The sequence below is a fragment of the uncultured Kiloniella sp. genome, from assembly GCF_937128705.1.
Classification (GTDB): Bacteria; Pseudomonadota; Alphaproteobacteria; order Kiloniellales; family Kiloniellaceae; genus Kiloniella.
The window spans coordinates 1-49,314 of record NZ_CAKZMP010000081.1 but is presented as its reverse complement, the minus strand read 5'-3'; the positions used below and the strand labels follow the sequence as shown (position 1 = coordinate 49,314).

At 45.4% G+C, this 49,314-nt stretch carries 46 protein-coding genes and 4 tRNA genes; 38 read left to right on the top strand and 12 right to left on the bottom strand.

Translation table 11 applies throughout. The features are described from left to right. Window positions 1–273: 273 nt before the first annotated feature. The 5 genes from Q0241_RS04875 to parE all read right to left on the bottom strand — a co-directional run bounded on the left by Q0241_RS04875 (window position 274) and on the right by parE (window position 5,808). Window positions 274–489 (bottom strand): hypothetical protein, encoded by a 216-nt coding sequence (locus Q0241_RS04875; protein ID WP_299373981.1) that lies wholly within the window; start codon window positions 487–489, stop codon window positions 274–276. A gap of 28 nt (window positions 490–517) precedes the next feature. Beyond that, entirely contained in the window at window positions 518–721 is a 204-nt protein-coding gene (locus tag Q0241_RS04870) for a hypothetical protein (RefSeq protein ID WP_299373978.1), read from the bottom strand. 163 nt (window positions 722–884) lie between these two features. Beyond that, window positions 885–1,253: a hypothetical protein gene (locus Q0241_RS04865; protein ID WP_299373975.1), complete on the bottom strand. Its 369-nt coding sequence runs from the start codon at window positions 1,251–1,253 to the stop codon at window positions 885–887. Window positions 1,254–1,336: 83 nt separating this feature from the next. Further along, window positions 1,337–3,607 (bottom strand): marine proteobacterial sortase target protein, encoded by a 2,271-nt coding sequence (locus tag Q0241_RS04860; protein ID WP_299373972.1) that lies wholly within the window; start codon window positions 3,605–3,607, stop codon window positions 1,337–1,339. A gap of 209 nt (window positions 3,608–3,816) precedes the next feature. Further along, entirely contained in the window at window positions 3,817–5,808 is a 1,992-nt protein-coding gene (parE, locus tag Q0241_RS04855; protein ID WP_299373969.1) for a DNA topoisomerase IV subunit B, read from the bottom strand. Between the two features lie 286 nt (window positions 5,809–6,094). Between parE and Q0241_RS04850 the strand changes: the two genes are divergently transcribed. Further along, the gene (locus Q0241_RS04850; protein ID WP_299373966.1) at window positions 6,095–6,478 is read left to right on the top strand and encodes a hypothetical protein; all 384 of its coding nucleotides are present in this window, start codon (window positions 6,095–6,097) and stop codon (window positions 6,476–6,478) included. Window positions 6,479–7,219: 741 nt separating this feature from the next. On the opposite strand, the gene Q0241_RS04845 is transcribed toward Q0241_RS04850, so the two are convergent. After that, complete coding sequence (locus Q0241_RS04845; protein ID WP_299373964.1) at window positions 7,220–7,426, bottom strand: hypothetical protein; 207 nt, start codon at window positions 7,424–7,426, stop codon at window positions 7,220–7,222. 479 nt (window positions 7,427–7,905) lie between these two features. Between Q0241_RS04845 and Q0241_RS04840 the strand changes: the two genes are divergently transcribed. Together Q0241_RS04840 and Q0241_RS04835 are read left to right on the top strand one after the other, a co-directional pair. Then, window positions 7,906–8,331, top strand: coding sequence for a FecR domain-containing protein (locus tag Q0241_RS04840; protein ID WP_299373961.1), 426 nt, complete (start codon window positions 7,906–7,908; stop codon window positions 8,329–8,331). A 26-nt stretch (window positions 8,332–8,357) separates the two neighbouring features. Continuing rightward, window positions 8,358–8,963, top strand: coding sequence for an OmpA family protein (locus Q0241_RS04835; protein ID WP_299373958.1), 606 nt, complete (start codon window positions 8,358–8,360; stop codon window positions 8,961–8,963). A gap of 18 nt (window positions 8,964–8,981) precedes the next feature. Here the strand turns inward: Q0241_RS04835 and Q0241_RS04830 are convergent, their stop codons facing one another. Next, complete coding sequence (locus Q0241_RS04830; RefSeq protein WP_299373955.1) at window positions 8,982–11,042, bottom strand: CHASE2 domain-containing protein; 2,061 nt, start codon at window positions 11,040–11,042, stop codon at window positions 8,982–8,984. A 220-nt stretch (window positions 11,043–11,262) separates the two neighbouring features. On the opposite strand from Q0241_RS04830, the gene Q0241_RS04825 reads away from it, so the two are divergent. Further along, entirely contained in the window at window positions 11,263–11,889 is a 627-nt protein-coding gene (locus Q0241_RS04825; RefSeq protein WP_299373952.1) for a response regulator, read from the top strand. Between the two features lie 286 nt (window positions 11,890–12,175). Here Q0241_RS04825 and glnA read toward each other — a convergent pair whose 3' ends face one another. Continuing rightward, window positions 12,176–13,585, bottom strand: a complete 1,410-nt coding sequence (gene glnA / locus Q0241_RS04820) for a type I glutamate--ammonia ligase (RefSeq protein ID WP_299373949.1) — start codon at window positions 13,583–13,585, stop codon at window positions 12,176–12,178. 59 nt (window positions 13,586–13,644) lie between these two features. After that, complete coding sequence (locus Q0241_RS04815) at window positions 13,645–13,983, bottom strand: P-II family nitrogen regulator (RefSeq protein WP_085900312.1); 339 nt, start codon at window positions 13,981–13,983, stop codon at window positions 13,645–13,647. Between the two features lie 566 nt (window positions 13,984–14,549). Here Q0241_RS04815 and Q0241_RS04810 point away from each other — a divergent pair. The 13 genes from Q0241_RS04810 (at window position 14,550) to Q0241_RS04750 (ending at window position 26,511) form a co-directional block, all read left to right on the top strand. After that, a tRNA-His gene (locus Q0241_RS04810) sits at window positions 14,550–14,626 on the top strand. Between the two features lie 181 nt (window positions 14,627–14,807). Further along, window positions 14,808–15,161, top strand: a complete 354-nt coding sequence (locus tag Q0241_RS04805) for a PilZ domain-containing protein (protein ID WP_299373942.1) — start codon at window positions 14,808–14,810, stop codon at window positions 15,159–15,161. Between the two features lie 109 nt (window positions 15,162–15,270). After that, window positions 15,271–16,227: a tetratricopeptide repeat protein gene (locus Q0241_RS04800; protein WP_299373939.1), complete on the top strand. Its 957-nt coding sequence runs from the start codon at window positions 15,271–15,273 to the stop codon at window positions 16,225–16,227. A gap of 173 nt (window positions 16,228–16,400) precedes the next feature. After that, entirely contained in the window at window positions 16,401–17,873 is a 1,473-nt protein-coding gene (locus Q0241_RS04795) for an NAD(P)H-hydrate dehydratase (protein WP_299373937.1), read from the top strand. A gap of 136 nt (window positions 17,874–18,009) precedes the next feature. Continuing rightward, on the top strand, window positions 18,010–18,261 hold the full coding sequence (locus tag Q0241_RS04790) for a hypothetical protein (protein ID WP_299373934.1): 252 nt from the start codon (window positions 18,010–18,012) through the stop codon (window positions 18,259–18,261). Window positions 18,262–18,556: 295 nt separating this feature from the next. Then, window positions 18,557–19,300: a DUF4197 domain-containing protein gene (locus tag Q0241_RS04785; RefSeq protein WP_299373931.1), complete on the top strand. Its 744-nt coding sequence runs from the start codon at window positions 18,557–18,559 to the stop codon at window positions 19,298–19,300. A gap of 149 nt (window positions 19,301–19,449) precedes the next feature. Then, window positions 19,450–19,534: transfer RNA gene (locus Q0241_RS04780), tRNA-Leu, on the top strand. Window positions 19,535–19,639: 105 nt separating this feature from the next. Further along, window positions 19,640–21,067 carry a trigger factor gene (gene tig, locus Q0241_RS04775; protein WP_299373929.1) on the top strand — a complete coding sequence of 476 codons (1,428 nt, stop codon included), beginning with the start codon at window positions 19,640–19,642 and terminating at the stop codon, window positions 21,065–21,067. 145 nt (window positions 21,068–21,212) lie between these two features. Continuing rightward, complete coding sequence (gene clpP / locus Q0241_RS04770) at window positions 21,213–21,857, top strand: ATP-dependent Clp endopeptidase proteolytic subunit ClpP (protein ID WP_299373927.1); 645 nt, start codon at window positions 21,213–21,215, stop codon at window positions 21,855–21,857. Window positions 21,858–22,045: 188 nt separating this feature from the next. Next, entirely contained in the window at window positions 22,046–23,311 is a 1,266-nt protein-coding gene (gene clpX, locus Q0241_RS04765; RefSeq protein ID WP_299373926.1) for an ATP-dependent Clp protease ATP-binding subunit ClpX, read from the top strand. 135 nt (window positions 23,312–23,446) lie between these two features. After that, window positions 23,447–25,846: an endopeptidase La gene (gene lon, locus Q0241_RS04760; protein ID WP_299373923.1), complete on the top strand. Its 2,400-nt coding sequence runs from the start codon at window positions 23,447–23,449 to the stop codon at window positions 25,844–25,846. 169 nt (window positions 25,847–26,015) lie between these two features. Then, complete coding sequence (locus tag Q0241_RS04755; RefSeq protein WP_046505047.1) at window positions 26,016–26,291, top strand: HU family DNA-binding protein; 276 nt, start codon at window positions 26,016–26,018, stop codon at window positions 26,289–26,291. 144 nt (window positions 26,292–26,435) lie between these two features. Next, window positions 26,436–26,511: transfer RNA gene (locus Q0241_RS04750), tRNA-Val, on the top strand. 319 nt (window positions 26,512–26,830) lie between these two features. Here Q0241_RS04750 and Q0241_RS04745 read toward each other — a convergent pair. The 3 genes from Q0241_RS04745 to Q0241_RS04735 form a co-directional block, all read right to left on the bottom strand. Beyond that, on the bottom strand, window positions 26,831–27,352 hold the full coding sequence (locus Q0241_RS04745) for a CBS domain-containing protein (RefSeq protein WP_299373915.1): 522 nt from the start codon (window positions 27,350–27,352) through the stop codon (window positions 26,831–26,833). Between the two features lie 376 nt (window positions 27,353–27,728). Next, entirely contained in the window at window positions 27,729–27,956 is a 228-nt protein-coding gene (nqrM, locus tag Q0241_RS04740) for a (Na+)-NQR maturation NqrM (RefSeq protein ID WP_299373912.1), read from the bottom strand. An 18-nt stretch (window positions 27,957–27,974) separates the two neighbouring features. Continuing rightward, window positions 27,975–29,021, bottom strand: a complete 1,047-nt coding sequence (locus Q0241_RS04735; RefSeq protein ID WP_299373909.1) for an FAD:protein FMN transferase — start codon at window positions 29,019–29,021, stop codon at window positions 27,975–27,977. A gap of 162 nt (window positions 29,022–29,183) precedes the next feature. Between Q0241_RS04735 and Q0241_RS04730 the strand changes: the two genes are divergently transcribed. From Q0241_RS04730 to Q0241_RS04630, 21 genes are all read left to right on the top strand, one after another. Then, window positions 29,184–30,527, top strand: a complete 1,344-nt coding sequence (locus Q0241_RS04730; protein ID WP_299373906.1) for a Na(+)-translocating NADH-quinone reductase subunit A — start codon at window positions 29,184–29,186, stop codon at window positions 30,525–30,527. Window positions 30,528–30,531: 4 nt separating this feature from the next. Continuing rightward, window positions 30,532–31,731 (top strand): NADH:ubiquinone reductase (Na(+)-transporting) subunit B, encoded by a 1,200-nt coding sequence (locus Q0241_RS04725; protein ID WP_299373904.1) that lies wholly within the window; start codon window positions 30,532–30,534, stop codon window positions 31,729–31,731. After that, window positions 31,724–32,530, top strand: a complete 807-nt coding sequence (locus Q0241_RS04720) for a Na(+)-translocating NADH-quinone reductase subunit C (RefSeq protein WP_299373902.1) — start codon at window positions 31,724–31,726, stop codon at window positions 32,528–32,530. Before Q0241_RS04725 ends, Q0241_RS04720 begins: the two co-directional genes overlap by 8 nt. Then, window positions 32,530–33,183 carry an NADH:ubiquinone reductase (Na(+)-transporting) subunit D gene (locus tag Q0241_RS04715; RefSeq protein WP_299373899.1) on the top strand — a complete coding sequence of 218 codons (654 nt, stop codon included), beginning with the start codon at window positions 32,530–32,532 and terminating at the stop codon, window positions 33,181–33,183. The genes Q0241_RS04720 and Q0241_RS04715 overlap by 1 nt, the downstream gene beginning before the upstream one ends. Next, a complete protein-coding gene (gene nqrE / locus Q0241_RS04710) occupies window positions 33,183–33,791 on the top strand; it encodes an NADH:ubiquinone reductase (Na(+)-transporting) subunit E (RefSeq protein ID WP_299373896.1) in 609 nt (202 codons plus the stop codon). Before Q0241_RS04715 ends, nqrE begins: the two co-directional genes overlap by 1 nt. Before the next feature lie 13 nt (window positions 33,792–33,804). Then, window positions 33,805–35,028: an NADH:ubiquinone reductase (Na(+)-transporting) subunit F gene (nqrF, locus tag Q0241_RS04705; RefSeq protein WP_299373893.1), complete on the top strand. Its 1,224-nt coding sequence runs from the start codon at window positions 33,805–33,807 to the stop codon at window positions 35,026–35,028. A gap of 419 nt (window positions 35,029–35,447) precedes the next feature. Next, a tRNA-Asp gene (locus Q0241_RS04700) sits at window positions 35,448–35,524 on the top strand. A gap of 271 nt (window positions 35,525–35,795) precedes the next feature. Further along, a complete protein-coding gene (locus tag Q0241_RS04695) occupies window positions 35,796–36,167 on the top strand; it encodes an NADH-quinone oxidoreductase subunit A (protein ID WP_299373890.1) in 372 nt (123 codons plus the stop codon). Then, a complete protein-coding gene (locus Q0241_RS04690) occupies window positions 36,158–36,712 on the top strand; it encodes an NADH-quinone oxidoreductase subunit B family protein (RefSeq protein WP_046505071.1) in 555 nt (184 codons plus the stop codon). Before Q0241_RS04695 ends, Q0241_RS04690 begins: the two co-directional genes overlap by 10 nt. A gap of 35 nt (window positions 36,713–36,747) precedes the next feature. Continuing rightward, on the top strand, window positions 36,748–37,368 hold the full coding sequence (locus Q0241_RS04685; protein ID WP_299373884.1) for an NADH-quinone oxidoreductase subunit C: 621 nt from the start codon (window positions 36,748–36,750) through the stop codon (window positions 37,366–37,368). Beyond that, a complete protein-coding gene (locus tag Q0241_RS04680; RefSeq protein ID WP_299373880.1) occupies window positions 37,368–38,546 on the top strand; it encodes an NADH-quinone oxidoreductase subunit D in 1,179 nt (392 codons plus the stop codon). The genes Q0241_RS04685 and Q0241_RS04680 overlap by 1 nt, the downstream gene beginning before the upstream one ends. Then, a complete protein-coding gene (gene nuoE, locus Q0241_RS04675; protein WP_047763578.1) occupies window positions 38,543–39,148 on the top strand; it encodes an NADH-quinone oxidoreductase subunit NuoE in 606 nt (201 codons plus the stop codon). Before Q0241_RS04680 ends, nuoE begins: the two co-directional genes overlap by 4 nt. After that, window positions 39,148–40,440 (top strand): NADH-quinone oxidoreductase subunit NuoF, encoded by a 1,293-nt coding sequence (nuoF, locus tag Q0241_RS04670; protein ID WP_299373984.1) that lies wholly within the window; start codon window positions 39,148–39,150, stop codon window positions 40,438–40,440. Before nuoE ends, nuoF begins: the two co-directional genes overlap by 1 nt. A gap of 9 nt (window positions 40,441–40,449) precedes the next feature. Further along, window positions 40,450–42,516 carry an NADH-quinone oxidoreductase subunit NuoG gene (gene nuoG, locus Q0241_RS04665; RefSeq protein WP_299373874.1) on the top strand — a complete coding sequence of 689 codons (2,067 nt, stop codon included), beginning with the start codon at window positions 40,450–40,452 and terminating at the stop codon, window positions 42,514–42,516. Then, window positions 42,509–43,540, top strand: coding sequence for an NADH-quinone oxidoreductase subunit NuoH (nuoH, locus tag Q0241_RS04660; protein WP_299373871.1), 1,032 nt, complete (start codon window positions 42,509–42,511; stop codon window positions 43,538–43,540). Before nuoG ends, nuoH begins: the two co-directional genes overlap by 8 nt. Window positions 43,541–43,596: 56 nt before the next feature. Further along, complete coding sequence (gene nuoI / locus Q0241_RS04655) at window positions 43,597–44,085, top strand: NADH-quinone oxidoreductase subunit NuoI (protein WP_299373868.1); 489 nt, start codon at window positions 43,597–43,599, stop codon at window positions 44,083–44,085. Between the two features lie 73 nt (window positions 44,086–44,158). Continuing rightward, window positions 44,159–44,773: an NADH-quinone oxidoreductase subunit J gene (locus Q0241_RS04650; RefSeq protein ID WP_299373865.1), complete on the top strand. Its 615-nt coding sequence runs from the start codon at window positions 44,159–44,161 to the stop codon at window positions 44,771–44,773. A 2-nt stretch (window positions 44,774–44,775) separates the two neighbouring features. Further along, window positions 44,776–45,087 (top strand): NADH-quinone oxidoreductase subunit NuoK, encoded by a 312-nt coding sequence (nuoK, locus tag Q0241_RS04645; protein WP_046505092.1) that lies wholly within the window; start codon window positions 44,776–44,778, stop codon window positions 45,085–45,087. 7 nt (window positions 45,088–45,094) lie between these two features. Then, window positions 45,095–47,026: an NADH-quinone oxidoreductase subunit L gene (gene nuoL / locus Q0241_RS04640; protein ID WP_299373856.1), complete on the top strand. Its 1,932-nt coding sequence runs from the start codon at window positions 45,095–45,097 to the stop codon at window positions 47,024–47,026. Between the two features lie 5 nt (window positions 47,027–47,031). Then, on the top strand, window positions 47,032–48,558 hold the full coding sequence (locus Q0241_RS04635; protein ID WP_299373853.1) for an NADH-quinone oxidoreductase subunit M: 1,527 nt from the start codon (window positions 47,032–47,034) through the stop codon (window positions 48,556–48,558). Between the two features lie 13 nt (window positions 48,559–48,571). Next, a partial coding sequence (locus Q0241_RS04630; protein WP_299373850.1) for an NADH-quinone oxidoreductase subunit N occupies window positions 48,572–49,314 on the top strand: 743 nt, incomplete at its 3' end.

Sequence of the window (49,314 nt, the reverse complement as noted above, 5' to 3'; positions counted from 1 at the left end):
AAGTTCAGAATCATCATGCTGATTACAGCAGCCTCATAGCTGAACGTCACTACACTTCGCGTCGATATGAATTGTGCAATGAAAAACGCTATAAATGATACGAGAGCCAGTCTCTTGGCGGTGAATATGAATATAACCAGCGCAATGACCGCGAAGAGTAAAATCATGCTGACTTCCGTCGCTTTGTGATGTTGTAGTCAAAACCGCCCGCGACCTTTTTGGCTTTCTTCTTCGGCTTCTTCGGCTTGTAACTTGTTGCTTTCGCTTTGGTTTTCATTTATCAGCCCCGACAATATCAACTAACGCTTCGTATGATTCTTGATCTAAGAAAATACTAGCTGTTTCATCATAACCAATCCCAACTAGCGCTTCTCGCATGGTACTGCAATAGCGAATAGTATCAGGAGCTTGACTAAGACCTCCAGAGCGCTCAATCAATTCAGCAAGAAGCTCTTCTTGTGTTGCATCTTTAAGTAGTTTTGAACTCATAATTCCACACCTTTAAGTTTGGCTTTAATTAGATTCTGCCCTTGATGGCTGCTATGAAGTCGCTCTTGTCGTTTTTCAGCATGGCCACAGCCTTATCGTCGATGTCAGTATCAGTGCGACGTGAGAGCTTTTCGGCCTGCTCAACAATCATGTCAAACACCAGTGAGGCGGCATAATTTCGAATCATGTACACCAGTCCAGCTTTGATAGCAGTTGCAAGTATTGATTTCATAACGCCTCCTGTTTTCTTGATTGTATCACTGGTTGAAATTTAGGCAACTTTACTATAACACACGCAATGCGCGTTATTTGGTCGCTACTCGTGAATTCCTTCATCTTCGACTTTGCGAATGAACTTTTTCAACTCACGGTTCATCTGCTCGAATTTCTCCGGCTCATCCCAGTAAGTCGTCAGCACTGCTTGGGCTGGCTGAGGATAGACTATTGCGGCAGCGGGGTTGAGGAACATGCTGACCGGGGCGGGCAGTGTTCTCCAAATGACCGGGGGCGAATGCCAAGGCCTCGCCGCTACTGCCGCGTAAGGCGATTACAGGATCTATAGCCAGATCGGGAAGGCTGATTTCTGCGACAGGATATGTATCGGCCCATGACCATGCTCTTTGTGGTGTCTGGGTGGTTAAGGTTTCCTGCCAGGCCTGTTGTAACAGGTGTTGCGCCAGAACGGCTTTTAATTTGATGTAGAGACCATCCCCGATCAGGGCAAACCCAGCCATGAATAATGCGAGTAAGAGGAGCTTTCTCACTCCTCTTACCAGATGTTGAGGGGGCCTCTGAAAGGGTCTTCGTATTTGTAAGGTAGGCTTTATAGTACTAGAGGTTTTCATGGCTATGGACGCTGTCCATTTAGAAGCATTTTACGGGAGACCAGCATAAAGAATACCGTTGCCAGTAACAGAAGAATACCAAGAATGATTTTTAATTCCGCTGTTGTTGCTGTTGCAGGTAAGGGAATGGATTTAGCTTTTGCAGAGGCTAGATTTGCCAAGGGGGTATCACTTGCAGCTAAGGCATGCAGGGATGAAATGCTGGCATTTTCAAGTTGTTCTGGAGCCGAAGTGTAATCAGGCCCAAAGACTTTCTCAAAATCCCAACCAGCAGGAAGGTTTAACGCTATCTTCTGACTATTGTAATCTGTACCAGTTGGCCGCGTCGGGGTGATATCAACTGCGACAAGGCTCGTCATTTTGCTGATTAGGCCGTATTTCATAGCTGTATTGAGTATGTATTGATCAAGCACATTCCAATTATCGGCCTGAAAGTACTGTCCTTCTATTTCTGAAATTCTCTTTCTGCCCCATAGTTTGCCAATACCATTGCCTTGCTGTGCTTTGTGGAGCGGTAATTTAATTGTCCAGGGTTGGTTTGAGAACTGGCCAGAAACATCCAGTGTTTCTTTGACTGATCGAACCGTATTTTTGGCTTTAGCCAAGATAACGACGGGCTCACCACTGTAGAGATCGGGGAGGTGACGTGGGCTCATTTCTACATTGTTTTTCTCGGGTTGATTACTTTCTGGCCAGTTTGCCTGAAGATCGGTTAACACCGGGGTTTCAAGCTTTGTAAATAGTTCGTTCATACGGGATCTGACTTGTTGTTCTGATCCGATATGGGTAAAGGTTCCTTTGCCGTAGCTGGATGCGCGGTTCATAAAGTGACTGTTGGGGGCAGAACCAATACCGACGGTAAAGATTCTGGAACGACCACGTTTTTTTACAATGGTATCAAACATTTGTTTTTCATTGCCAATGGCACCATCCGTCAAGAATACAATCTGGCGTAAAGTCGATTTTTCGTGCGGGGTTTGGTCTTCCAAGGCGGCTTCCAGCGCAGGTAACATTTCTGTTCCGCCATCAGCTTCGAGAGATGAGACAAATCTTTTTGCGATATCAAGATTGCCAGTATTGGCTTCAAGAGCTGAAGGGAAAAGGACTTCGTAGGTGTCATCGAATCTTATGACGTTAAAGCGATCCTGATCGCTCAACTTTGCAAGAGCTAAAAGCAAGCTTTCCTTTGCCTGTCTCATAGAAGGGCCAGCCATAGAGCCTGAGTTATCAATAACAAAGATAACTTCCCTGTCTGGTGTTGTTATTTCATCCTGAGCAAGTTGAGCCAGTTTGGGGGGAGTAACAAAGGCAAGGAAATAGTCATCTTGACCAATTGTTTCCTTAAATAGGGCTACGCGGGGAGATTTTTTTGGTTCGGCTTTCCAGTTTAGTTCAAAATCGCGATCTGCAGGGACGACTTGATCACTGAGAGAGACTTCAACCTGATCTTTGGATTTATAGTCTGTAATAATGTTGTGGAACGGGCTTTTGATTTCAGCAATGGGGAAGCCGGAAGCCAAGTTGACATTCAAAGACACCGGATTGCTTTGTGCTTGTCTTGCCGGATTTATTACTGGAGACGTTATCTCTTCACGATCCGGAACGGAATCTTTTACTGTTCCCCACTGTTCATCATTCTCAAAATTTACACTTTCGACAATGCGTGGCTTTGGGTTGTAGCGGGGGGCTGCAACCATTGGGAAACGGAGCGAGAAAAGACCATTCGATTGCCTGACCGTTTCTTGATATTCAATCTGTACAACGATGATTTCTTGCGGCCCTATATTTGCGACCGAGTTGGTAAAGAGATTGGGGCGTAACTGTTCAACCAAACTGGCTTTTTTGCCTTCTCTTTTGGCGTCATCATAAATTTTTCGAGCCTCTTCTTTGGGCTTGATAATGCCTTCGATGAAACGATCACCGATTTGCATTTTGAGTGTATCTACAGCTGATGTTTCAGGAAGAGGAAAAACATAGGTTCCTTCAACCCAGCCATCAGAAGGGTTTCTAAAGCGTTGGGTGACTTTCGTTCGGGCAATCGGTCCGTTGATGTCAATCTCTACATTGGTTGCAAGCTGAATGGCTTCGACCATTTTACCGGCTTCCGTTGTTTTCAATAACAACGAGCCTCTTTTCATGTCATTTGGGGACACCAGTCCATTTGCAACCGAGGGACCTATGCCCATAACAATTATAGAGGCAGCCAATAGCCCCCTGATAAATTGTTGTTTAATCGAAAAGTTTAATTGTTTCTGTGTGATTGTTTTCAGCATGCCGCTGCCCTGTCATCTAAGAATAAAGTTGTTTTGTTTCTTTGTATTCTTATCTCGCGGCTTTATGCCCAAAGGGTGGGGCTTTGTGACAAAAAAGGGGCAAAGTCGGGATTATCGCATATTGAGCCAACCATAATTCAAATAAAAAAAGCACTGCCATCGAGATGAATGGCAGTGCTTTTTTTATTTGAATTATGGCTTGGTTTATATCAGATATCGATATCTGAAACGAACTTTGCGTTGTCCTGGATAAAGTTAAACCGTAGTTCCGGTTTCTTACCCATTAGGCAATTTACTCTGTCCGCTGCGGCTCTTTGGCTTTCGGCAGGATCAAAATCATCATTGTGATGAACGGTAACGCGCAAGAGGACTCTTTTGGATGGGTCCATTGTTGTTTCTTTAAGTTGTCGAGGTGGCATTTCACCAAGACCTTTAAAGCGACTGACTTCGATTTTCGCGCGTCCAGTCAGTTCAGTTTTTTCCAGTTCAAGTCGATGCTCGTCATCCATGGCATAGACCGTTTTACTGCCTTGTGTAAGACGATAAAGCGGTGGCATTGCCAGAAAGAGATGACCGCTTTCGATCAGACCTGGCATTTCCTGATAAAAGAAAGTCATCAGCAACGAAGCAATATGAGCACCATCAACGTCGGCATCCGTCATGATTATGACGCGTTCGTAACGAAGCTTGTCTTTATCGAACTGGCCTTTGGTGCCACAGCCTAGTGCCAAGCTAATATCTGCGATCTCTTGGTTTGCTTTGATTTTGTCCGCTGTTGCAGAGGCTACGTTTAGAATTTTTCCACGAAGGGGAAGAATCGCCTGTGTTTTTCTATCACGTGCTTGCTTGGCAGAGCCACCAGCTGAATCGCCCTCTACCAAGAAGATTTCAGTATCGTTTGATCTGTTGCTACTACAGTCGGCAAGCTTTCCGGGTAAGCGAACTTTACGCGTCGCAGTTTTCCGACTTGTTTCTTTATCTTGTCTTCTTCTTAACCGATCTTCACTGCGCTCTATAATACGTTCCAGTAAAAGTCTGGAACTTTCAGGATTACTGGCCAACCAAAGATCAAAGTGATCTTTAATAGTTGCTTCGGTTAATTTGGCAGCAAGAGGGGTGGCGAGTCTATCTTTGGTTTGTCCCTGAAATTGCGGGTCCCTGATAAAGACGGAGAGAACGGAAATACTGCCGTTCAGAAGATCATCGCCTGTAATTTGGGCCGCTTTTTTGATTCCTGTAAGTTCTCCGTATGCCTTGAGACCTTTTAGGAGGCCAGAGCGCATACCACTTTCATGGCTGCCGCCATCAGGTGTCGGGATTGTATTACAATAGGAATTGACGAAGCCTTGTTCGTCTCGGGGCCAGCAAATGGCCCATTCCGCACGTCCCTGACCATCAGAAAATTCAGCTTCACCAGCAAAGGATTCAGATGTTAGGGCAGGGCGTTCGCCAAGCTGTGAATCAATAAAATCTTTCAAGCCGTTTGGGAAGTGGATCACTTCGCTTGGGGGAATATTACTACCCTCGACAAGGGAAGGTTCACATGTCCAACGGATTTGAACGCCTTTGTAAAGGTAGGCCTTTGATCGCGTCATCTTGTAGAGACGGGCGGGTTGGAATTTACAACCGGGCTCAAAAATTTCGGCGTCCGGGTGGAATGAAATTGTCGTTCCGCGTCGATTGTTGGTTTTGCCAATCAACTCCAGCTTAGTTTGCGGATGACCTTTGCTGTATTCCTGTCGGTAAAGCTGTCGATCTCTTGCGACTTCAACATACATGGCATCAGACAGAGCATTTACGACGGAAACACCTACGCCATGAAGGCCGCCGGATGTTGCATAGGCATCCTGTGTAAACTTGGCACCAGAGTGCAGGGTGGTCAGGATGACTTCCAGTGCAGATTTGTCCGTATATTTTGGATGAGCATCGACGGGAATGCCACGTCCGTTGTCTTTGATTGTTATATGGTTATCCAGACCAAGTTCAATATCGATTCGTGTCGCATGGCCTGCTACTGCCTCATCCATGGCATTATCAAGAACCTCTGCAACAAGATGATGCATGGCGCGTTCATCATTGCCGCCGATATACATACCGGGGCGATGCCGAACAGGTTCTAAACCTTCGAGAACTTGAATATCCTTGGCTGAATAATCAACCGTGGTTTCATTTGTGGGGGCTGACTGAAATAGATCTGACATGGGAACATTATGTGTTGATGATCAGGCTAAGGCAAGTTCCAGATGATAGTGTATTCACGTTTTGTTTCGCCCAAGAGCATTTTATTCCTGATGTATATCGCCTAGACTCCGAAAGGGTAAGGTGTGGGGCAAAGTTGAATTTGGTAATGCTTGATGGCGGTGACTGGATTCTCATCTGTGGTTTTGTATTTCATAAAACTCACCGGGTTGTGAAAAGCATTACTGCATTACCTCTGTTATAGATAGCGAACTGTTATTGTTTGATAGAATTCTTCTTGGGGACGTTATGCAAAAAATTTCTGCCATTATCCGTTATATACTGTTGCCTCTTATATTGCTTTTTTCTTTTTTGAATCCTGTGGTTGCAGGCGAGGCAGATGTTATTAATGTTAAAGGTTACAAGGATGGCGATCGTGGTTGGCGCTTTGATGTGACAGTGCGTCACGATGACACAGGTTGGGATCACTATGCTAATCGTTGGGAGGTCATCACCGAAGACGAAACCATTTTAGCAACACGCGTGCTTCATCATCCTCATGAAAATGAGCAACCCTTTACCAGATCTTTATCTGGCGTTGAGATTCCCAAAGGTGTAAAAAAAGTTTTTATACGTGCTCATGATAGCGTGCATGGCTATGGAGGGCAGGTAAAACCTTTCGTTGTGGAATAATATATTACAAAAAAACGACGGAAAAATACGTTGACATCGTCAAATTTCACACAACGGCAGTTGATTTTTTTTCTCACTTACATTATTTAATACTTGTGCAATGCACAAAGTGCCTTTGTTTGAGTCTCCGTTCCGTTTCTTACTACATAAGTCTCTATGTAGTCGACTGTCGGAATCGCCACAATTTGAGACGCTATACAAAATGTATAGATATAGTGCTATTTTATGATTTTAAATAGTTCTGTCTACTGTGCATTTGTCCATAGGGTGTCAGATAGTGATGGCTCTTGACGAGCTTTGGAGACCTTTTCTTCTGTTTTTTTCTGCAGAAGAACTTAACTAATTATCTATTTACCTAGGACTACGGTTCTTGAGGTTATTAAGTTACCGGATCCTACGGAGGGATTAATGAGCGATCAGTCCAATACAAAGCCGGTTTCTGACCGGGTGTATGAAAAGAAAAAACGTAGTTGTCTGAAGTGTCGGGAAAAGTTCGTGAGCGAATGGCCTGGCGAACGCATTTGCAAGACATGCAAATCTTCTACCGCTTGGCGGGAAGGTATTGCGGCCTAATAAGCTGTTGCAAAGAATGACACATAACAAAAGCGCGGATCGTTTGACCGCGCTTTTGTTATGTCTGGGCCGGTGTTTTGTCTAAGTTTGGTGCCTAACAAGCCTTGTTTAAAGTATCCTGGATTGCGTTATTAAGTCGGGACAGGCTTAAATCCTGATCTCTTATATCTAAACCAAAATATCAACTCGACTTCCTCTGCCATCCGTAGGCGGCGCGAGTAATTTTTGACTACCAGAATTATCAGGATTTATGGTTTTGATTTTCTGTACTTCTATTGTGTCGGCTGTCGCAGGCTTAAAGGCTGGCCCCCGGTCCGCGCGGAGTTCAGGGGTAATGATTGTTCCCGTCCGTGTGTAGATAGGCGGAATATACATTGAAGCCTGTAATGTAAATTTGTGAATAAATTTTAATTAAAATACCATGTAATTTTACAAGTGTCTTTAAGTAAGTTGATGATTTTATTTTTTCTCTCAACTTTGGCTTGCGACGGCAAATTTTAAGGCAATGTGCAGAGTAATATTTATGGGAATGGTTAAAGTATTGTTTCAGTATTATGCATAATGTTTAGATTTCTACATCAACGGTTTTTTGATATGTACGTAATTTAAAGATTATGTTTTTGATGGCTTTTGTTCGAAAATATTTAGCTGTTGTCTTATACTTCTAGATTGATATTTGTTACTGATGTAAGTTGAATTACACGATATGGTAATATCAAGGATGTTGAATTGATACTTGTTATTACAGGGTTGATTTGCGTTAAGACGTACCTGAATTTTTTATAGAACTAAAAGGTTGTGAAACGATGTTTCTTGTCAGGAAATTAAGCTCGTCATTTTTAAAATTGGCTTTTATGTCGCTTTTGTTTGCGTCGACTTCAGTGGCGCAGGCAGATGAAAGTGCAATAGCTTATGTAAAGGTATTAAATGGTGCCTGTTATGTTGAAAGTGCGGGTGCCGAGCGGATTCTTCAAATCGGTGACCCTTTGTACAAGGATGACATTGTTAAAACACGTAATGAATCATCGTTAGGGGTTTCTTTTCGAGATAACACCCTTGTTTCTTTGGGGAGTAATTCTTCCCTGAAATTGAATAATTTTGAATTCGATCCTGATAACAAAAAGCTAGCTTTTGCTGTTCAGCTTTTTGAAGGAACGCTTTTATATATTTCGGGCATTATCGCAAAGCTGACTAAAAACCCAGATGAGGATTTACAAATATCAACGCCTGCCGGAACAATATCTGTTCGGGGCACTAAGATGTTTGTACGTGCAGAATAATGTCAGTGGACAAGGGGGAGCGTTTAATGCCTAAATTTATATCTAAATTCCTATTATCAATTTTGTTCTTGGTTCTCGCTGGCTGTTCGGCGCCTCGTGGTAACTATGTTATTCTGTTGCCAGAGGAAGATGGAAGTGTTGGTGAAGTCAGTGTTCGAAACGATGCGGGTGTGCAAACTATTTCTTCGGTTAATACCGTCGTAGAAATTCCAGATGACAAAGCACCTAAAAAACCAAGAGAACTTTCAAATGATATTGTTGCCAAGTTGGTTGCTGAAACAGAGGCAGCTCAACCGCCAAAGCCACTATCATTCTTCTTCTTCTTTGGCTTTGATAGCGCAGAGCTAACAGAGGAATCAAATGTGATTTTTGCATCCGTTTTAGCTGAAATTGCCACAAGAGAAACTGTGGATATCAGCCTTATTGGTCATACTGACACCATTGGCGCTTCAGATTACAATAAAGAGCTGGGCCTTCGCAGGGCGGATAATTTGCGTGACAAGCTAATCGAGAACGGAATCGATGGTGGGTCTATTGATATCAAGTCTCTGGGCGAGGAAAACCCACTTGGTGGCGGTGAAGGGCAAGGTGGCCGAGCGTTCAACCGTAGAGTTGATATGGTATTGCGTTAAAATACATACAAATACCTTTTAGTCACGAAGGGGGAGAGTAAACTTGAAAGTTGCTCCCCCTTTTTTGTTGTCTTCTACCCATAGATTACCGCCCCAAGCTTCTATAATCGAGCGGCTGATTGCCAAGCCTAATCCTGTGCCTTGTTCTTTTGTCGTAAAGAAAGGTTTGAAGAGATCTTTTTTCTGATCAGATGTTAGTCCTGGGCCTGTATCGCTTACGGCAACCTCAATCATACCTTTGGGGTTTTCGCATGTTGAAATTAGTATTTCATGGTTATTTTTATCGACTTCTTCTGTTGCCTGTTTTGCATTACGAATCAGGTTAAGGAGGACTTGGTGTAATTGAATTTCGTTTGCTGTGCCATTTGTAATGTTTGGGGCAAGGTTTGTGTTTATGGTAACCTTCTCTCCTAAGTCAGAATCATTAAGTAATTCAATTTCTTCGATAATTATCTGGTTTATATTAAGAGGCACCAGGCTGGTCTTGCCCGTTTCGGCTGCATCCCGGATTGTTCGTAGAATTTCATTCCCGCGGTCAGCTTGCTTTAGAATTTTCTCTAAAACAGGTTTGATTGTTTCTTGATCAAGATTGCCTTTATCCAGAATTTTTTTGGCTGCGTTTGTGAAGTTATAAATGGCTGCAAGGGGCTGATTGAGTTCGTGTGCAATAGATGAAGAAAGCTTCTGGACTGAGCTTTTGCCGATGGTGTGAAGTAGCTCATTTTGTAGTTTTCTGATCCGTGCTTCTTTTTCGCGTTCCATTTGTGCGGCGATTCTGGCTTCTTCTCGCCTGCGTGCTTGTTCCATGACAAAACCGGTGGAAACGGAAATCATAAACATGATTAATGTCAGTATCATCGGCAGGGAAGGGTCAAAGAGCTCTAATCTCAAAGCGAACAGGCCAGAAGATGCAAGGACGGTTATCCAGCATAAAACAGCAAATGTAACGGTAACTTCTAAGGCTCCGTGTCGTTTGTGAACGACAAGGAAAATGATACCAATTAAAAGCAGGTAACTTAATTCTATCCAGAAGAAAGAGGAGGGACGCGTGAGGAGCGTGTCGGTCAGCATGTTATCCAGAGCCTGAGCGTGAACTGCTAGGCCTGACAAGCTTGATCCTACTGGCGTTAGTGTGTGATCGGCTATACCAAGGGCAGTTACCCCTAGAATGACAATTTTATCTTTAAAAAGAGTGTCGTCGATTGCGTCTGTAAGTGTTTCATAGGCTGATACGTTTATGTATTCGGAATTTTTACTGAAATAGATCCAGGGTTTACCTCGATTGCTCATGGTCAAATCGAATGAATTTAATTTGATACTTTTGAGCTTATTGTTTTCTGTCGTTAATTCAATTTGGTCTGCATTATTAACGACGCGCAGGGTTTCTATCTCAAATGACGGGATGATTGTACCGTTTACATTGTATAGCAAGGGGAGCTGTCGAATAATCCCGTCTCGTTCTGAGGCCAGATTGTTGACGCCTTGTGTTGTTGCCTTTTCAAGCTGCTCTATGTTTCTGAGGACATAGTTAAACTGTGGTAAGGTCGACCTGACATCATCCCCGTACATTTTTATACTTGTTGTTGTCTCGACCGGGGCGCGCTGATCTGTGCCATAACCTGTGGCCATGCCCAAAATAACAGGATGGCCATTGAGTGCATCGGCAAGAATGTCATCGTATGAGGGGAAGTTCTGCTTAAGCGGCGTTAATTGCTGTGCGAGTGTCGGATTGTTCTGAATGATAAGACTGGGGGAAGTTCTGTCCGGTTCAGGAAAAACGATATCTATTGCTAGGGCGCGTGGGGATTGCTGTAGGATTTTATGAGAAAGATCTGCAAGAATATTCCTTTGCCAAGGCCATTGCCCTTTTGCTTTGAGGCTCTTTTCATCAATCTCTACCAGCACAATATTCTGAGTTTCTTCTTGATTTGGGCTTATCTTTTGAAACACATCAAAAGTGTTATGACGCAGAATTCTTATGGCCCATGGATCTGAAACTTTAAGGGCGACCACACAAAACAAAACAGCCACCAGTATCGTGGTTGTTTTCGAAAAGGCTTTGGTCGCAAATGTCAGCATTTGCTGTGGTCGATAATCATATTATTTGCAATCTAGCGCGAGCTGTCTTCTGGTTGTCGGGATCAAATCTATTCTGCTTGTGATCAGGAAAGCAAACTAGAGCTTGTTGTCTTTCTTATTGTTGTAAATAATGCTTGGAAGGCTTTGGAATATTTAGATACCTGTTTGATAGTTTGTTGTAGAATGAGACAGAGTTCAAACGGTTTTGCTGAGAGACGATATGTATATATACATTATTGATGACGACGATGCTGTACGTGAATCTACTGAATTGCTATTAAGTACGTCCTCTTTTGAGGCTTCTATTCAGACTTTTGCATCAGCAGAAGAATTTTTTTCTGAAAACCTGCTTGGTCATTCTGGTTGTATCCTCTTGGATATACGGATGCCCGGTATGGATGGTGTTGAGGCACTTAAACAAATTAAAGCATCAGATAGTAATCTTGTTGTCGTCATGATCTCTGGTCACGGCGATATTCCAAAAGCTGTTGAAACAATGAAGGCAGGGGCCTTTAGTTTTGTTGAAAAACCATTCTCTGATACGGAAATCACCGAGATTGTGACTTCAGCTCTTCAGCAAAGCGAGGCGCAGCAAGAAGAATCAGAGCTTAAAGCTCATGCTGTTGATGTTATTGAAAAACTCACTCCTCGAGAAAAAGAGGTTTTGGATAAGCTTGTTCTTGGGCTTTTGAATAAGGTCATTGCCTATGAGCTGGGTATCAGCACTCGAACAGTTGAGGTTCATCGCGCCAGAATAATGGAAAAGCTGGATGTCAGAAGCTTACCGGAAATGGTGAGGCTTTGTCTTTTGGCAGAAGGAAAAGACAAAGCCTTGGTCGCAACTTAAATCTTAGTGCTTGGCAGGCAGTTTGATTGGGGGTGCTAGATACACCCCGTGCAAAGGGGGGTGTCACTTCGGGGGATGTGAAGTGACCGTGCACCAAGGCATACCTAGCTGATTAAAGAGATAAGAATAATTTCGTTCAGTTGTAATTGAGTGATTTACGTAGATAGAACTACCTATAAATGACAAAAGCCCCCGATCATTCGGGGGCTTTTGTTTGATGTATTATCCCTTGAAGATGAGGGCTTTCGAGAAAAGAAGCCTGGGGATAATCAATTATATTACAGCATCAAGCGCTGTAATACATATCGAACTCAACAGGGTGAGGTGTCATTTCAAAGCGCTGTACTTCTTCCCATTTCAGGTTGATGTATGCTTCAATCTGATCTTTGGAGAACACATCACCAGCAAGCAGGAACTCGTTATCAGCTTCCAACGCTTCTAGCGCTTCTCTGAGAGAGCCACAAACCGTTGGAATATCTTTAAGCTCTTCTGCTGGTAGATCGTAAAGATCTTTATCCATTGCATCGCCAGGGTGAATTTTGTTGCGAATTCCATCAAGGCCAGCCATCAGAAGGGCTGAGAACGCAAGGTATGGGTTTGCAACAGGATCTGGGAAGCGAACTTCTACGCGTTTTGCTTTCGGGTTTGATCCGTGTGGAATACGACAAGATGCAGAGCGGTTACGTGCAGAATATGCAAGTAGCACAGGTGCTTCAAAACCAGGAACCAGACGTTTGTAGCTGTTTGTTGATGGGTTTGTGAAGGCGTTAAGAGCCTTCGCATGTTTGATCACGCCACCAATATAGTGCAAGCAGGTCTCGGACAGGCCTGCATAGCTCTCGCCAGCAAAAGTTGGTTTGCCGTCTTTCCAGATTGACTGGTGACAGTGCATACCGGAACCATTATCCCCAGCAACTGGCTTTGGCATAAATGTCGCTGTTTTACCATAAGCGTGGGCAACGTTTTGTACGACATATTTGTAGATCTGGAGTTCATCAGCAGCGCGAACAAGTGTGTTGAACTTAACACCAAGCTCATGCTGTGACGGCGCAACTTCATGGTGATGCTTTTCAGCTTCAACGCCCATTGCCTTAAGAACAGTGGTCATTTCTGCGCGCAGGTCGATGCCAGTATCGACAGGGCCTACAGGAACATAGCCACCTTTGACGCGTGGACGGTGGCCAGAGTTGCCGCCGTCGATTTCGGCACGAGTCATGTGCGGAGATTCTTCGTCATCCAACTGGAAGAATGTGCTGTGGCTGTTTGTATCAAACTGTACATTATCAAATACGAAGAATTCAGCTTCCGGGCCAAAATAAACAGTATCACCGATACCTGTGGACTGAAGATATGCTTCGGCACGTTCAGCTGTCGCACGGGGGTCGCGATTGTAAAGTAGGCCTGAATCCGGCTCGTATACTGTACAGGTTAAAATAATTTGTGCCTGTGCAGAAAACGGATCCATAACAGCGGATGTAAGATCGGGTTTGATGATCATGTCTGATTCGTTGATTGCTCTCCAGCCTTCGATGGAGGAGCCATCAAACAAAATGCCGTCTTCCAGCTCGTCTTCACCAACAGCAGAAGCACACATTGTCATGTGGTGCCATTTTCCGCGTGGGTCTGTGAAACGGTAATCAACGAATTCAACTTCGTTTTCCTTGATCATATCAAGGACGCTCTTTACGTCAGCCATAAGCTCTTTCCTTTGTAGTAAAGTATTTTCTTTATGGGATGTGTTCTTATTTGATTAGATTAGATGGCGTCGCCGCCGCGTTCGCCAGTTCTGATACGAATTACTTCTTCGATGTGGCTAACAAAAATTTTGCCATCACCGATACGGCCGGTTTGGGCTGCTTGTTGTATTGCTTCGGTAGCGCGCTCTGCCAGTTCGTCTTCAAGCACAATTTCAACTTTTACCTTTGGTAAAAAGTCGACAACGTATTCTGCACCGCGATAAAGCTCTGTATGGCCTTTTTGGCGGCCAAAACCCTTGGCCTCAGTAACGGTGATACCATTAATGCCGACTTCATGAAGGGCTTCTTTCACTTCGTCGAGTTTGAAAGGTTTAATGATCGCTTCGATCTTTTTCATTTGTCCGAATGCTCCAGCATCAGTAGGGGGCGGCTCTTTCGTCCATATTGTTATGCACCCTTAATTGCATGATGCATGCCAACTCTAAAACGGCTAATTTTAGGTGTATTAAAAAAATGTTTTGGATAGGGTGCCTTTTTTTTGTGCACTATGTGCCTAAAATTTAGGTTTGCGGGTGGTCTTTGATTATATTCACGTCATTTGAGTGATCTGAGGATTCGACCGTGATCGCTTATACTAAGGGGCTTGTGGTTTTTTTTTGAGTGCTATTGCGTTCATGTGATCTTACCAAGCCGGAGAATATGATCGGAGTCAGGAATCCGTTATTCATGAGGTTAAGGTAGAGCTAAGGGAAAATTCATACTTCCTGATGGGGTCTGTCGATTAGCGATATATTACGGTTTAAGGGAGTTTTACTTTTATTCTGGCTTGGTGGGTGTCCATAATAATAAGAAGAGAGTGAAAACAATTTTCTTTGTGTGTACAGTTGCGCTTGACGGCTTCACTCTATGTGTATAAAAGCTCGCTCATCGGTAACGAATATACGTTACCTCGTTGACCTTGTGGTGGCTGTAGCTCAGTTGGTTAGAGCACCGGTTTGTGGTACCGGGGGTCGGGGGTTCAAGTCCCCTCAGCCACCCCATGTCAACTTTGGTTTTAGGTGTGCGCGGTAACCATTTGGTTTGCCGCTTTTTTTTGTGTCTCATGCCTGCTGGTCGATCACAGATATTTTATTTTCGACCATTATTTTCTTAACGACTGATTAGGTTGTTTTGATTTATCATTAATTTGACATAATTGTTTCATTGATGAAGGCATGTGTGATGGAAAATAACGCGATCGCTGGTGAAGATAGACGCCAGGCTCCCAGATTTCCGGCTTCTGAACCGATTTCCCTAAAAGTTGTTGATAGAGACGGTCAAGCGGTTATGACAACCATCGCTGATTTGTCTTTTGGTGGATTTTGTCTCAAGGGAAATCTAGGGGCTGATATCGGTGAAGAAGTTACGCTGACACATTCCATTGCCGGCGAATTCCAAGGTGAGGTTATGTGGCAACGGGATAATCAGATCGGTGTACGCGTTATAATGTCTTCGGGTAATCGTGAAAAATTGCTCCAATACACCTGTTTGGCTTTGTATCCGGATAAGGATGTTCCAGAGCAAATAAGATCCTGAAATAAATTTTCAACTAAATAAATGTTCATAATGTGAAGGTCATTGTTGAGCCATATTGATCTAATATGTAGGTTCACACCTGTAATTTAGATTCGTAGGTTTCAATAGTATGCGTAAGACCCTTAGTCGTGTCCTTCTTGTTAGTGTAATGACACTATCACCGTTACATATCGTAAAAGCAGATGATTATTTGAACGGTGTAACGGCCTTTGAACAGGGAGATCATGCGCTTGCTTTGTCATTCTGGTTGCCGTTAGCAGAGAATGGACACGGAAAAGCCCAATACAGTTTGGGGAAGCTTTACGAAACACCAGAGTTTGGTAGCGAGCCAAAATATCTCGAAGCAATTAAGTGGTACGAAGCTGCTGCGAGTCAGGGTGTTGCTGCTGCTCAAAACAATCTTGGCCGTTTGTATGCGCAGGGTAAAGGTGTCGAGGCCGATCAGGCGAAGGCCGTCGGGTATTGGCGTATGGCTTCGGAATCGGACCATCCGATGGCGCAATATAATCTGGGGCTTGCTCTTTTCCGTGGCGAAGGCGTCGCGCAAAATTTTGAGCGCGCTGTTTTCTGGTTCCATCAATCGGCAAATAATAATGTGTCTGGTGCTCAATACGCCTTGGGCGAAGTCTATCGCCTTGGTCTGTCTGTTTCAGTCGATAATCAAGTGGCTGAAAAGTGGTATCAGGCGGCAGCAAGAAATGGCAGTACCTCTGCATCTGTTAAACTTGCCGAACTTGCGCAGTTGAAAGCTGAGGCCGTGAAAGAGGCAGACGCGCAGCCTGTTATTGGGGAGCAGGCCATTGAAAATTCAGACTCGGCTATTGCTTTAGAGGCCGAGAATATGAAAGTGGAGGCAGATTCTGAAGAGGTGTCTACCAGTATTGTAGAGGTTTCGGTCCCTAAGCCAGAGCCTGTTTCATCAGAGACGATTGCTGCTGCGGACGTTGTTGCATTGATTGGCCCGCTTAAGGATGACCGTAATTTCAGGCCAAAGAAAAATCCCCGAGGCTATAATGGTGTTGGTAGTTTGTTAGTGCCAAAGCCTAAATTTAATCCCAAAAGGTGATTTTTTAGCGTTGATTTTGTTGGTGATAACGCGGCCAGCATAGTTTTTTCTTTTCTGCTCAGCTGTATATCTTGATGCGTTAAGTCTTGGGCGCATATATATCAATGCCTGAAAGTACACTCGTGATATGGTAATAGTTAGAAGAATTTCTCTAACTATTATGGCTTTTGATGATGTGTAGGGGTGATCATTCTCTTCTTAGTGTTCGCGATATGTATCAGGCGGATAGCTTGGCGATAAAATCTGGTGTGTCTGGAATTTCATTGATGCGACATGCTGGACAAGCTGTTGCGCAGGCCGTTTGCGATATCATTCCTGAGGGGCGGGTGCTTGTGCTTTGTGGTCCTGGCAATAATGGCGGGGATGGTTTTGTCGCTGCTGCCGTGTTGAGGGAGCGGGGGTATGAGGTTCAGCTCTATTCAATGTTGCCTATATCAGAATTTGAGGGTGATGCCCTGCATTTTGCTCTGGAATGGCAAGGGGGTGTTGTTCCTGAACTTGGTGTGGAAAACTTTGAGCAAGCCGACGTTATTGTCGATGCGCTTTTCGGGGCGGGGCTGTCACGCCCCCTTGATCGTGCCTGCTGTAATTATGTTAAGTGGTCGCGACAAAAGCGTGTTGTTTCTGTCGATGTGCCAAGTGGCGTGTCTGGCGATACGGGTAATGTTGTTGGTGATGTCGCTTTTCGTGCGGAAAAAACTGTTACTTTTTCTCTTAAAAAGACCGGGCATTGTCTTTACCCTGGTGCTGATTTGTGTGGTGAAATTATCGTCGCTGATATTGGTATTCCAAAAGAAGTTACGGCCAGCTTGTCTTTGAACTGTCAGGAAAATCATCCGGATCTATGGTGTGATCAAATCCCTCGCTATGACTATGATCGCCATAAATACGATTTTGGCCATAGTCTCGTGTGGGGTGGCCAGATGTCGGGTGCGGGACGATTGGCTGCAATGTCTGCGTTACGAGTTGGCTCAGGCCTTGTGACAGTGCTTTGTTCCGAATCTGACAAGTTAGTCTATGCGGTAACATCACCGAGTCTCATTGTGGATGGGCACAAAGATCCATTGGTGTTAAGAGCGTTTTTGAGAAATAAAAAGATAAGTGCTTTCGTTGTGGGGCCGGGGGCTGGGCGCAATGATGCTTTTAAATTTTTTGTCGCGACAACTTTGAAAGACTGCTTTGTACCTGTCGTGCTTGATGCTGATGCCATCAGTGTTTTTGAGGGAAATCCTGAAGAGTTATTGTCGTTATTAAATGATCAAGTGATTATCACGCCTCATGAGGGGGAGTTTAAGAGGCTCTTTCCTCAAGCTCAGGGGTGTCGATTGGAGCGGGCGTGTGAAGCTGCCGAAAAGGCCGGGTGCACGATTGTTTTGAAGGGGGCTGATACGATCATTGCGGCTCCGGATGGGCGGGCCGTGATCAATACGAATGCGCCTTATTGGTTGGCACGTGGTGGAACAGGTGATGTTCTTGCTGGTATTATTACGGGGTTACTTGCGCAAGGAGTATCTGTATTTGATGCTGCCTGTGCCGGAGTTTGGTTGCATAGCGATGCCGCACAGAGGGCTGGAAGTGGCATGATTGCTGATGATCTTCCCAATGGTGTTGGTGAATCTATTGTGCCCTTTAGGGGGTGTGAGTGATGTGTGTGAGTCTGTAACCCCTTAGAGTTACAAAAAAATATGTGGTTTTTGATCTATTTATTTACTTTTATTTAATAGCTACCTGCGATTATTGGCACTGTCATGTATAGAAAGTGTTCGTATTTAGGGTTTAATTATGTCATTCGTTGATAGTCTATATAAGTTCAAGCGCGACTCTGATGAAGTCAAAGTTGGTCACAAATATCGTTATGTGAATCCCCATCGGGTTGTGGAAACAGCTAAGGTTATTAATGTAAAGAAGGATACCTTTGGCATCCCGCATGTACATTTTTCCATATCGGTTGATGGGGATACCAGTACAGGGTTCGTAGATTTTAGGACACTTGGTCTTTCAAGCTTTTCTGAGCGTTACTGCCAGGCGGTTTAACGCTTTAAGTATTTAGGGGATAATCGGGAATATGATTACTTGGCCTTGAACTGAATGTTCAGGGCCTTTTGTGTTTTGTATATTTCTTAATGAGTGTGATTTCTTTGCGTTTAATGTTTTACGTATATATACGCGCTTTCCGAATCTGTTATATGTGTAGATGTTTAGCTCGGTTCTTCTTCCTTGTGTGGGGACACTACGTTTCTCTCTTCACATCTAGAGCAAGAATTAAGCTAAACAACTATAAGAGCTAACTTCGGTTAGGTAACTTTTTTATCAGGTTCGGAATATCTTCATGTTCAAAAAATCCATTACAATTTCTGCTGCTTTATCATTTACGCTTCTTACGCTGCCCGTACAGGCTGATTTATTCAGTGATGGTCTTAAGATACTCCAGGGCGGTGACGCGAAGCAGGATGATCAAAGTCAGAGCAATTTGAGTGTTGGTGAGATTTCGACGGGTCTAAAGGAAGCCTTGCGAGTTGGTTCTTCCCGCGTTGTTGATCAAGTCAGCTTGCAAGACGGTTTCAATGCGGATAGCAACATTCATATTCCTTTACCAGATAGTTTGAAGAAAGTTCAGGGCGCATTACGCACCGTCGGCCTGTCTTCTATGGCAGATGATCTGGAGCTCAAGCTCAATCGTGGCGCAGAAAAAGCATCGGTGGAAGCTCGTGAAATTTTCCTTGATACGATTTCTAAAATGACGCTGGAAGATGCGCGACGGATTTATAATGGACGCAATGACGAAGCCACGAGGTATTTTCAGGAAAAAATGAACCCTGATTTAAAGGCGAAATTTAAACCGATTATTGACCGAACACTTTCAGAAGTTGGTGCGGTTAACAGTTATGAAGAAATGATTTCCAACTACAAAGCGATTCCTTTTGTACCGGATGTGAAGGCTGATCTGACTGATTATACTGTTTCTAAGGCGCTGGAAGGGCTGTTTTATTATCTGGCAAAGGAAGAAGAACAGATTCGTCAGAATCCAGTGGCACGAACAACAGAGATTCTTAAGAATGTTTTTGGCTCTTGATGGAAAAATAAAGATTGGCAGTATTCTGGGGTTTTTGGGCAGATCAGTGAAAAACGTGATGAGAAAATCAAAAAAAAACAACAAAATTGAAAAGTCTTAGTTGCGTCCTCCGTAATGATGTATTAAACCCCTCCAAATCGAGACGAAATGCGGGTGTGGCGGAATTGGTAGACGCACCAGATTTAGGTTCTGGCGCCGAGAGGCGTGGAGGTTCAAGTCCTCTCACCCGCACCATCTCGAAACTAATTTGTTTGACCCTGGAAGGCCAGCGCTGCCCGGGCAGCTTGCTTTTGTCCTCCAAGGTCTTTTTTACGTTAAAATGAAAGGCGTCGCCGGCAAATGCAGGTAACTGAGACAAACGCGGACAATCTGAAACGCGAATTTACGGTGGTCGTTCCCGCCAATGACATCGACGCAAAAATCGATAGTCGTCTGGTTGAGCTAAGTTCTCAAGTCAAGCTCCCAGGCTTCCGTCCTGGCAAAGTTCCAATGAAATTGATGAAGCAACGTTACGGTAAGTCCGTGATGGGCGAAGTTCTCGAAGCATTGGTAAACGAAACCTCTCAGGAAGTTATCTCAGAGCGTAGCCTTCGTCCTGCAATGCAGCCTAAAATCGAAGTTACTTCTTTTGATGATGGTAAAGATCTCGAATATTCAATCGCTTTTGAAATCATCCCTGATATCGAGCCTATGGATTTCGCTAAACTGAACCTTGAAAAGCTTTCTGTTGATGTTCCTGCAAAGGAAGTTGACGAATCTCTTGGTCGTATTGCTGAAAACCACAAAACTACTCAGCCGCTTAAGCGTAAGCGTAAAGCTAAAGAAGGCGATGTTGTAACAATCGACTTTAAAGGCACCGTTGGTGGTGAAGCTCTTCCTGGCATGGCTGGCGATGATTTTAAACTGGAGCTTGGCTCTGGTCAGTTCATTCCAGGTTTTGAAGATCAGGTTGTTGGCGCGAACGTTGACGATGACCTAACTGTAAATGTTACTTTCCCAGAAGGTTACGGCAACGAGAAGCTATCCGGTCAAGATGCTGTCTTTGAAGTTAAAGTAAAAGACATCGAAGAAACCGTTCCTGCTGAAGTTGATGATGCGCTTGCTGAAAAGCTTGGTGAAGAGAACCTCGAAAAACTTAAAGAGCGTGTTGCTGAGCAGGTTAAAACTGAATATGACCGCATCGCACATTCTCAACTGAAGCGTGAAGTTCTTGATCAGCTTGCTGATAACCATGACTTCGATGTTCCAGAAGCAATGGTTGAATCTGAATTTGACGGTATCTGGAAACAGATCGAAGCCGACAAAGAACAGGGCAAGCTTGACGAAGAAGATGCTGCTAAGTCTGAAGACGAGCTAAAAGCTGAATATCAGGACATTGCTGTACGTCGCGTTCGTCTTGGTCTTCTTCTTTCTGAAGTTGGCAGTAAGAATGAAATTGATGTTACTCAAGAAGAACTGAACGCAGCTCTTCTTCAGGAAGCACGTAACTATCCTGGTCAAGAACAGGCTGTTTTCGAGTTCTATCAAAAGAACCCGCAGGCTTTGGCAAACCTTCGTGCGCCAGTATTCGAAGACAAGGTTGTTGATTTCATCGTTGATCTTGCAAAGGTTACTGAGAAATCCATTTCTCCTGATGATCTTCGTAAGCAGATCGAAGCTGAAAACGAAGCAGTAACAAAAAAGAAACCTGCCAAAAAAGCAGCTGCAAAAAAAGCTCCGGCCAAAAAGCCCGCTAAAAAAGCTGCTGCTAAAAAGGCAGATGCTTAAGGTCTGATCGCCTTAATAAAACTAAACGTGTTGTATGGGTTGTGCGAATCTCTCGCGCAACCCATATTACTTTCTAGTGAGATATAGTTAACGAGCTTAATTTGTTAATTAATATGTGACACGCGAATTACGTTGAGGGGAAGCTATGAGTGATCCACGCGATATATATATGAATACACTCGTTCCTATGGTTGTTGAGCAAACAAGCCGTGGTGAACGTTCTTATGATATCTACTCAAGGCTTCTAAAAGAGCGAATTATCTTTCTGACTGGTCAAGTAAACGATCAGGTAGCTAGCCTAATATGCGCTCAATTGCTGTTCCTTGAATCAGATAATCCAAAGAAAGATATTTCTTTCTACATCAACTCACCTGGCGGTGTGGTGACGTCTGGTTTGGCGATGTATGACACCATGCAATACATTAAACCCGAAGTTTCCACTGTGTGTGTTGGTCAGGCCGCATCTGCAGGGTCTTTGTTGTTGATGGCTGGTGCTAAAGGCAAGCGCTTCGCCCTGCCAAACTCCAAGATCATGATCCATCAACCTTCTGGTGGATTCCAGGGGCAGGTAACTGATATTGAGATTCATGCAAAAGATATCATCGACACCAGATCTCGCTTGAACAAACTTTATGCCGACCACTGTGGTCAGCCAATTGAAGTAATTGAGCAGGGTATGGAGCGTGATAACTTTATGACACCCGATGAAGCTAAAACATTTGGGTTGATTGATGAGGTTATTTCTCACCGGGAAGCAGATGCGAGCGATAAAGGCGATGCATCTAAATAGTTGATAATTTGATCGGCATTGGGAAGAGTTCATTAACGAAGCTTTGTTATCCTCATTATAAAAGACAGGTACTTTATTGGTAATTGTCGAGGTGTTTTGCTTATAACATGGATTTTTCCCATTGTGCGGGTCGGGTCTGTCTGTCAACATGACCTAATATTGGGAATTGATTTCGAGGCTCATACGTAATGTCAAAATCGAGCGATAACGACTCGAAAAATACTCTCTACTGTTCCTTCTGCGGCAAGAGCCAGCATGAAGTTCGCAAGTTGATTGCGGGACCCACCGTCTTTATTTGTGACGAGTGTGTAGAACTATGTATGGATATCATTCGTGAAGAACATAAATCATCATTGGTAAAATCTGGTGACGGGGTACCTTCGCCACAGGATATCTGTGATGTGTTAAACGATTATGTCATCGGACAGGGGCACGCTAAAAAAGTGCTCTCTGTGGCTGTGCATAATCATTACAAACGTCTGGCACATGGGAATAAATCTGGTGATGTAGAACTCGCCAAGTCCAACATTATGCTCGTTGGTCCAACTGGTTGTGGTAAAACACTTCTGGCGCAGACCTTGGCGAGAATTCTGGACGTTCCCTTTACCATGGCTGATGCGACGACGCTTACTGAGGCAGGATATGTTGGTGAAGATGTTGAGAATATCATTCTCAAGCTTCTACAATCTGCTGATTACAACGTCGAGCGTGCGCAACGTGGTATCGTCTATATTGACGAGGTCGATAAGATCAGCCGGAAATCTGATAACCCATCCATTACACGTGACGTGTCTGGTGAAGGTGTTCAGCAGGCGTTGTTAAAGATCATGGAAGGCACTGTTGCCTCTGTGCCGCCACAGGGCGGACGGAAGCATCCGCAACAGGAATTCCTTCAGGTCGATACGACAAACATCCTCTTTATCGTTGGCGGAGCTTTTGCTGGACTGGATAAAATTATCTCTGGTCGTGGCAAAGGATCATCCATCGGTTTTGGTGCAGATGTCGTCGGGCCAGATGAACGAAGAATGGGTGACATCCTTCGAGAAGTTGAGCCAGAAGACTTGTTGAAATTCGGTTTGATCCCTGAATTTGTTGGTCGTCTGCCAGTTGTTGCGACACTGGAAGATCTTGATGCTGATGCACTGGTCGAAATTTTATCCGAACCTAAGAATGCATTGGTTAAGCAGTATAAGCGTCTGTTCGATATGGAAGATGTTGCGCTGAACTTTACCGATGGTGCTCTTTTGGGAATTGCTGAAAAGGCAATTGAACGGAAAACCGGTGCGCGTGGTCTGCGTTCTATCATGGAAGGTATTCTTCTTGATACAATGTACGAATTGCCAGGCCTTAAAGGTGTCGAAGAAATTGTTATTAATAGCGAAGTTGTAACCGGTAAGGCGCAACCTCTCTATATATACGGTGATAGCAAGGAAGAGACCGGCACGGACGCGTAACTTTGGCAGGCCATTCTTGCTTAATGGCTTGAAGGTTTCGTACCTGTTCTTATCTATATAAAGTTGTTAATTTAATGGGGGGTGAGAAATCACCCCCTAGACTCTGTTTTTAAGCCAGCGAGCTTGTGAGGATATATGTTGGAAATTTCTCACGGTGATGTTTATCCCGTACTCCCTTTACGTGACATAGTTGTCTTCCCGCATATGATTGTTCCACTATTTGTCGGACGTGATAAATCTGTTCGTGCGCTTGAAGATGTGATGAAAGAAGACAAGCAGATACTGCTTGTGACACAGAAAAATGCATCCCAGGATGACCCAAGCCCGTCTGATATCTACACTGTAGGTACAATCGGTACGGTTCTTCAATTACTTAAGTTGCCTGATGGTACCGTTAAGGTGCTCGTTGAAGGTGTTCGTCGTGCGAAGATTACGAAATTTTCTGATAATGAAGACTTCTTCCAGGCCGAAGCTGAGCCATTGGACGATGACGAGGGTGATGAAAGAGAACTTGATGCTCTTTCAAGAAGTGTGGTTTCTCAGTTCGAGCAATACATTAAGCTGAACAAAAAAATCCCACCGGAAGTTTTGGTCTCAATTAACCAAATCGACGAATCTGGTAAGCTTGCTGATACAGTTGCATCGCATCTTTCGTTGAAGATTTCTGAAAAACAGGAACTTCTGGAATGCGAGACAATTGCTGAACGTCTGGAAAAAATTTACGGCTTTATGGAAGGCGAAATTGGCGTTCTTCAAGTCGAAAAAAGAATTAGAAATCGCGTTAAGCGCCAAATGGAAAAAACCCAACGCGAGTATTATTTGAATGAGCAACTAAAAGCTATTCAAAAAGAACTTGGCGAAGGCGAAGATGGTCGCGATGAGCTTGCCGAACTTGAAGACAAGATCGAAAAAACCAAGCTCACGAAAGAAGCTAAAGAGAAATCTACGGCGGAGCTGAAAAAGCTTCGTAACATGAGCCCGATGTCTGCGGAAGCAACGGTAGTTCGTAACTATCTTGACTGGATGCTTTCTATTCCATGGAAAAAGCGCAGCAAAATCAAAAAAGATATTCCCAATGCTGGAAAAGTTCTAGATGAAGAGCATTTCGGTCTTGAGAAGGTCAAAGAACGTATTTTGGAATATTTGGCTGTTCAGCAGCGGATGCGTAAAGTCAAAGGCCCAATCCTTTGCCTTGTTGGCCCTCCTGGAGTTGGTAAAACATCTTTGGGTAAATCGATTGCGCGGGCAACAGGACGTAACTTTGTACGTATGAGCTTGGGCGGTGTACGTGATGAATCCGAAGTGCGGGGGCATCGCAGAACCTATATCGGGTCTATGCCGGGTAAAGTTATTCAGGGAATGAAGAAGGCTAAATCGTCTAACCCGTTATTCCTGTTGGATGAGATTGATAAGCTGGGCAATGACTGGCGCGGTGATCCTTCTTCGGCTTTGCTTGAAGTTTTGGATCCGGAACAAAACAATACATTTAATGATCACTACCTCGAAGTTGATTATGATCTTTCTGATGTGATGTTTGTCACGACTGCAAACTCGTTGCGTATGCCACAGCCGTTGTTGGATCGTATGGAAATCATTCGAATCCCGGGTTATACCGAAGACGAGAAGCTGCAGATTGCGATCCGACATTTGTTGCCAAAGCAGTTAAAAGATCATGGTATCAAAAAAGAAGAGTGGTCTATTGATGATGAAGCGCTTCGCAAATTGATACAGCATTACACTCGAGAAGCAGGGGTTCGTAGTCTGGAGCGTGAAGTTGCGAAGCTGTTGCGTAAGGCTGTTAAAGAAATCGAGATGGGTACAACGGATGCAGTTCATGTGACCGTTGATAACCTTGGTGATTTTGCTGGTATTCAACGTTATCGTTACGGTGAAGCTGAACAGAAAGATCTTGTCGGTGTTGTTACCGGTCTTGCCTGGACAGAAGTTGGTGGTGAACTCCTGACAATCGAATCTGTGACTGTTGCAGGTAAGGGTAAAGTTTCTGCGACAGGTAAACTTGGGGATGTGATGAAGGAATCTATCCAGGCTGCAGAATATTTTGTGAAGAGTCGTAGTCTGGAATTTGGCATCAAGCCGTCTCTATTCGATAAAAAAGACATCCACGTACACGTTCCAGAGGGGGCGACTCCTAAAGATGGGCCTTCGGCTGGTGTGGCGATGGTGACCTCGATCGTCTCTGTTTTGACAGGAACACCGATTCGACACGATGTTGCTATGACTGGTGAGGTAACATTGCGTGGTCGTGTGCTGCCAATTGGCGGTTTGAAAGAAAAAATGATGGCTGCGCTTCGTGGAAATATCAAAACGGTCATTATTCCGCAGGAAAATGAGAAAGATTTAGCCGATATTCCTGATAATGTTCTTCAGGGACTCAAGGTAATTCCTTGTTCTACGGTCGATGAGGTCCTTAAAGCGGCGCTTTCAGAGAATCTGACGCCGATAGAGGATTGGAACGAAGGAAGTGATGCTGAAAAGCATCATGAAGGCGATCGTGAAGGGGTAATTACGCACTAGTTGTGCTTTTTGTGGGGCAAGATAGATAAAATGCGACCAAAACCCTTGGGATTCGGACGTTTCTTGCATTGACGTCGCTGCCATTAGCGATCTACAATTGCCCCACAATCAAGAAGTCGTTAGACACTTTTTTTCAATCTTACCCGTATAATTAGAGGGGGGGTCAACCATGAATAAAAATGATTTGGTCGCAGCTGTAGCTGATAAAACAGGTCTATCTAAGGCCGATGCAGGTAAAGCTATCGACGGTGTATTCGAAGCTGTAACAGATGCTCTAACTGGTGGTGACGAAGTTCGTCTCGTTGGTTTTGGTACTTTCAGTGTAGCAGCACGTGCTGCTTCTCAGGGTCGTAACCCACGTACTGGTGAGGTTATCCAGATTCCTGCTTCTAAGCAGCCTAAATTTAAAGCCGGTAAAGGCTTGAAAGACGCTGTAAACAAGTAATAACTGTTTGTAGTTGCTTATGAAAAACCGGTTAGCGATCAGCTAGCCGGTTTTTTTTTGTTTATTGTCAATTTTGTGTAATTTTACCCTTGCCAAGGAACGCGAATCACCTTAAAAGCTCCTTCATCAGACGAGACGTCTGGTGGGCGATTAGCTCAGTTGGTAGAGCATCTCGTTTACACCGAGAGGGTCGGCAGTTCGAGCCTGTCATCGCCCACCAGACGTCTTATAAAAACGGCGCTTCAAATAATTGAAGCGCCGTTTTTGCGTCTATAAATCAGTGTCTTGTACTTTTGATATAGAATATCAAAAGCCGTTCTAGACGTTATCGGTAAGCTTTTACACGATCCATTTCATTCTGGCATTTCATTCTGGTTGATCGCTTACTTAATAGAGCGATCAGTCAGCTGTAATTAATCCAATAAACGTTCGTTAGGCTTGCTGTGAAGGTGATGGATTGAAAATAGCTCGAGGAGAGAGAGACATCATCATGATAAAGCTCTCATGGCTGTGAGTTTTAACCCCTCGACGTGCGCTCTTTAACCAACAACCAGCTGTTTTAGCTGTAGGGTCTCGTACTCTAGTTCATTAAGTCGGTAGTTCACCACATCACCGATCGTGACGACACCTATCAGCTTGTTATTCTCTACCACTGGCATGTGTCGAAAGCGACCATCTGTCATGCGGCGGAGGACGGATACAAGTGCTTCGTCCCGAGTGCACACTTCTACTTCACTGGTCATAACTTGCTCGACTTTATGGGGTAGGGTGCGTCCGGGCGTTTCTGCGAGTTTCCGAACAATATCTCGTTCAGAGAGAATGCCGAGCAACGTACCGCCAGAATCGGAAACAACCAAGGCCCCAATCCGTTTTTCGCTGAGAAGTTCGACTGCTTTTCCGAGAGTGTCTTGAGGGTTAATCGAAAAAACAGCATCGCCTTTGTTAGCGATAATATTTTGTACGGTGGCTGTTCCGGCAGCAAAGTTTGATTGCGCCGACTGGCTAACTGTTTTTTTTTGCTGGTTGTCACTTTTTCTTGGTGCTTGATAGGTCGTAGGCATAAGAAAGCATCCTGACTTGATTGTCATTATGGACTGTGCTTAATAACTATAAGACAAATCATTTACTTAGGGAAGTCTTGCTTTTTGATCACGATAACTCTTGCCCCTTGGTGCGCGACGTTAATTTTCGTAATCGCCTGTATGGCTGGCTATAAATATCGCCGAGTGTGGAAAGCCGAAGGGCCGACTTGGCAACTGTGGATTTCCGGCCTTGTTGCAGCAAGTTGCCTATTGATATTAGGATTTGTGCCTCTCACAACAGGATCTTAGTAAACAGATTCCCCAGATTTTTTTATGACAAGAAAATAGATACAAAAAATCCTCTCTAATCAGATAATTAGAGAGGATTTTTATGACGAGGGAGTCTGTTCGTTATCTAACTAGATTGATTCTGTTTTTCCCGTGCGCGCGGGCAACTTAGTCTGTCACGAAGAGGACTGTTTGGATCGACTTCTTTATTGCAGACCAAGCAATGATCAGCGCCACTGATGGCGTTTAAGCCACCACAGCTGCCCTTAATCGTCTTGCCCTGCATAATAACACCAATGGCCATGCCTAGGACGAGTAGGGCTAAGATGCCGAATGCTAATAAGAAGGTAGCCACTGGTCAGTTATCCAATCTCTAAGCTTGCATGTCGCTAAAGCGCGTGCTTGGCGTTGTGATAAACTTAGTATGGGTAGCATTGCTATCACGTTCAATGAACAATACGGCCATATCAAGATTATTTGCAATTTCCAGACCGCGCTCTTTACCAAGAACAAGCATGGCAGTTGCCCAAGCATCAGCCAGCATCGCATTTTCTGTTAGTACTGTTACAGACGCAGTTGTGTGAGTAATCGGGCGACCTGTTTGAGCGTCGATGATGTGTGAATAACGCACACCGTCCTGCTCGAAATAGTTCCGGTAGTCACCAGATGTCGCCATGCCAAGGTTTGAAAGGCCAACAACTTCTTGCATTGTACGGTCATGTGCATCTGGTGTCTCAATACCGATTTGCCATGGTGTACCATCTGGATTGAGACCCGCAGTGTATAGGTCGCCACCAATCTCTACCATAAAGTCTTTGATGCCGTGGCTCTCAAGCTTACGGGCAATTACATCAACGCCATAACCTTTGCCAATAGCAGAGAGATAAATTTCTGTTTCAGGTGTTTGTTTCTGAAGCGATTGATCAGAAACACGTAAGGTCCGGCTTTGACCTGACGCGCGAAGTGCAGTTTCAATTGCCTCTGCTGTCGGTGTCTGTGCAGTGTTGCCTACTGAACCAAAACCCCACAGATCAATCAATGGACCGAGAGTAACATCAAACTGCCCGTCGCTTGCGGTGTGAACGGCATTGGCAGCATTCATAACCTCTGCAAGTGCAGGAGAAACAGTGACCGAGTCGGTTGATGTCGAGGCATTGAAGCGTGAGATTTCAGATGCAGGGTCCCAGTTAGATAGCTGTGTGTTTACTTGCAACAAAGCTGAATCAATATCTTTACGCAGCTGTTCTTCTGATAAAGCCTGTGTGTGATCGACTGCTACTATAGAGTAGTTGGTGCCCATGGTGAGACCGGCGACTTTTAACACCGATGATGAAGATCCTAATTTGCAAGCACTCAATGCAGCGAGGCAAGCAGGCATGATCATGAAATTACGGCGCGAAATGAGGAAATTATCCGGCACTATTAAGGCCTCCGTGCTAATATAAAAGCTAGTTTCATTGGCTTATGGGCGAGTTTTATAGCAGATTCAACAAAAAATTAAGTCTTTGTGCCCAAAAAAGTACTTTAAGAGGCCGCATAATTGTCGCATAAGAGCTAAAAATTTTTACAGGACTGCATAAACGTGCCGAAATTCTCGTTACGAAAAGGTCTTGATGTTCCTGTGCTGGGGGCACCCGAGCCTGGAATCAAAGATCCTGCTACAGTTGGCTCCGTTGCTATATTAGGCGCGGACTATATTGGCCTGAAACCGCGCCTTTCGGTTCAGGAAGGGGATGTCGTTGCGGCAGGAACCCCTATTCTATCTCATAAAGACACACCTGAAGTTCTTATCACATCACCAGTTTCTGGTCGGATTAGAGCGATCAATCGAGGCGCACGACGTGTCTTGATCAGTGTCGTAATTGACATTGATGAGACGGCTGCTGAACCGATTGATTTTTCTAGCGTGGGTGATGTCTCTACTGCAGAAGGTTTGGTTGAGCGTCTTTGTGCTGCTGGACTTTGGACGTCGTTTCGCACGAGACCTTATTCGAAGGTTCCTGTACCGGACAGCAGACCGTCAGCCATTTTTGTGACGGCGATGGATTCAGAGCCGCTCTCGGCTGATCCTGCAGAGATCATCGCTGATGAAGCAAAGGATTTTCGCAAAGGACTGGAAGCGATTACGCTGCTTACAGAGGGTAAAACCTATCTTTGCCAAGCTCCAGATGTTGATATTCCAGGTTCAGACCTTTCAGACGTAACTGTTGCCAGTTTTTCTGGGCCTCATCCTGCTGGCTTGGCTGGAACACATATACATTTTCTTGAGCCACCAAAAGGTGATCAAGCTGTTTGGACAATAGGCTATTCGGATGTCATTTCGATCGGCAAGTTGATTTCAACTGGGTGTTATGATGCAAGCCGTGTTGTTGCATTGTCTGGTCCTCTTTGCGCTAATCCTCGTTTGGTTCGCACGATTGCTGGTGCATCGATGGCAGATCTGGTTGCCCAAGATATTCCCGGTGATGTGCCTGTTCGCATGATTTCAGGGTCAATTCTTAGTGGGCGTATGGGCGAGGGCGAAGATGGATACCTTGGCCGCTACGCACGTCAGATTACATTGATCGAAGAAGACCAAAAACAGATCACGATGGGTTGGATTCTCCCAATGCCGTCGAAATATTCAGTACAACCTGTATTGGGATCTGCTTTCTCTAAGAAGCTTTATGCTTTGACGTCAAACCTCAACGGTGGTCGTAGAGCTATGGTGCCGCTTGGTACTTTTGAAGAGCTTATGCCGCAGGATTATTTACCAACTCAGCTCTTACGTGCGCTTTTGGTGATGGACACCGATCAGGCACAGGCACTCGGTGCACTGGAATTGGACGAAGAAGATCTTGGCGTAGTCGGCTTTGCTTGCCCAGCCAAGTATGAATATGGCACGGCGCTACGCGACTGCCTTAACAAGATCGAAAAGGAGGGCTGATCTCGTGGGTATTCGCAACTTTTTCGATCGTATAGAGCCTCATTTCACGAATGGTGGTAAATACGAGAAGTTCTTCCCCATCTATGAAATGGTTGAGAGCTTTCTCTACACGCCAAAAACGGTGACGAAAGTCGCTCCGCATGCAAGATCTTATGTGGATATGAAGCGGATCATGACCTATGTGGTCATTGCGACGATCCCTTGTATTCTGATCGGGCTGTATAATGTCGGTTTTCAGACGAATACGGCAATGGAAGTTCATAATTCGTCCGGTTGGCGGGTATGGCTTCTTGATTTATTAGGGGTTGGTTTTGACCCTAATAATCCGATAGCCAATTTCTTACATGGTCTGCTTTATTTCCTTCCGATTTATATCGTAACACTTGTTGTTGGCGGTATTTGGGAAGTCATCTTTGCGACGGTGCGTGGTCACGAAGTTAACGAAGGTTTTCTAGTTACTTCAATGCTTTATGCGTTGATTTTACCACCAAGTGCCCCTTTGTGGCAGGTTGCTCTAGGTATTTCTTTTGGCGTTGTTATCGGTAAAGAGGTATTTGGCGGAACTGGGAAGAACTTTCTTAACCCTGCGCTTACCGGACGTGCTTTCCTTTACTTTGCATATCCAGCACAAATGTCGGGCGAAACTATTTGGACACCTGTCGATGGTTTCTCTGGCGCGACGGCCCTTTCTGTCAGCGCTTCTGAAGGATTCTCGGAACTTGCTGCTCGTGGGATTGATTGGACAAGCGCCTTTCTTGGTACGATCCAAGGATCTATTGGCGAAACCTCTACATTGGCCTGTTTAATTGGGTTGAGCTTTTTGCTGATTACCAAGATTGCCAATTGGCGTCTTGTCGTTGGTTGTTTGGGCGGTATGATCGGCTTTTCTTTGCTTCTCAATTGGGTTGGGTCTGACAGTAACCCGATGTTTGCAATGCCGTGGTATTGGCATCTTGTAACGGGTGGTTTTGCTTTTGGTCTTGCCTTTATGGTTACGGAACCTGTTTCTGCCAGCCACACCAACGTTGGGCGTTATATCTATGGCGCGTTGATTGGTTTTATGGTGGTCATGATCCGGGTAATTAATCCGGCTTTCCCCGAGGGAATGATGCTTGCCATTTTATTCGGAAACGTCTTTGCGCCACTGATCGATTATTTTGTGGTACAAGCCAATATTAAGCGGAGGGCAAAGCGTAATGCCTGACGAAAATAAAAAACCTGGATTGTTACGCCGTTTTCTTGACACGCCCCCTGATTCAGTGGGCAAAACGGTAGTTGTAGCTGTAACGCTTTGTCTTGTGGCTTCGATGATTGTGTCTGCTGTTGCGGTGTCGTTGAGACCTGTGCAGGAAATCAACAAGCTTAAAGACAAGCAAATCAACATTCTGCAGGTGGCCGGGCTTTATAGTCCAGGTACAGATGTGACAGAGGCTTTCAAGGTTTTCGAACCACATGTGCTAGAGCTTGCAACAGGTGAATTTACGGATCAATTCGACGTAAACACATTTGATGACCGTGCTGCTGCAGATGACCCTGAATTGTCTGTTGAATTGACAGATGATCCGGCGTCGATTGGTCGGCAAGCCAAGTTTGTGACTGTGTACCTCCTGCGTAATGAAGATGGCAGTCTCGATAAGGTGATCTTACCTCTACATGGGTATGGACTTTGGTCGACGCTTTATGGGTTCATTGCTGTTGAAGAAAACGCCAACGATATTTTTGGATTACAGTTCTACAGTCATGCTGAAACGCCGGGCCTTGGTGCTGAAGTTGACAATCCGCGCTGGAAATCACTATGGCGTGGTAAAAAGCTTTATGATGAGAATGACGTGCTACAGATTACAGTTGCTAAAACGGCACCGCCTGCTGGTCAGGAATTCCATGTCGACGCTTTGGCCGGTGCAACACTGACGTCTAATGGCGTAGATAATCTGGTACGTTTCTGGATGGGTAAGGCGGGATATGCTCCTTTCCTAGAATCAGTTAAAGCGGGAGAGATCTAATGGCGCAGACTCCTAAAGAACTTATTCTCGACCCGATGGTCGATAACAATCCGATTACGCTACAGGTTCTTGGTATCTGTTCAGCGCTGGCGGTAACATCTTCTTTGCAGGTGGCTTTTGTTATGGCCCTTGCTGTAACAGCGGTTACAGCATTTGCATCGATGTTCATTTCCATGATCCGAAATCAAATCCCTGGTTCCATCCGGATTATTGTACAGATGGTGATTATTGCGTCACTTGTGATTGTCGTTGATCAGGTTCTCAAGGCCTATGCTTTCGAGATTTCCAAAACGCTTTCTGTCTTTGTCGGTTTGATTATCACCAACTGTATTGTGATGGGGCGTGCTGAAGCCTTTGCGATGAAAAATCCGCCGATTGCATCTTTCATTGATGGAATTGGTAATGGTTTGGGTTACGGATTGATTTTGATGCTTGTTGGTGTGATCCGTGAGCTTTTCGGTTCTGGCTCGCTTTTTGGGGTGACGATACTTGAGACTGTGAATAACGGTGGTTGGTATGTACCGAACGGTCTTTTGCTACTGCCTCCTTCAGCTTTCTTTGTCATTGGTCTGCTTATCTGGGCGTTCCGTGCTTGGAAACCAGAGCAAGTTGAAGAGCGTGATTATAAAATTCAAGTGGTTGAGGAACACTAATGGAAGAGCTGATCTCTTTAGCCGTAAAGGCGGTTTTCGTTGAAAATCTGGCGCTTTCATTTTTCCTGGGCATGTGCACCTTTATTGCTGTGTCGAAAAAGATCGCGACTGCTATCGGCCTCGGTATTTCTGTGATGGTTGTTCAGGCTATTACGGTGCCTGCAAATAATCTGATCCTGACTTACCTTCTGGCGCCGGGGGCTCTTTCTTGGGCCGGGTTTGATAATGTCGATCTGACCTTTCTTGGTCTGATTTCTTACATCGGCGTTATTGCGGCGTTGGTTCAGATACTTGAAATGGTTTTGGATAAATATTTCCCACCGCTTTACAACGCTTTGGGTGTGTTCTTGCCGTTGATTACAGTGAACTGCGCTATTCTTGGTGGCTCGCTCTTTATGGTCGAGCGCGACTATAGTTTTGCAGAGGCAACGACCTACGGCATTTCTTCCGGTTTTGGTTGGGCTTTGGCAATCACGGCGATGGCTGGTGTTCGCGAAAAACTAAAGTATTCGGATATACCTGACGGTCTTCAGGGCCTAGGTATTACCTTCATCACTGCCGGCCTTATGGCGATGGCCTTCATGTCCTTTAGTGGCGTGAAATTGTAAAGGGGAGGCTCAATTGATCACATTTGGATTAGGCATCCTGCTTTTTACACTGATCGTTCTGGCGCTTGTCACGATTATTCTTGCTGCACGCTCTAAACTGGTTTCTACCGGAAACGTTGATATCACTATTAACGGTGAGAAAACAATTTCGGTTCCGGCTGGTGGAAAGTTGTTGCAAACATTGGCTGAACAGAAGCTTTTTGTGCCTTCTGCTTGTGGTGGTGGTGGTACCTGCGCGCAATGCCGGGTGAAAATTTTCTCAGGCGGAGGCTCTATTCTGCCGACCGAAGAAGGCCACATCACTAAACGAGAGGCCTCTTGCGGGGATCGCCTATCCTGCCAAGTTGCAGTTAAGCAGGATATGGAAATCGAAGTTCCTGAAGAAGTCTTTGGTGTTAAGAAATGGGAATGTACGGTTCGTTCTAACGAGAACGTGGCGACCTTTATTAAGTCATTGATTCTTGATTTGCCCGAAGGCGAGGATGTGAATTTCCGCGCTGGTGGATACATTCAGATCGAAGCGCCGGCACATAAACTGACATATAAAGATTTCGACGTTGAAGAAGAATACCGGGAAGATTGGGACAAGTTCAATCTTTGGCAATTCGAATCGACTGTTGCCGAGCCTGTTGAGCGTGCTTATTCCATGGCGAACTACCCGGAAGAACGTGGAATGATTATGCTTAATGTCCGTGTGGCATCGCCGCCACCCGGTACACAAGGTATTCCTCCGGGACAGATGTCATCTTATATCTTCAACCTGAAGCCTGGGGACAAGGTGACGATCTCTGGTCCGTTCGGTGAATTTTTTGCTCGTGATACTGATAAGGAAATGGTCTTTATCGGTGGCGGTGCTGGTATGGCACCGATGCGCAGTCACATTTTTGACCAGCTTAAGCGTCTAAAGAATAAGGATCGTAAGATCACATTCTGGTACGGTGCACGGTCAAAACGGGAAATGTTCTTTGTAGAAGACTTTGATCAGTTGGCTGCCGAGTTTCCAAACTTTACCTGGCATGTGGCGCTATCTGATGCCTTGCCAGAAGATGATTGGGATGGTTACACGGGCTTTATTCATAACGTGCTTTATGATGAGTATCTTAAGAACCATGCGGCACCAGAAGATTGTGAATATTATATGTGCGGTCCGCCGATCATGAATTCCTCGGTAATTAACATGCTCCTTGAGCTTGGAGTCGACCGAGAAGATATTATGTTAGACGATTTCGGTGGCTAACATCGAAACTGAAAATGGTCAGAGTAATGCTCTGGCCATTTTTTTATGTGGTTGTCTTTTTAATCTTTTATAGGCGTAGCGTTCATGGGGCCTCGATGTCGTTAATCTATATGTAATTTTCTTATTAGTTTCTTTTTCCTATATAAAAAATGAGCTCAAGATTTGTATGAAAAGACTTTCTCTTAGAGTCTCTACAAAATTGAACGCGATTCTATATTTTTATGTGGGGAAGAGAGGGCAAGTTTTTCAACTATTACCGCTCTTAAATCGATTCGTTAGATCATTGATGCTAAAGGATTTTCTTCTTATTTTAGGCTTTATTCAAAAAACTAAAAAAAAACTGTCAAAAATCTATTCCGTCGCTTGACAGGGGGTGGGTACTACACTAAATAAACCCTCGTCCGCAGGGATGGTTATGTGGGGGTGTAGCTCAGTTGGTTAGAGCGCTGGCCTGTCACGCCAGAGGTCGCGAGTTCAAGTCTCGTCATCCTCGCCATCATTTCTTATGATACTCCTTATATCCCTTAAGACATTGCAAATGTTTATCCTGTAGAACGGAATGTGTTTTCATGAGTTCTTCGGTTAATACTTGATTCCGCTACTGGGATAATACGATTTTTTCTGGATTGTGGCGATTCTATGTTTGCTTATGTCGCCTTTGGGCGATATTTAATACATACTTAAAAAATAGGGCCATAAAGGCCTCTTGTCATATTCGACATGAAAGGTGATTTGCGCGGTAACCCTCGTGCAGATTGTATGGAGAGATGGGCTTAGATGGGATGTTGGCGGAATACCTGCCAATTCTGATCTTTCTCGGAATTGCAGTGGGTCTGGCTATCGCAATGATGCTGGCTTCTGTTATCATGGCTAAACAGCACCCTGATTCAGAGAAAATCAGTACTTATGAGTGTGGCTTCGAAGCGTTTGATGACGCGCGTGGCCGTTTTGATGTGCGCTTCTACCTAGTGGCAATCCTCTTCATTATTTTCGACCTTGAAGTCGCCTTCCTGTTCCCTTGGGCCGTATCACTGGGTGATATCGGTCTCTTTGGTTTCTGGTCGATGGTGGTCTTTTTGGTCATTTTGACGATTGGCTTTGCATACGAATGGAAGAAAGGGGCATTGGAATGGGAGTAATCTCTAATCCAGCTCTCAAGCAAGGGGCACCGCTGCCGCCAGGTCCGGAGCAAGATCTTGTTCTGCAAAACGTTGGCGAAGAACTCGCTGAACGTGGCTTTGTGTTGGCGCGTATGGATCAGCTTACAGGTTGGGCACAGTCTGGGTCTTTGTGGCCGATGACTTTTGGTTTGGCTTGTTGCGCGGTGGAAATGATGCACGCGGCGTGTAGCCGTTATGACATGGACCGTTTTGGCATGGTTTTCCGCCCGTCGCCTCGTCAGTCAGATGTGATGATTGTTGCTGGTACACTTACCAACAAAATGGCGCCGGCCTTGCGTAAGGTTTATGATCAGATGCCTGAACCTCGTTGGGTTATCTCAATGGGGTCTTGTGCAAATGGCGGCGGCTATTATCACTATTCTTATTCTGTCGTTCGTGGCTGTGACAGAGTTGTTCCTGTAGATATTTATGTTCCTGGGTGCCCGCCGACGGCTGAGGCGCTTATTTATGGCATTCTACAGCTTCAAAAGAAAATCAAACGAACCGCGAAATTCCGCAGGTAGCCTATCTCGGGCATTCCTAAATACTGGTGAACCATATGAATCAGGCTTTACTGGACTTGGGCGATTTTATCGCCACTACCTTGGGAGAGGCGGTAACTGGAACTGAGCTTATAAATGACGAACTTGTCATCTGGGCAAAGTCAGATACCCTCCTTCAGGTTATAAAGTTCCTAAGAGACAATCAAAACTGTCAATTCAGGCAGCTGGTGGAATTGACTGCGGTCGATTACCCGGCCAGAGAAGAGCGTTTTGAAATCGTTTACTGTCTTCTATCTCTTACCCATAATCAGCGTATCAAGATCAAGTTTTCAACAAGCGATGAAACGCCAGTTGAATCCGTGACAGGGCTTTTCAGTTCTGCGATCTGGTACGAACGTGAAGTATGGGATATGTACGGCATTTTCTTTGCCAACCATCCGGATCTTCGTCGTATACTGACCGATTACGGTTTCGAAGGGCATCCGCTACGCAAAGACTTCCCGCTTACAGGCTATGTAGAAGTCAGGTATGACGAGACACAAAAGCGTGTTGTGTATGAACCTGTGAAATTGACACAGGAATTCCGGAACTTCGATTTCTCCAGCCCGTGGGAAGGTATTGTGAACCTGCCAGGGGATGAAAAGGCCGAACAGGAAAATGAAGAGGGGGCTGCTTAATGGCTGAAGCAACGATTAAGCCGCTTACGCTGAACTTTGGTCCTCAGCATCCGGCTGCGCATGGTGTTCTTCGTCTTGTTATGGAAATGGACGGCGAGATCATTGAGCGGGCAGACCCGCATATTGGTTTGCTACACCGCGGAACAGAGAAGCTTATTGAATATAAGACCTATTTACAGGCAATTCCTTATTTTGACCGCCTTGATTATGTCGCGCCGATGAACCAAGAACATGTTTTTGCTCTTGCTGTTGAAAAGATGCTTGATATCGAAGTACCAAAGCGTGGTCAGTATATCCGTGTTCTCTATTGTGAAATTGGCCGTATTCTAAATCATCTTTTGAATATCACGACCTTTGCGATTGATGTTGGTGCTATGACACCAATCCTTTGGGGCTTTGAACAACGTGAAATCTTGATGGAATTCTACGAGCGTGCTTGTGGTGCCAGATTACACGCTGCTTACTTCCGTCCGGGTGGTGTCCATCAGGACCTTCCTGCCGGATTACTGTCTGATATTTCAGAATTTTGCGAGAATTTCCCGTCCTTTATTGACGATCTCGAAGGTTTGCTGACTGAAAACAGAATTTTCCGTCAAAGGACCGTTGATATCGGTGTCATGAACTTTGACGAAGCGATGGATTGGGGGCTTTCTGGTCCCATGATCCGTGGTTCCGGTATCGCATGGGATCTTCGTAAATCACAGCCTTACGATTGTTATGACGAACTGGATTTTGATATTCCAGTTGGGAAGAACGGTGATTGTTTCGACAGATATCTTGTTCGTGTCGAAGAGATGCGCCAGTCCTTGCATATTATGAAGCAGTGCATCGAGAAAATGCCCGAAGGGCCTGTCCTTGCACCAAATCACAAAGTTACCCCTCCGCGTCGTGATGACATGAAGCGCTCTATGGAAGCGTTGATCCATCACTTCAAACTTTATACAGAAGGTTTCCACGTTCCTGCCGGTGAAACTTACATTGCGGTCGAAGCTCCTAAGGGGGAGTTCGGTGTTTATCTTGTCGCTGACGGATCAAACAAACCGTACCGCTGTAAAATCAAAGCACCGGGATTTGCGCACCTAGCTGCCATGGATTATATGTGCCGAGGGCACATGTTGGCTGATAGTGTTGCTATTCTGGGTTCAATGGATATCGTCTTCGGCGAGGTTGACCGATGAAAACCAGTAGTTTTCCAAAAGCCAAAACAGGCGACTTTAAGTTTACCGAAGAAAACCTTCGTGAAGCAGAAAAGATTGTTGCCAAGTACCCTGAAGGCCGTCAGGCCAGCGCGATCATTAGTCTATTCTATATCGCGCAAAAACAGAACGACGGCTGGCTACCGCCCGAAGCAATTGAATATGTTGCTGAATATCTCGAAATTGCGCCAATTCGTGCACACGAGGTTGCAACCTTTTACACGATGTTTAACCTTAAACCTGTTGGTAAGTACTTTATCCAGGTTTGCCGGACAACACCGTGCTGGTTAAACGGATCAGACAACATTCTGAAAGCGGCAATGGATAAAATTGGCGTTAGTAAGGTTGGTGATGTCAGTGAAGATGGTCTTTTCTCGGTTGTTGAAGTTGAATGTATGGGCGCGTGTTGTAATGCGCCAATGGTTCAGATCAACGATTGGTATTACGAAGATCTTTCCCCTGAACGCATGATGGAAATTGTCGAAGAGCTTCGCGCAGGCAAAGATGTGCCAATCGGATCACAAATTGGCCGTCTTACATCTGCGCCAGAGGGTGAGCGTACAACCCTAAAAGGGGGTGAATGATGCCACTTTTAGGTGATAAAGATCGTATTTTCCAAAATCTTTACGGACAGGACGATTGGGGTCTTGAAGGCGCGAAGAAACGCGGCATCTGGATAAACACTAAAGATCTGGTTGCTCTCGGTCGTGAAGAGATCGTCAATCGTATGAAAGACTCTGGCCTGCGTGGTCGTGGCGGTGCGGGTTTCCCGGCTGGCATTAAATGGTCATTCATGCCGAAAGAAGATCCAAGCCGTCCAAGTTATCTGGTTGTTAATGCCGATGAGTCAGAGCCGGGGTCCTGTAAAGACCGTGAGATCATGCGCAATGATCCACATACGCTTATCGAAGGTTGCCTGATTGCTGGTTTCGCAATGGGCGCTCATACGGCTTACATCTATATTCGTGGTGAGTATTATCTAGAATCCACGCGCTTGGAAGCTGCCATCGAGCAGGCAAGAGCTGATGGATTACTGGGTGATGATGCTTGCGGTTCTGGCTGGGCATTTGATGTCCACGTTCACCGTGGTGCTGGTGCCTATATCTGTGGTGAGGAAACCGCCCTTCTGGAGAGTTTGGAAGGTAAAAAAGGTCAACCTCGTCTGAAGCCGCCATTCCCTGCGGCCTGTGGTCTGTATGGATGTCCAACAACTGTGACCAATGTGGAAACAGTTGCGGTGTCGCCGACCATCTTGCGCAGAGGACCTGATTGGTGGAAACAGTTTGGCCGCGAAAATAACACCGGGACAAAGATTTTCTCTATCTCTGGTCATGTAAACAAGCCGTGTAACGTAGAGGAAGCGATGAGTATTCCTCTGCGTGAGCTTATTGAAAAGCATGCGGGTGGTGTTCGTGGCGGTTGGGATAATCTGCTTGCAGTAATTCCGGGTGGATCATCCGTTCCGATGCTGCCAAAGCATGTGTGTGATACCATGACCATGGATTTCGATGCATTACGCGAAGCGGGTTCCGGTTTGGGAACAGCGGCGGTTATCGTGATGGACAAGTCCACCGATGTTGTCGAAGCTATCTGCCGACTTTCACATTTCTATCAACACGAAAGCTGTGGCCAGTGTACGCCATGCCGCGAAGGAACGGGATGGATGTTCCGTCTTATGCAGCGCATGGTTCGCGGCGAAGCTGATGTTGAAGAAATCGATATGCTTTGGGATGTTACAAAGCAGGTTGAAGGTCACACAATTTGTGCGCTTGGTGATGCTGCAGCTTGGCCAATTCAGGGCTTGATCCGGAATTTCCGTCCGGAATTAGAGCGCCGGATTAACGAATACAAGCAATCGCGCCAGGCAGCGGAGTAGGAGAGACTGATGCCAAAGTTGACGATTGACGGTAAAGAGATTGAAGTCGCAGACGGCCTGACAGTTCTTCAGGCATGCGAACTTGCGGGGGCAGAAATTCCACGTTTCTGTTACCACGAACGTCTTTCCGTCGCCGGTAATTGCCGGATGTGTCTGGTCGAAATGGAACGTGCCCCGAAACCGATTGCATCTTGTGCAATGCCGGTTGGCGAAGGCATGGTGATCAAGACAGATACCGAGGTTGTTCAAAAAGCCCGTAAAGGGGTGATGGAATTCCTTTTGATCAATCACCCGCTTGATTGCCCTATCTGCGATCAGGGTGGTGAGTGTGATCTTCAGGATCAGGCCATGGCCTTTGGTCTTGATCACGGACGTTACAAAGAAAGCAAACGTGCGGTTACTGAAAAATACATGGGGCCATTGATCAAGACGATCATGACCCGCTGTATTCAATGTACACGTTGCGTGCGTTTTTCGACTGAGGTTGCTGGTATTGAAGAAGTTGGCCTTTTAAATCGTGGTGGTCATGTTGAGATCACGACTTTGGAAAAGGCTGTTAATACTGAACTGTCCGGTAATTTGGTTGATGTTTGCCCTGTCGGCGCGCTGACGTCCAAACCTTATGCATTCAATGCCCGTCCTTGGGAATTGAAAAAGGTAAACTCCATTGATGTGATGGACGCTGTCGGGTCTAACATTCGTATTGATGTTCGCGGCCGTGAAGTTCTTCGTGTTCTTCCGCGTATCCATGAAGATGTGAACGAAGAGTGGATCACTGATAAAACCCGTTACATTACAGATGGTTTGAGCCGTCAGCGTATTGATCGCCCCTATGTCCGTGTTGATGGCAAGTTGAAAGCGGCATCTTGGGATGAAGCTTTTGCCGCAATCAAAGGGAAACTATCTCCTCTTAAAGGGAATGAAATTGCGGCGATTTCTGGCGATCTGAACGACGCAGAATCCATGGTGGCTCTGAAAGACTTCATGGCTAATCTGGGATCTGAAAATATCGACTGTCGTCAGGACGGTGCCAAGTTGAGCGTTGATGATCGTTCAACCTATCTCTTTAACAGCTCTATCGCTGGTATTGAAGAAGCCGACGCTGTTCTTCTTGTCGGAACAAATCCACGTTGGGAAGCCGCACTTATTAACGCAAGGTTGCGCAAACGCTTCCTGGAAGGTGGCTTTAAAGTAGGTATGATCGGTGAAGCCGCTGATCTGACTTATGAATATGAGTACTTAGGTGCAGGCCCGGACACTTTGAAAGAAGTTACATCTGGTAAAAGCTCTTTTGCTGATGTGCTGAAGGACGCCAAGAAGCCAATGATTATTGTTGGTATGGGCGCGTTGACCCGGGATGATGGTGCTGCAGTTCTTGCTGAAGCAAAAGCGATTGCCGATAAATACGGTCTTGTTCAGGATGACTGGAACGGTTTCAATGTTCTTCATACGGCAGCTTCTCGTGTTGCTGGCCTGGATCTAGGCTTGGTTCCGGGCAAAAATGGTGTCGATGTTGCTGGTATTCTTGACGGTGCTGAAAAGGGATCGATCAAAGCTGTTTATCTGTTAGGTGCAGACGAGATTGATACTTCCAAGCTGAAGAATGCTTTTGTGATCTATCAAGGGCACCATGGGGATGCAGGCGCTTCGGCTGCGGATGTGATTTTACCGGGTGCGGCCTATACCGAGAAAAACGGCACCTATGTAAATACAGAAGGCCGCGTTCAATTGGGACGTCTTGCGACGTTCCCTCCGGGTGAAGCCAGAGAAGATTGGACTATTCTTCGCGCATTGTCAGAACAGGTTGGTGAGGCACTGCCTTATGATAACCTTGGGCAACTGCGTCAAAGAATGATCGATGTTAATCCTGTCTTTGCTGCAATTGATCAGGTCTCAACAACTGGCTTGGGCGATGTTGCGAAGAGCAAGGAAAAGCTATCTTCTGATCCTTTCACAAGTAACATCAAGAATTTCTATATGACTGATCCGATCAGCCGTTCATCTGAAACGATGTCTGCCTGTACAGAGCAATTTGTACTGGGTAAAGAGCAGGGAGCTACTGGAACAAATGGTTGAATTCTGGGAAGGATACGCTCTGCCAACGATCATGATCGTTGCGCAAATTATGGTAATTGTCGGTCCTTTGCTGATCGCGGTGGCCTATCTTACGCTGGCGGAACGTAAAGTTATCGGTGCGATGCAACTTCGCAAAGGACCAAACGTTGTTGGGCCTTTTGGTGCATTGCAGCCTTTTGCGGATGCGGTCAAGTTGATGATGAAGGAAACCATTCTTCCTTCGGGATCGAACAAGATCATCTTCATTATGGCACCAATGCTAACCTTTATTCTTAGTCTTGTTGCTTGGGCCGTTATTCCTTTTGGCGAAGGTCTGGTTGTTAGTGATATTAACGTTGGTATTCTCTACCTTTTCGCGATCTCATCATTGGGTGTTTATGGCGTGATCATGGCGGGATGGGCTTCTAACTCGAAGTATCCTTTCATTGGTGCCCTTCGTTCAGCGGCGCAGATGGTGTCCTACGAAGTTTCCATGGGCTTGGTGATTGTTACGGTTCTTTTGTGCGTAGGATCATTGAACCTGTCAGATATCGTGATGGCGCAAAAAGGGAATTATGGCCTTTTGAACTGGTATGCGTTCCCGTTGCTGCCTATGTTTGTGATCTTCTTCATTTCCATTCTCGCTGAAACAAACCGCTCACCATTCGATTTACCCGAAGGTGAATCAGAAATCGTGGCTGGTTTCATGGTTGAGTATTCTTCCATGAGCTTTGCGTTATTCTTCCTTGGGGAATACGCAAACATGATCCTGATGAGTGCAATGGCTACAATTCTTTTCCTTGGTGGTTGGTTGCCGCCTTTGGATATTGCGCCGTTGAACTGGATACCTGGGCCTGTTTGGTTCTCATTGAAGATTGCAATGGTTCTTTTCTGTTTCCTATGGGTTCGTGCCACATTCCCGCGCTTCCGTTATGACCAACTGATGCGTTTGGGATGGAAAGTCTTCCTGCCGTTTTCCCTGTTATGGGTATTCCTGACGGCTGGGGTACTGGTTGGTTTTGACCTGTTACCAGTGGCTCAATAGGAGATCTGGTGATGGAAAAGAAAATAATAAAAAGAAATATGGAGAGATAGAGGACGATGGCTTTTATGAAAAACCCAGTCCGCAGTCTTCTTTTGACCGAACTGCTTTCCGGAATGGCCTTGACGCTTAAGTACTTCTTTAAGCCAAAGGTCACCCTTAACTACCCATACGAAAAAGGGCCAATTAGCCCCCGTTTTCGTGGAGAGCATGCTTTGCGCCGCTACCCGAATGGGGAAGAGCGTTGTATCGCCTGTAAACTGTGTGAAGCTATTTGCCCGGCACAGGCGATTACAATCGAAGCTGAGCCGCGTGATGACGGCAGTCGCCGTACAACACGCTATGACATTGATATGACGAAGTGTATCTATTGCGGATTTTGCCAAGAGGCTTGCCCGGTGGACGCAATTGTCGAGGGACCAAATTTTGAGTTTGCGACTGAGACACGTGAAGAGCTTTTCTATGATAAAGACAAGCTGCTTGCGAATGGCGACCGTTGGGAAACCGAAATTGCGCAGAACATCGCGTTGGATACTCCTTACCGCTAAAAGCTTGGGATAAAAAAGTGTTTATGAAAAAAATCATATGCCAACACCAGGCCTATAAAGAAAGGGTAGCCAAATGATCGTTCAGGCGCTCGTCTTCTATCTATTTGCAGCAGTTGCCATTGCTTCGGCAGTTATGGTGATTTCTTCCAAGAACCCGGTTCATTCGGTTCTGTTCCTTATCCTCTGCTTCTTTAATGCGGCTGGTCTTTTTGTGCTGATGGGGGCTGAATTCCTCGCGATGATCCTCGTGGTCGTCTATGTCGGGGCTGTGGCAGTTCTCTTCCTCTTTGTTGTTATGATGCTTGATATCAATATCGAGCGCGCACGACAGGGCTTTAAGCAATATTTGCTGATTGGCGGTTCTATCGGTCTGGTTCTCTTTTTGGAACTTGTCGTGATCTTGTCTTCATCATTCACAGCACCTGATGTTGTGGCTACGGCGGCTGTGCCAATTCCCGATATGGACACTGTTCATAACACGCGGGCTTTGGGGCAGGTGCTTTACACTAAATACGCATACCTCTTCCAAGCTTGTGGTTTGATCTTATTGGTTGCGATGGTCGGAGCAATTGTTCTGACGCTCCGTCAGCGTGACGGTGTTCGTAAACAGGTTATTTCTGATCAAATCAACCGTAGTCGTGAAGAGTCCGTTGAAATCAAAAAAGTATCCAGCGGGAGTGGAATCTAACCATGTTAGAAATTGGTCTAGCCCATTACCTGGTTGTCGCGGCTGTTCTGTTTACCCTAGGCATCTTTGGTATCTTTCTTAATAGAAAGAACGTCATTGTTATTATGATGTCTATTGAGCTTATGCTCTTGGCCGTGAACATCAATTTTGTGGCTTTCTCTACCCATATGGGTGATCTGGTTGGTCAGGTCTTCGCCGTCTTTATTTTAACTGTTGCTGCTGCTGAGGCGGCGATCGGTCTGGCGATCCTGGTTATCTACTTCCGTAATCGCGGGTCAATCGCGGTTGAAGATATCAACATGATGAAAGGCTAATCCGACGATGGAAAACTTTATAGTCTTTCTCCCTCTGTTAGGTTCATTTATTGCTGGCCTGTTTGGCAAGTGGATCGGCGATCGCGGAGCCCAAGTACTAACCACTGGGTTACTACTTGTATCAGCTGTTTTATCATTCGTTGTTTTCTTTGATGTCGCCATTGATGGAAACGCGCGGACAACACATTTGTTTACCTGGATTAATTCGGGTGATTTTCAATTATCTTGGGCGTTGAAAATTGATACGCTGACAGCCGTAATGCTGATTGTTGTAACTGTTGTCTCTTCAATGGTGCATCTTTATTCAATCGGTTACATGTCCGAAGACAAGTCAATTACGCGTTTCTTCTCGTATCTGTCACTTTTCACCTTCTTCATGTTAATGCTGGTTACTTCTGACAATCTTGTTCAGATGTTCTTTGGTTGGGAAGGTGTTGGGCTGGCGTCATACCTGCTGATTGGTTTTTGGTATGAAAAGGCGTCGGCTTGTTCGGCAGCAATGAAAGCGTTTCTGGTCAACCGCGTTGCTGATATTGGCTTCGCCCTTGGAATCATGGGTGTCTTTGTTCTCTTTGGTTCGGTCAACTTTGCTGAAATCTTCCCTCAGGCAGAGGGGCTATCGACAGCTCAGTTCACATTCCTTGGTTATGAAGGGCATGCCCTGACAATTATTTGTCTGCTGCTCTTTGTTGGTGCAATGGGCAAATCAGCTCAACTTGGTCTGCACACATGGCTGCCAGATGCGATGGAAGGCCCGACGCCTGTTTCTGCACTTATTCATGCGGCGACAATGGTGACCGCGGGTATCTTCATGCTTTGTCGTTTCTCGCCTGTGTTTGAATATGCACCTGCTGCGTTGGAAGTTGTTACTTACGTTGGTGCCGCAACGGCCTTCTTTGCGGCAACAATTGGTCTGACTCAGTTTGATATCAAGCGGGTGATTGCCTATTCAACCTGTTCACAGCTTGGCTATATGTTCTTTGCTATCGGTGTATCTGCTTATGGTGGTGCTATTTTCCACCTGATGACACACGCTTTCTTTAAAGCGCTGTTGTTCTTAGGTGCAGGTTCTGTGATCCATGCGATGCATCACGAACAGGATATGCGTAAGATGGGTGGTATCTGGAAAATGATTCCAGCGACTTATCTTCTTATGTGGATCGGATCAATTGCCTTGGCTGGTATTCCACCGCTTTCTGGATATTTCTCGAAAGATCTTATCCTTGAAGCTGCTTATGCTGATCATTCCACACAGGGTATGTTTGCCTTCTGGGCGGGGACAGCTGCTGCCTTTATGACAGCATTTTATTCCTGGCGTCTGCTGATCATGACCTTCCATGGTAATCCGCGTGCGGATGAACACACAATGAAGGGCGTTCACGAATCACCAATGGTGATGATGATCCCATTACTTGTTCTGGGTGTTGGTGCTCTCTTTGCTGGGTGGTTGGGATACAACTACTTCGTTGGTGATCTTAAAACAGAATTTTGGGGTGATTCACTTCTGGTTCTAGCTGCAAATGACACGGTTGAAGCGGCACACCATGTTCCGACATGGGTGAAGCTTGTACCATTAATTGCAGCGATCAGCGGGATTGTTCTGGCATATGTCTTCTATATGTTCGTGCCAAGCCTTCCGGCGACTTTCGTGTCAATCATCAAACCAGTCCATACTTTTGTTTACAGAAAATGGATGTTTGATGAACTCTATGACTTTCTCTTTGTACGTCCTGCCGTCAAGATTGGCCGCTTCCTCTGGAAATCCGGGGATGGTGCTGTAATTGATGCTTACGGACCAGATGGGGTGAGTTCTCTTACACGCATTCTTGCGGGTAAAGCGAGCCGTCTGCAAAGCGGATATGTCTATCATTACGCATTTGCCATGTTAATCGGGGTCGTTGCCCTGATTACTTGGTATATCGTTTCCAACGCAGGTTAAGGGCTATGCAAGATCATATTCTCTCAATTGTGACCTTTGCCCCTTTGTTGGGTGCGCTTATCATTCTTCTTATCCGGGGGGATAATGAAGAGGCCGTTGCTAAAAACTCACGCTGGGTTGCCCTTTGGGTATCCGGGGTGACGTTTGCGGTTTCTCTTCTTCTCTGGACTGGGTTTGAACGCGGAACTGCCGAGTTCCAGTTTGTGGAAGAAGTTGAATGGATGCCTTCGCTTGGCCTGTCTTATCGTATGGGCGTCGATGGTATCTCTGTTCTCTTTGTTCTGCTTTCAACACTTCTGACGCCAATTTGCATTATCTCTTCATGGGGTGCTGTGAACAAGCGTGTGAAGGAATACATGGTTTCTTTCCTTATTCTTGAAACCATGATGGTCGGCATGTTCTGTGCGCTTGATATTGTTGTCTTCTATATCTTCTTCGAAGGTGTGTTGATCCCGATGTTCCTGATCATCGGTGTTTGGGGCGGTGCGCGTCGTGTTTATGCGGCTTTCAAACTGTTCCTTTATACACTTGCAGGATCTGTATTGATGCTGGTTGCCATTTTGGCAATGTATTCATTCGCAGGAACAACGGATATCACGACGTTGATGACAACCACTTTCCCGTCGGAAATGCAGAAGTGGCTTTGGATAGCCTTCTTTGCTTCCTTTGCGGTTAAAGTGCCGATGTGGCCCGTTCATACGTGGTTGCCAGACGCACACGTGGAAGCCCCAACAGCTGGATCTGTTATTCTTGCCGGGGTTCTGTTGAAAATGGGGGCTTATGGCTTCCTGCGTTTCTCGCTACCAATGATGCCTGAAGCCTCTGTATACTTCACACCTTTGGTTTATACGCTTTCTATTGTCGCGGTGATCTATACATCACTTGTTGCTTTGGCGCAGGAAGATATGAAAAAGCTGATTGCTTATTCTTCTGTTGCACATATGGGCTATGTGACAATCGGTATCTTTGCCGCGAACCAACAAGGTATCGAAGGCGCAATTTATCAGATGCTGTCACATGGTGTTGTTTCTGCGGCACTCTTCCTTTGTGTTGGCGTTATTTATGACCGTATGCATACACGTATGATTGCGGCGTATGGTGGCGTTGTGGACAGGATGCCTGTCTATGCCCTGATGTTCATGGTCTTTATGCTTGCGTCAGTCGGCTTGCCAGGAACAGGTGGTTTTGTTGGCGAATTCCTTGTTTTGGTCGGGGCGTTTAAAGCAAACACATGGGTTGCTGCACTTGCTGCAACAGGTATGGTCTTGGGCGCAGCCTACATGCTTTACCTTTATCGCAAGGTAATCTTCGGGAAACTGGAAAAAGATGATGTGAAGGCACTTCTGGATCTCAACTGGAGAGAAAAAGCTGTCTTTGCACCTTTGATCATTCTTACACTGTGGATGGGGATTTATCCACCGAGCTTCCTGGATATCATGTCTGCATCCGTAAGTAATCTTGTCACTAACTATGAGACTGCAATCGCAGCCTCGAACGCCGCGCCGATGTTTGCGCAGGTCTTTGGTCAATAGAGGGGCTATCAAGATGATCACAACAGATCTATCAATGGCATTGCCCGAGATTTTCCTGGCATGTTCTGCAACGGTGCTGCTGCTTTACGGAGCTTATGCGGGCAATAAAACAGCTGGTTTTGTTTCGGCTTTGTCGGTTGCTGTCATTGCTGTCGCTTTCGGCCTGATCTTCTTTGGCGGTCAAAAACAAGGTTTAGCATTCGGTGGCCTCTTTGTTGTTGATGCCTATGCGAACTATATGAAGCTTGTTGCTTTGACGGCATCTGGCTTTGGTATTTTGATGACCCAGCGCTTCGTTGAACGTGAAGGCATGGCAAGGTTTGAAATTCCTGTGCTGATGGTCTTGGCGACGCTCGGCATGATGATGATGATCTCGTCAAATGACTTGATGTCACTATATGTCGGTCTGGAACTTCAAAGCTTGGCACTTTATGTCATTGCAGCCATTCGCCGTGAGAACCTGCGTTCTTCAGAAGCTGGCTTGAAGTACTTTGTGCTCGGTGCCTTGTCTTCGGGGATGTTGTTATACGGTTGTTCCATGATCTATGGATTTACTGGAACCACAGACTTTGACACGCTGGGAACTGTTATTTCTGGCCTTGCTGCTGGTGATCAGTCTCCACAAGTTGGTCTTGTTGTCGGGCTGGTTTTTGTTTGTGCTGCTATCGCGTTCAAAATTTCTGCAGTACCATTCCATATGTGGACACCGGATGTGTACGAAGGTGCACCAACACCTGTGACAGCCTTTTTTGCGTC

Bases quoted from the DNA above. Each gene is read 5' to 3' on its own strand.
- Q0241_RS04875 (WP_299373981.1), bottom strand. From the start codon at position 489: ATGAGTTCAAAACTACTTAAAGATGCAACACAAGAAGAGCTTCTTGCT.
- Q0241_RS04870 (WP_299373978.1), bottom strand. From the start codon at position 721: ATGAAATCAATACTTGCAACTGCTATCAAAGCTGGACTGGTGTACATG.
- Q0241_RS04860 (WP_299373972.1), bottom strand. From the start codon at position 3,607: ATGCTGAAAACAATCACACAGAAACAATTAAACTTTTCGATTAAACAA.
- parE (WP_299373969.1), bottom strand. From the start codon at position 5,808: ATGTCAGATCTATTTCAGTCAGCCCCCACAAATGAAACCACGGTTGAT.
- Q0241_RS04850 (WP_299373966.1), top strand. From the start codon at position 6,095: ATGCAAAAAATTTCTGCCATTATCCGTTATATACTGTTGCCTCTTATA.
- Q0241_RS04845 (WP_299373964.1), bottom strand. From the start codon at position 7,426: ATGTATATTCCGCCTATCTACACACGGACGGGAACAATCATTACCCCT.
- Q0241_RS04840 (WP_299373961.1), top strand. From the start codon at position 7,906: ATGTCGCTTTTGTTTGCGTCGACTTCAGTGGCGCAGGCAGATGAAAGT.
- Q0241_RS04835 (WP_299373958.1), top strand. From the start codon at position 8,358: ATGCCTAAATTTATATCTAAATTCCTATTATCAATTTTGTTCTTGGTT.
- Q0241_RS04830 (WP_299373955.1), bottom strand. From the start codon at position 11,042: ATGCTGACATTTGCGACCAAAGCCTTTTCGAAAACAACCACGATACTG.
- Q0241_RS04825 (WP_299373952.1), top strand. From the start codon at position 11,263: ATGTATATATACATTATTGATGACGACGATGCTGTACGTGAATCTACT.
- glnA (WP_299373949.1), bottom strand. From the start codon at position 13,585: ATGGCTGACGTAAAGAGCGTCCTTGATATGATCAAGGAAAACGAAGTT.
- Q0241_RS04815 (WP_085900312.1), bottom strand. From the start codon at position 13,983: ATGAAAAAGATCGAAGCGATCATTAAACCTTTCAAACTCGACGAAGTG.
- Q0241_RS04805 (WP_299373942.1), top strand. From the start codon at position 14,808: ATGGAAAATAACGCGATCGCTGGTGAAGATAGACGCCAGGCTCCCAGA.
- Q0241_RS04800 (WP_299373939.1), top strand. From the start codon at position 15,271: ATGCGTAAGACCCTTAGTCGTGTCCTTCTTGTTAGTGTAATGACACTA.
- Q0241_RS04795 (WP_299373937.1), top strand. From the start codon at position 16,401: ATGTGTAGGGGTGATCATTCTCTTCTTAGTGTTCGCGATATGTATCAG.
- Q0241_RS04790 (WP_299373934.1), top strand. From the start codon at position 18,010: ATGTCATTCGTTGATAGTCTATATAAGTTCAAGCGCGACTCTGATGAA.
- Q0241_RS04785 (WP_299373931.1), top strand. From the start codon at position 18,557: ATGTTCAAAAAATCCATTACAATTTCTGCTGCTTTATCATTTACGCTT.
- tig (WP_299373929.1), top strand. From the start codon at position 19,640: ATGCAGGTAACTGAGACAAACGCGGACAATCTGAAACGCGAATTTACG.
- clpP (WP_299373927.1), top strand. From the start codon at position 21,213: ATGAGTGATCCACGCGATATATATATGAATACACTCGTTCCTATGGTT.
- clpX (WP_299373926.1), top strand. From the start codon at position 22,046: ATGTCAAAATCGAGCGATAACGACTCGAAAAATACTCTCTACTGTTCC.
- lon (WP_299373923.1), top strand. From the start codon at position 23,447: ATGTTGGAAATTTCTCACGGTGATGTTTATCCCGTACTCCCTTTACGT.
- Q0241_RS04755 (WP_046505047.1), top strand. From the start codon at position 26,016: ATGAATAAAAATGATTTGGTCGCAGCTGTAGCTGATAAAACAGGTCTA.
- Q0241_RS04745 (WP_299373915.1), bottom strand. From the start codon at position 27,352: ATGCCTACGACCTATCAAGCACCAAGAAAAAGTGACAACCAGCAAAAA.
- Q0241_RS04720 (WP_299373902.1), top strand. From the start codon at position 31,724: ATGCCTGACGAAAATAAAAAACCTGGATTGTTACGCCGTTTTCTTGAC.
- Q0241_RS04715 (WP_299373899.1), top strand. From the start codon at position 32,530: ATGGCGCAGACTCCTAAAGAACTTATTCTCGACCCGATGGTCGATAAC.
- nqrE (WP_299373896.1), top strand. From the start codon at position 33,183: ATGGAAGAGCTGATCTCTTTAGCCGTAAAGGCGGTTTTCGTTGAAAAT.
- Q0241_RS04695 (WP_299373890.1), top strand. From the start codon at position 35,796: ATGGGCTTAGATGGGATGTTGGCGGAATACCTGCCAATTCTGATCTTT.
- Q0241_RS04690 (WP_046505071.1), top strand. From the start codon at position 36,158: ATGGGAGTAATCTCTAATCCAGCTCTCAAGCAAGGGGCACCGCTGCCG.
- Q0241_RS04685 (WP_299373884.1), top strand. From the start codon at position 36,748: ATGAATCAGGCTTTACTGGACTTGGGCGATTTTATCGCCACTACCTTG.
- Q0241_RS04680 (WP_299373880.1), top strand. From the start codon at position 37,368: ATGGCTGAAGCAACGATTAAGCCGCTTACGCTGAACTTTGGTCCTCAG.
- nuoE (WP_047763578.1), top strand. From the start codon at position 38,543: ATGAAAACCAGTAGTTTTCCAAAAGCCAAAACAGGCGACTTTAAGTTT.
- nuoF (WP_299373984.1), top strand. From the start codon at position 39,148: ATGCCACTTTTAGGTGATAAAGATCGTATTTTCCAAAATCTTTACGGA.
- nuoG (WP_299373874.1), top strand. From the start codon at position 40,450: ATGCCAAAGTTGACGATTGACGGTAAAGAGATTGAAGTCGCAGACGGC.
- nuoH (WP_299373871.1), top strand. From the start codon at position 42,509: ATGGTTGAATTCTGGGAAGGATACGCTCTGCCAACGATCATGATCGTT.
- nuoI (WP_299373868.1), top strand. From the start codon at position 43,597: ATGGCTTTTATGAAAAACCCAGTCCGCAGTCTTCTTTTGACCGAACTG.
- Q0241_RS04650 (WP_299373865.1), top strand. From the start codon at position 44,159: ATGATCGTTCAGGCGCTCGTCTTCTATCTATTTGCAGCAGTTGCCATT.
- nuoK (WP_046505092.1), top strand. From the start codon at position 44,776: ATGTTAGAAATTGGTCTAGCCCATTACCTGGTTGTCGCGGCTGTTCTG.
- nuoL (WP_299373856.1), top strand. From the start codon at position 45,095: ATGGAAAACTTTATAGTCTTTCTCCCTCTGTTAGGTTCATTTATTGCT.
- Q0241_RS04635 (WP_299373853.1), top strand. From the start codon at position 47,032: ATGCAAGATCATATTCTCTCAATTGTGACCTTTGCCCCTTTGTTGGGT.